At 57.1% G+C, this 52,094-nt stretch carries 72 protein-coding genes, 3 tRNA genes and 1 pseudogene (2 of these 76 cut by a window edge); 48 read left to right on the top strand and 28 right to left on the bottom strand.

Going from position 1 to position 52,094, the window contains the following annotated elements:
* The 6 genes from ACQZ5F_RS04530 to pcsA all read right to left on the bottom strand — a co-directional run.
* Positions 1-257 carry the start of a FadR/GntR family transcriptional regulator gene (locus ACQZ5F_RS04530; RefSeq protein WP_137086005.1) on the bottom strand. It extends 478 nt beyond the left edge of the window, so 257 of the gene's 735 nt are visible here — the first part of the coding sequence; its start codon is at positions 255-257; its stop codon lies off the left edge, out of view.
* 312 nt (positions 258-569) lie between these two features.
* Positions 570-1,643: a BMP family ABC transporter substrate-binding protein gene (locus tag ACQZ5F_RS04525; RefSeq protein ID WP_046798267.1), complete on the bottom strand. Its 1,074-nt coding sequence runs from the start codon at positions 1,641-1,643 to the stop codon at positions 570-572.
* Positions 1,644-1,732: 89 nt separating this feature from the next.
* Entirely contained in the window at positions 1,733-2,653 is a 921-nt protein-coding gene (locus ACQZ5F_RS04520; RefSeq protein WP_052819852.1) for an ABC transporter permease, read from the bottom strand.
* Positions 2,653-3,744 carry an ABC transporter permease gene (locus ACQZ5F_RS04515; RefSeq protein ID WP_046798265.1) on the bottom strand — a complete coding sequence of 364 codons (1,092 nt, stop codon included), beginning with the start codon at positions 3,742-3,744 and terminating at the stop codon, positions 2,653-2,655. The genes ACQZ5F_RS04520 and ACQZ5F_RS04515 overlap by 1 nt, the downstream gene beginning before the upstream one ends.
* Positions 3,734-5,293 carry an ABC transporter ATP-binding protein gene (locus ACQZ5F_RS04510; protein ID WP_046798453.1) on the bottom strand — a complete coding sequence of 520 codons (1,560 nt, stop codon included), beginning with the start codon at positions 5,291-5,293 and terminating at the stop codon, positions 3,734-3,736. The genes ACQZ5F_RS04515 and ACQZ5F_RS04510 overlap by 11 nt, the downstream gene beginning before the upstream one ends.
* 211 nt (positions 5,294-5,504) lie before the next feature.
* Positions 5,505-6,230, bottom strand: coding sequence for a phosphatidylcholine synthase (gene pcsA / locus ACQZ5F_RS04505; RefSeq protein ID WP_137084527.1), 726 nt, complete (start codon positions 6,228-6,230; stop codon positions 5,505-5,507).
* Between the two features lie 209 nt (positions 6,231-6,439).
* Between pcsA and ACQZ5F_RS04500 the strand changes: the two genes are divergently transcribed.
* Positions 6,440-7,648 carry a UbiH/UbiF family hydroxylase gene (locus ACQZ5F_RS04500; protein WP_137084529.1) on the top strand — a complete coding sequence of 403 codons (1,209 nt, stop codon included), beginning with the start codon at positions 6,440-6,442 and terminating at the stop codon, positions 7,646-7,648.
* On the opposite strand, the gene ACQZ5F_RS04495 is transcribed toward ACQZ5F_RS04500, so the two are convergent.
* Positions 7,632-8,570, bottom strand: a complete 939-nt coding sequence (locus ACQZ5F_RS04495) for an AEC family transporter (protein WP_225339736.1) — start codon at positions 8,568-8,570, stop codon at positions 7,632-7,634. The genes ACQZ5F_RS04500 and ACQZ5F_RS04495 overlap by 17 nt on opposite strands.
* 34 nt (positions 8,571-8,604) lie before the next feature.
* Positions 8,605-9,351 carry a cytochrome c biogenesis CcdA family protein gene (locus ACQZ5F_RS04490; RefSeq protein ID WP_052819846.1) on the bottom strand — a complete coding sequence of 249 codons (747 nt, stop codon included), beginning with the start codon at positions 9,349-9,351 and terminating at the stop codon, positions 8,605-8,607.
* A gap of 281 nt (positions 9,352-9,632) precedes the next feature.
* Here ACQZ5F_RS04490 and ACQZ5F_RS04485 point away from each other — a divergent pair.
* Positions 9,633-9,708 (top strand) — tRNA-Lys (locus ACQZ5F_RS04485).
* Positions 9,709-9,903: 195 nt separating this feature from the next.
* Here the strand turns inward: ACQZ5F_RS04485 and ACQZ5F_RS04480 are convergent.
* The 3 genes from ACQZ5F_RS04480 to ACQZ5F_RS04470 form a co-directional block, all read right to left on the bottom strand.
* Positions 9,904-10,647: a glycosyltransferase family 25 protein gene (locus ACQZ5F_RS04480; RefSeq protein WP_225339735.1), complete on the bottom strand. Its 744-nt coding sequence runs from the start codon at positions 10,645-10,647 to the stop codon at positions 9,904-9,906.
* 160 nt (positions 10,648-10,807) lie between these two features.
* Positions 10,808-12,046, bottom strand: a complete 1,239-nt coding sequence (locus ACQZ5F_RS04475; RefSeq protein ID WP_052819728.1) for a YcbK family protein — start codon at positions 12,044-12,046, stop codon at positions 10,808-10,810.
* Between the two features lie 158 nt (positions 12,047-12,204).
* Positions 12,205-12,645: a VOC family protein gene (locus ACQZ5F_RS04470; protein WP_046798260.1), complete on the bottom strand. Its 441-nt coding sequence runs from the start codon at positions 12,643-12,645 to the stop codon at positions 12,205-12,207.
* Positions 12,646-12,837: 192 nt separating this feature from the next.
* On the opposite strand from ACQZ5F_RS04470, the gene ACQZ5F_RS04465 reads away from it, so the two are divergent.
* Positions 12,838-13,416 (top strand): cold-shock protein, encoded by a 579-nt coding sequence (locus ACQZ5F_RS04465; RefSeq protein ID WP_046798259.1) that lies wholly within the window; start codon positions 12,838-12,840, stop codon positions 13,414-13,416.
* On the top strand, positions 13,416-13,898 hold the full coding sequence (locus ACQZ5F_RS04460) for a DUF192 domain-containing protein (protein WP_175414482.1): 483 nt from the start codon (positions 13,416-13,418) through the stop codon (positions 13,896-13,898). Before ACQZ5F_RS04465 ends, ACQZ5F_RS04460 begins: the two co-directional genes overlap by 1 nt.
* A gap of 61 nt (positions 13,899-13,959) precedes the next feature.
* On the opposite strand, the gene ACQZ5F_RS04455 is transcribed toward ACQZ5F_RS04460, so the two are convergent.
* Positions 13,960-14,208 (bottom strand): BON domain-containing protein, encoded by a 249-nt coding sequence (locus tag ACQZ5F_RS04455; RefSeq protein ID WP_052819726.1) that lies wholly within the window; start codon positions 14,206-14,208, stop codon positions 13,960-13,962.
* A gap of 211 nt (positions 14,209-14,419) precedes the next feature.
* Between ACQZ5F_RS04455 and ACQZ5F_RS04450 the strand changes: the two genes are divergently transcribed.
* The gene (locus ACQZ5F_RS04450) at positions 14,420-14,689 is read left to right on the top strand and encodes a DUF982 domain-containing protein (protein WP_035224285.1); all 270 of its coding nucleotides are present in this window, start codon (positions 14,420-14,422) and stop codon (positions 14,687-14,689) included.
* Between the two features lie 217 nt (positions 14,690-14,906).
* Positions 14,907-16,049 carry a ceramide glucosyltransferase gene (locus ACQZ5F_RS04445; RefSeq protein WP_448731245.1) on the top strand — a complete coding sequence of 381 codons (1,143 nt, stop codon included), beginning with the start codon at positions 14,907-14,909 and terminating at the stop codon, positions 16,047-16,049.
* Positions 16,050-16,102: 53 nt separating this feature from the next.
* Here the strand turns inward: ACQZ5F_RS04445 and ACQZ5F_RS04440 are convergent.
* A tRNA-Pro gene (locus ACQZ5F_RS04440) sits at positions 16,103-16,179 on the bottom strand.
* Positions 16,180-16,446: 267 nt separating this feature from the next.
* On the opposite strand from ACQZ5F_RS04440, the gene ACQZ5F_RS04435 reads away from it, so the two are divergent.
* Together ACQZ5F_RS04435 and ACQZ5F_RS04430 are read left to right on the top strand one after the other, a co-directional pair.
* Positions 16,447-16,752: an ETC complex I subunit gene (locus ACQZ5F_RS04435; protein ID WP_010971882.1), complete on the top strand. Its 306-nt coding sequence runs from the start codon at positions 16,447-16,449 to the stop codon at positions 16,750-16,752.
* A 48-nt stretch (positions 16,753-16,800) separates the two neighbouring features.
* A tRNA-Arg gene (locus tag ACQZ5F_RS04430) sits at positions 16,801-16,877 on the top strand.
* Between the two features lie 156 nt (positions 16,878-17,033).
* On the opposite strand, the gene ACQZ5F_RS04425 is transcribed toward ACQZ5F_RS04430, so the two are convergent.
* The 5 genes and pseudogenes from ACQZ5F_RS04425 to ACQZ5F_RS04405 all read right to left on the bottom strand — a co-directional run.
* A complete protein-coding gene (locus ACQZ5F_RS04425) occupies positions 17,034-17,714 on the bottom strand; it encodes a hypothetical protein (protein ID WP_448731244.1) in 681 nt (226 codons plus the stop codon).
* Between the two features lie 80 nt (positions 17,715-17,794).
* Positions 17,795-19,201 carry an SNF2-related protein gene (locus ACQZ5F_RS04420; protein ID WP_448731243.1) on the bottom strand — a complete coding sequence of 469 codons (1,407 nt, stop codon included), beginning with the start codon at positions 19,199-19,201 and terminating at the stop codon, positions 17,795-17,797.
* On the bottom strand, positions 19,201-19,827 hold the full coding sequence (locus ACQZ5F_RS04415) for a 3'-5' exonuclease (RefSeq protein ID WP_448731242.1): 627 nt from the start codon (positions 19,825-19,827) through the stop codon (positions 19,201-19,203). Before ACQZ5F_RS04415 ends, ACQZ5F_RS04420 begins: the two co-directional genes overlap by 1 nt.
* 213 nt (positions 19,828-20,040) lie before the next feature.
* On the bottom strand, positions 20,041-20,754 hold the full coding sequence (locus tag ACQZ5F_RS04410; RefSeq protein ID WP_448731248.1) for a hypothetical protein: 714 nt from the start codon (positions 20,752-20,754) through the stop codon (positions 20,041-20,043).
* 412 nt (positions 20,755-21,166) lie between these two features.
* A pseudogene (locus ACQZ5F_RS04405) lies at positions 21,167-21,322 on the bottom strand (DNA cytosine methyltransferase); the annotation flags it as partial.
* Here ACQZ5F_RS04405 and ACQZ5F_RS04400 point away from each other — a divergent pair.
* Entirely contained in the window at positions 21,305-21,652 is a 348-nt protein-coding gene (locus ACQZ5F_RS04400; RefSeq protein ID WP_233282789.1) for a hypothetical protein, read from the top strand. The pseudogene ACQZ5F_RS04405 and the gene ACQZ5F_RS04400 overlap by 18 nt on opposite strands.
* Before the next feature lie 19 nt (positions 21,653-21,671).
* On the opposite strand, the gene ACQZ5F_RS04395 is transcribed toward ACQZ5F_RS04400, so the two are convergent.
* The 4 genes from ACQZ5F_RS04395 to ACQZ5F_RS04380 all read right to left on the bottom strand — a co-directional run bounded on the left by ACQZ5F_RS04395 (position 21,672) and on the right by ACQZ5F_RS04380 (position 24,590).
* Complete coding sequence (locus ACQZ5F_RS04395; RefSeq protein ID WP_448731241.1) at positions 21,672-22,397, bottom strand: ssDNA-binding protein; 726 nt, start codon at positions 22,395-22,397, stop codon at positions 21,672-21,674.
* Positions 22,398-22,442: 45 nt separating this feature from the next.
* The gene (locus ACQZ5F_RS04390; protein ID WP_448731240.1) at positions 22,443-23,741 is read right to left on the bottom strand and encodes a DUF2800 domain-containing protein; all 1,299 of its coding nucleotides are present in this window, start codon (positions 23,739-23,741) and stop codon (positions 22,443-22,445) included.
* 3 nt (positions 23,742-23,744) lie between these two features.
* On the bottom strand, positions 23,745-23,936 hold the full coding sequence (locus ACQZ5F_RS04385; RefSeq protein ID WP_127756983.1) for a hypothetical protein: 192 nt from the start codon (positions 23,934-23,936) through the stop codon (positions 23,745-23,747).
* Positions 23,937-24,089: 153 nt separating this feature from the next.
* Entirely contained in the window at positions 24,090-24,590 is a 501-nt protein-coding gene (locus tag ACQZ5F_RS04380; protein WP_448731239.1) for a hypothetical protein, read from the bottom strand.
* A gap of 142 nt (positions 24,591-24,732) precedes the next feature.
* Between ACQZ5F_RS04380 and ACQZ5F_RS04375 the strand changes: the two genes are divergently transcribed.
* The 12 genes from ACQZ5F_RS04375 to ACQZ5F_RS04320 all read left to right on the top strand — a co-directional run bounded on the left by ACQZ5F_RS04375 (position 24,733) and on the right by ACQZ5F_RS04320 (position 33,733).
* Positions 24,733-25,017 carry a hypothetical protein gene (locus ACQZ5F_RS04375; protein ID WP_448731238.1) on the top strand — a complete coding sequence of 95 codons (285 nt, stop codon included), beginning with the start codon at positions 24,733-24,735 and terminating at the stop codon, positions 25,015-25,017.
* A 19-nt stretch (positions 25,018-25,036) separates the two neighbouring features.
* A complete protein-coding gene (locus ACQZ5F_RS04370; RefSeq protein ID WP_448731237.1) occupies positions 25,037-27,451 on the top strand; it encodes a VapE domain-containing protein in 2,415 nt (804 codons plus the stop codon).
* 1,104 nt (positions 27,452-28,555) lie between these two features.
* Positions 28,556-28,744 carry a hypothetical protein gene (locus ACQZ5F_RS04365; RefSeq protein WP_448739313.1) on the top strand — a complete coding sequence of 63 codons (189 nt, stop codon included), beginning with the start codon at positions 28,556-28,558 and terminating at the stop codon, positions 28,742-28,744.
* Between the two features lie 13 nt (positions 28,745-28,757).
* The gene (locus tag ACQZ5F_RS04360) at positions 28,758-29,357 is read left to right on the top strand and encodes a hypothetical protein (RefSeq protein WP_448731236.1); all 600 of its coding nucleotides are present in this window, start codon (positions 28,758-28,760) and stop codon (positions 29,355-29,357) included.
* A 232-nt stretch (positions 29,358-29,589) separates the two neighbouring features.
* The gene (locus tag ACQZ5F_RS04355; RefSeq protein WP_448731235.1) at positions 29,590-30,417 is read left to right on the top strand and encodes a hypothetical protein; all 828 of its coding nucleotides are present in this window, start codon (positions 29,590-29,592) and stop codon (positions 30,415-30,417) included.
* 28 nt (positions 30,418-30,445) lie between these two features.
* Complete coding sequence (locus ACQZ5F_RS04350) at positions 30,446-30,844, top strand: hypothetical protein (RefSeq protein WP_448731234.1); 399 nt, start codon at positions 30,446-30,448, stop codon at positions 30,842-30,844.
* Between the two features lie 10 nt (positions 30,845-30,854).
* Complete coding sequence (locus tag ACQZ5F_RS04345) at positions 30,855-31,319, top strand: hypothetical protein (RefSeq protein WP_448731233.1); 465 nt, start codon at positions 30,855-30,857, stop codon at positions 31,317-31,319.
* A gap of 29 nt (positions 31,320-31,348) precedes the next feature.
* Positions 31,349-31,579, top strand: a complete 231-nt coding sequence (locus tag ACQZ5F_RS04340; RefSeq protein ID WP_448731232.1) for a hypothetical protein — start codon at positions 31,349-31,351, stop codon at positions 31,577-31,579.
* A gap of 3 nt (positions 31,580-31,582) precedes the next feature.
* Complete coding sequence (locus ACQZ5F_RS04335; protein WP_448731231.1) at positions 31,583-31,804, top strand: hypothetical protein; 222 nt, start codon at positions 31,583-31,585, stop codon at positions 31,802-31,804.
* A 322-nt stretch (positions 31,805-32,126) separates the two neighbouring features.
* Positions 32,127-32,354 carry a hypothetical protein gene (locus ACQZ5F_RS04330; RefSeq protein WP_448731230.1) on the top strand — a complete coding sequence of 76 codons (228 nt, stop codon included), beginning with the start codon at positions 32,127-32,129 and terminating at the stop codon, positions 32,352-32,354.
* Entirely contained in the window at positions 32,351-33,526 is a 1,176-nt protein-coding gene (locus ACQZ5F_RS04325) for a helicase HerA-like domain-containing protein (protein WP_448731229.1), read from the top strand. Before ACQZ5F_RS04330 ends, ACQZ5F_RS04325 begins: the two co-directional genes overlap by 4 nt.
* Before the next feature lie 9 nt (positions 33,527-33,535).
* Positions 33,536-33,733, top strand: coding sequence for a hypothetical protein (locus tag ACQZ5F_RS04320; protein WP_448731228.1), 198 nt, complete (start codon positions 33,536-33,538; stop codon positions 33,731-33,733).
* A 200-nt stretch (positions 33,734-33,933) separates the two neighbouring features.
* Here the strand turns inward: ACQZ5F_RS04320 and ACQZ5F_RS04315 are convergent, their stop codons facing one another.
* Positions 33,934-34,410, bottom strand: coding sequence for a hypothetical protein (locus tag ACQZ5F_RS04315; protein WP_448731227.1), 477 nt, complete (start codon positions 34,408-34,410; stop codon positions 33,934-33,936).
* 13 nt (positions 34,411-34,423) lie between these two features.
* Positions 34,424-34,882 carry a hypothetical protein gene (locus ACQZ5F_RS04310; protein WP_448731226.1) on the bottom strand — a complete coding sequence of 153 codons (459 nt, stop codon included), beginning with the start codon at positions 34,880-34,882 and terminating at the stop codon, positions 34,424-34,426.
* Positions 34,883-35,322: 440 nt separating this feature from the next.
* Here ACQZ5F_RS04310 and ACQZ5F_RS04305 point away from each other — a divergent pair, with 440 nt between their 5' ends.
* From ACQZ5F_RS04305 to ACQZ5F_RS04180, 26 genes are all read left to right on the top strand, one after another.
* Complete coding sequence (locus ACQZ5F_RS04305) at positions 35,323-35,493, top strand: hypothetical protein (RefSeq protein ID WP_448731225.1); 171 nt, start codon at positions 35,323-35,325, stop codon at positions 35,491-35,493.
* A gap of 6 nt (positions 35,494-35,499) precedes the next feature.
* Complete coding sequence (locus ACQZ5F_RS04300) at positions 35,500-36,024, top strand: hypothetical protein (RefSeq protein ID WP_448731224.1); 525 nt, start codon at positions 35,500-35,502, stop codon at positions 36,022-36,024.
* Between the two features lie 120 nt (positions 36,025-36,144).
* On the top strand, positions 36,145-36,369 hold the full coding sequence (locus tag ACQZ5F_RS04295; RefSeq protein WP_448731223.1) for a hypothetical protein: 225 nt from the start codon (positions 36,145-36,147) through the stop codon (positions 36,367-36,369).
* A gap of 115 nt (positions 36,370-36,484) precedes the next feature.
* On the top strand, positions 36,485-36,658 hold the full coding sequence (locus tag ACQZ5F_RS04290) for a hypothetical protein (RefSeq protein WP_448731222.1): 174 nt from the start codon (positions 36,485-36,487) through the stop codon (positions 36,656-36,658).
* Positions 36,655-37,068 (top strand): helix-turn-helix domain-containing protein, encoded by a 414-nt coding sequence (locus ACQZ5F_RS04285; protein ID WP_448731221.1) that lies wholly within the window; start codon positions 36,655-36,657, stop codon positions 37,066-37,068. Before ACQZ5F_RS04290 ends, ACQZ5F_RS04285 begins: the two co-directional genes overlap by 4 nt.
* Positions 37,069-37,103: 35 nt before the next feature.
* Positions 37,104-37,970 carry a TAXI family TRAP transporter solute-binding subunit gene (locus ACQZ5F_RS04280; RefSeq protein ID WP_279872693.1) on the top strand — a complete coding sequence of 289 codons (867 nt, stop codon included), beginning with the start codon at positions 37,104-37,106 and terminating at the stop codon, positions 37,968-37,970.
* Between the two features lie 171 nt (positions 37,971-38,141).
* Positions 38,142-38,408, top strand: a complete 267-nt coding sequence (locus tag ACQZ5F_RS04275; RefSeq protein ID WP_448731220.1) for a hypothetical protein — start codon at positions 38,142-38,144, stop codon at positions 38,406-38,408.
* Positions 38,401-38,577, top strand: a complete 177-nt coding sequence (locus tag ACQZ5F_RS04270; RefSeq protein ID WP_448731219.1) for a hypothetical protein — start codon at positions 38,401-38,403, stop codon at positions 38,575-38,577. The genes ACQZ5F_RS04275 and ACQZ5F_RS04270 overlap by 8 nt, the downstream gene beginning before the upstream one ends.
* A 59-nt stretch (positions 38,578-38,636) precedes the next feature.
* The gene (locus ACQZ5F_RS04265) at positions 38,637-38,813 is read left to right on the top strand and encodes a hypothetical protein (protein ID WP_448731218.1); all 177 of its coding nucleotides are present in this window, start codon (positions 38,637-38,639) and stop codon (positions 38,811-38,813) included.
* A 616-nt stretch (positions 38,814-39,429) separates the two neighbouring features.
* On the top strand, positions 39,430-39,813 hold the full coding sequence (locus ACQZ5F_RS04260) for a hypothetical protein (RefSeq protein WP_448731217.1): 384 nt from the start codon (positions 39,430-39,432) through the stop codon (positions 39,811-39,813).
* Positions 39,813-39,980, top strand: coding sequence for a hypothetical protein (locus ACQZ5F_RS04255; RefSeq protein ID WP_448731216.1), 168 nt, complete (start codon positions 39,813-39,815; stop codon positions 39,978-39,980). The genes ACQZ5F_RS04260 and ACQZ5F_RS04255 overlap by 1 nt, the downstream gene beginning before the upstream one ends.
* 330 nt (positions 39,981-40,310) lie before the next feature.
* Entirely contained in the window at positions 40,311-40,586 is a 276-nt protein-coding gene (locus ACQZ5F_RS04250) for a hypothetical protein (RefSeq protein WP_448731215.1), read from the top strand.
* A 10-nt stretch (positions 40,587-40,596) separates the two neighbouring features.
* Positions 40,597-40,821, top strand: coding sequence for a nucleoside hydrolase (locus tag ACQZ5F_RS04245; protein WP_448731214.1), 225 nt, complete (start codon positions 40,597-40,599; stop codon positions 40,819-40,821).
* Entirely contained in the window at positions 40,818-41,636 is an 819-nt protein-coding gene (locus ACQZ5F_RS04240; protein WP_448731213.1) for a ParB/RepB/Spo0J family partition protein, read from the top strand. The genes ACQZ5F_RS04245 and ACQZ5F_RS04240 overlap by 4 nt, the downstream gene beginning before the upstream one ends.
* Before the next feature lie 12 nt (positions 41,637-41,648).
* Positions 41,649-42,299, top strand: coding sequence for an HNH endonuclease (locus ACQZ5F_RS04235; protein WP_448731212.1), 651 nt, complete (start codon positions 41,649-41,651; stop codon positions 42,297-42,299).
* Positions 42,280-43,230, top strand: a complete 951-nt coding sequence (locus tag ACQZ5F_RS04230) for a hypothetical protein (protein WP_448731211.1) — start codon at positions 42,280-42,282, stop codon at positions 43,228-43,230. Before ACQZ5F_RS04235 ends, ACQZ5F_RS04230 begins: the two co-directional genes overlap by 20 nt.
* Complete coding sequence (locus tag ACQZ5F_RS04225) at positions 43,227-43,826, top strand: hypothetical protein (RefSeq protein ID WP_448731210.1); 600 nt, start codon at positions 43,227-43,229, stop codon at positions 43,824-43,826. The genes ACQZ5F_RS04230 and ACQZ5F_RS04225 overlap by 4 nt, the downstream gene beginning before the upstream one ends.
* Before the next feature lie 204 nt (positions 43,827-44,030).
* Positions 44,031-44,570 (top strand): hypothetical protein, encoded by a 540-nt coding sequence (locus ACQZ5F_RS04220; RefSeq protein WP_448731209.1) that lies wholly within the window; start codon positions 44,031-44,033, stop codon positions 44,568-44,570.
* A gap of 5 nt (positions 44,571-44,575) precedes the next feature.
* Positions 44,576-44,776: a hypothetical protein gene (locus ACQZ5F_RS04215; protein ID WP_448731208.1), complete on the top strand. Its 201-nt coding sequence runs from the start codon at positions 44,576-44,578 to the stop codon at positions 44,774-44,776.
* Positions 44,773-45,258, top strand: coding sequence for a dATP/dGTP diphosphohydrolase domain-containing protein (locus tag ACQZ5F_RS04210; protein ID WP_448731207.1), 486 nt, complete (start codon positions 44,773-44,775; stop codon positions 45,256-45,258). The genes ACQZ5F_RS04215 and ACQZ5F_RS04210 overlap by 4 nt, the downstream gene beginning before the upstream one ends.
* Positions 45,259-45,317: 59 nt before the next feature.
* Positions 45,318-45,587: a DUF2312 domain-containing protein gene (locus ACQZ5F_RS04205; protein WP_448731206.1), complete on the top strand. Its 270-nt coding sequence runs from the start codon at positions 45,318-45,320 to the stop codon at positions 45,585-45,587.
* A 21-nt stretch (positions 45,588-45,608) separates the two neighbouring features.
* Positions 45,609-45,929 (top strand): hypothetical protein, encoded by a 321-nt coding sequence (locus ACQZ5F_RS04200; RefSeq protein ID WP_448731205.1) that lies wholly within the window; start codon positions 45,609-45,611, stop codon positions 45,927-45,929.
* 3 nt (positions 45,930-45,932) lie between these two features.
* Entirely contained in the window at positions 45,933-46,178 is a 246-nt protein-coding gene (locus ACQZ5F_RS04195; protein ID WP_448731204.1) for a hypothetical protein, read from the top strand.
* The gene (locus tag ACQZ5F_RS04190; protein ID WP_448731203.1) at positions 46,175-46,426 is read left to right on the top strand and encodes a hypothetical protein; all 252 of its coding nucleotides are present in this window, start codon (positions 46,175-46,177) and stop codon (positions 46,424-46,426) included. Before ACQZ5F_RS04195 ends, ACQZ5F_RS04190 begins: the two co-directional genes overlap by 4 nt.
* 10 nt (positions 46,427-46,436) lie before the next feature.
* Positions 46,437-47,897: a DNA methyltransferase gene (locus ACQZ5F_RS04185; RefSeq protein ID WP_448731202.1), complete on the top strand. Its 1,461-nt coding sequence runs from the start codon at positions 46,437-46,439 to the stop codon at positions 47,895-47,897.
* Between the two features lie 10 nt (positions 47,898-47,907).
* Positions 47,908-48,168, top strand: coding sequence for a hypothetical protein (locus tag ACQZ5F_RS04180; RefSeq protein ID WP_448731201.1), 261 nt, complete (start codon positions 47,908-47,910; stop codon positions 48,166-48,168).
* A gap of 3 nt (positions 48,169-48,171) precedes the next feature.
* On the opposite strand, the gene ACQZ5F_RS04175 is transcribed toward ACQZ5F_RS04180, so the two are convergent.
* The 3 genes from ACQZ5F_RS04175 to tmk all read right to left on the bottom strand — a co-directional run bounded on the left by ACQZ5F_RS04175 (position 48,172) and on the right by tmk (position 51,515).
* On the bottom strand, positions 48,172-49,107 hold the full coding sequence (locus ACQZ5F_RS04175) for a hypothetical protein (RefSeq protein WP_448731200.1): 936 nt from the start codon (positions 49,105-49,107) through the stop codon (positions 48,172-48,174).
* 715 nt (positions 49,108-49,822) lie between these two features.
* Positions 49,823-50,848 (bottom strand): DNA polymerase III subunit delta', encoded by a 1,026-nt coding sequence (locus ACQZ5F_RS04170; RefSeq protein ID WP_448731199.1) that lies wholly within the window; start codon positions 50,846-50,848, stop codon positions 49,823-49,825.
* Positions 50,841-51,515 (bottom strand): dTMP kinase, encoded by a 675-nt coding sequence (tmk, locus tag ACQZ5F_RS04165; RefSeq protein ID WP_448731198.1) that lies wholly within the window; start codon positions 51,513-51,515, stop codon positions 50,841-50,843. Before tmk ends, ACQZ5F_RS04170 begins: the two co-directional genes overlap by 8 nt.
* A gap of 162 nt (positions 51,516-51,677) precedes the next feature.
* Between tmk and ACQZ5F_RS04160 the strand changes: the two genes are divergently transcribed.
* Positions 51,678-51,995 (top strand): hypothetical protein, encoded by a 318-nt coding sequence (locus ACQZ5F_RS04160; protein WP_448731197.1) that lies wholly within the window; start codon positions 51,678-51,680, stop codon positions 51,993-51,995.
* A gap of 1 nt (position 51,996) precedes the next feature.
* On the opposite strand, the gene ACQZ5F_RS04155 is transcribed toward ACQZ5F_RS04160, so the two are convergent.
* On the bottom strand, positions 51,997-52,094 hold the final stretch of the coding sequence (locus ACQZ5F_RS04155) for a hypothetical protein (RefSeq protein WP_448731196.1). 232 nt of this gene lie beyond the right edge of the window; only the last 98 of its 330 coding nucleotides appear in the window; the start codon falls outside the window, past its right edge — the gene reads right to left on this strand; its stop codon occupies positions 51,997-51,999.

Below are 52,094 nucleotides of genomic sequence, written 5' to 3'. Positions count from 1 at the left end.
AACATGTTCCAGCTTTCGCGCTCCGTCACCCGGGTGCCGATGCGTGCCTTGGGGGAAATCATGCCCTTGGCGGTCAGCGTCTTCATCGCTTCGCGCAGCACCGTGCGCGATACTTTCAGCCGCTCCATAAGCTCGGCATCGCCCGGCAGGATGTCACCCGTCTTGAAGGTGCCGGAGACGATATCGAGCCCGAGCTTGTGAACGACCTGTGCATGATTTGTCCGCAGCTTTCGAAAACCGATCGCCGCATCGAGCATTCCGCGCTGCAAGTGCCATGTCCTTCCGTTCGGTTGGCGACCTTAAAAAATCGCGCCAGACGTGTGTATCTCAAGTCAGATTATAGTGAAAAACATCAAGTTGCATGAAAAGCAAAGGCAAACTGCATCCCCGGCGTAAAACATATGAAAGTAACAAAGGCCGCGCATGAATTTCATGCGCGGCCAGAACCTTGATAAGGGTTAGCCTCTCCCGCGTCATCCTCGCCCTTGAGGCGAGAATCCATGGACCGTCAAAGGCGTGGATCCTCGGGTCAAGCCCGAGGATGACGTTGAGTTTGGCGAAATCACCGATTATTGCGGCAGCTTGTCGTCCACGCCGGCAACATAGAAGTTGAGGCCGAGCAGAACCTTGTCCTCAGCCTTTTCACCAGCCTTCAGCCATTCCGAGCCGTCCTGCTTCTTCACCGGGCCGGTAAAGGGATGCAGCTCGCCCGACTTGATCTTGGCTTCGGTTTCCTCAGCCATCTTCTTCACGTCGTCAGGCATGTTGGTGTAGGGCGCCATGGTCAGGATGCCATCCTTCAGGCCGTCCCAAACGGATTCGGACTTCCACGTTCCATCGAGAAGAGCCTGCGTGCGCTTGATGTAATAAGCACCCCAGGTGTCCTTGATGGCGGTGAGCTGCGTCTCGGGACCGGCCTTGATCATGTCGGAAGCCTGGCCGAAGGCCTTGATGCCACGCTCAGCTGCAACCTGCATCGGTGCTGTCGTGTCGGTGTGCTGCGTCAGGATGTCGACGCCCTGGTCGATCAGCGCCTTGGCGGCATCGGCTTCCTTGCCGGGGTCGAACCAGGTATTGGCCCATACGACCTTGAGCTTGAAGTCCGGGTTGACCGACTGTGCGCCGAGCACGAAGGCATCAATGCCCATCACCACTTCCGGGATCGGGAAGGAAGCGATGTAACCGGCAAGACCCTTCTTCGACATCTTCGCGGCGATCTGGCCCTGAATGTAACGGCCTTCATAGAAGCGCGAATTGTAGGTCGCGACGTTTTCAGCGGTCTTGAAGCCGGTGGCGTGCTCGAACTTCACCTTGGGGAACTTCTGGGCAACCTTCACGGTCGCATCCATGAAGCCGAAGGAGGTGGTGAACACCAGTTCGCAGCCGGAACGGGCCATACGCTCGATGGCGCGTTCGGCATCCGGGCCTTCCGGAACGCTTTCGAGGAACGGCGTTTCGATCTTGTCGCCGAAGTGCTTCTGCAGCTCTTCGCGACCGATTTCATGCGCCTGTGTCCAGCCGCCATCGGTGCGGCTGCCGACATAGATGAAGCAGACCTTCTTGGCGTCGGCGGCTTCAGCCGAGGAAACGACGCCGCCGAGCGCCGCGACGGAAGCGGCAAGTGCGATGACCAGTTTTTTCATTTTTACCCCTGTTGGTTTGGAGACTTGAGGATTGACTGACTCAGCATCGGATTTTCCGAAAACCGCATTACACTTTTCGGTCCGATGCTCTACCTGTCCGGCACGAAGGATTTGCCCAGCGATGCCGGTGTGTTGATCAAGGTCGTGCGGCGATTATGCGAGATGATGACCAGCACGACAATAGTTGCGAGATAAGGCATCGCCGAAAGCAGCTGCGACGGCACGCCGATACCGAATGCCTGCGCATGCAACTGGCCGATGGTGACCGCGCCGAACAGATAACCGCCCGCCAGCAGGCGCCATGGACGCCAGGAGGCGAAGACAACAAGCGCCAGGGCAATCCAGCCGCGCCCGGCCGACATGTTTTCCACCCATTGCGGTGTATAGACCAGCGACAGCTGTGCGCCCGCAAGACCGGCGCAGGCGCCGCCGAACATGACCGCCAGATACCGCGTACGGATGACGTTGATGCCAAGCGCATGGGCCGAAGCGTGATTGTCACCGATGGCGCGGATTTTCAGGCCCGTGCGGCTTTTGAACAGGAACCAGCTGATGCCGAAGACCAGCGCGATGGACATGTAGAAGATCAGATCCTGCCGGAACAGCAGCGGACCGAAAAAGGGAATCTCCGACAAAACCGGAAAGACGATGGGCTGTAGCTTGATGCCCGGCAGGCCGACGAAACTCTCACCCAGCATGCCGGAGACGCCGAGGCCGAGAATGGTGAGGGCAAGACCCGTCGCCACCTGGTTGGTGACAAGCGTCAGCGTCAGGAAGCCGAACAGCAGCGAAAACACCGCGCCGGAGGCGATACCGGCCAGAATGCCGAGATAGGGAGAGCCGGTCATATGCGTGGCGGCGAAGGCGCAGACCGCGCCCATGATCATCATGCCCTCAACGCCGAGATTGAGCACACCCGAACGCTCCGCCACAAGTTCGCCCGAAGCGGCGATGACGAGCGGGGTGGCGGCGGTGATGACGGTGAGAAGAATGGCCTGAAGCATATCCATCATGCCGCTCCTTCTTTACGATGTGTCTTGCCGGCAAAAACGACCCGGATGCGATAGAAGATCAGCGTATCGCAGGACAATACGAAGAACAGCATCAGCCCCTGAAACACCCGCGTCACCTTGTCGGAGACGCCGATCGAAAGCTGCGCCGCCTCGCCGCCGAGATAGGTCAGCGCCAGTACAAGCCCGGAAAGGATGATGCCAAGCGGATTGAGGCGGCCGAGAAAGGCGACGATGATGGCGGTAAAACCGTAACCCGGCGAAATGCTTGGCTGGAGATGGCCGATGGAACCGGAAGCTTCCGAAATTCCCGCAAGCCCCGCCAGCGCACCGGAGAGCAACAAAGAAAACCACACCATGCGGCTGGAGGAGAAACCGGCGAAGCGCCCTGCCCGCGCCGATTGGCCGAGTACCGTCACCTCGAAGCCCTTCAGCATGTAGCGCATCATGAACCACAGCGCGACGGCCGCGACGATGGCGAAAACGAAGCCCCAATGCGCCCGGCCCGAGGCCAGCATTTCCGGCAGAACGGCGCTGTCGTTGAATGGCTTTGTCTGCGGAAAGTTGTAACCACCGGGATCCCGCCAGATACCGCGCGTCAGCCAGTCGAGGAAAAGCTGCGCGACATAGACCAGCATCAGGCTGACGAGGATTTCATTAGTGTTGAACTTCGTTTTCAACAGCGCCGGAATACCCGCATAAAGCGCGCCGCCGATTGCGCCCATCACCATCATCAGCGGCAGGATGAGCGGCGAATGCCAGTCCGGATAAAGCACCGGCAGGATGGAACCGGTGATCGCGCCGATGGTGAATTGCCCCTCCGCGCCGATATTCCAGTTATTCGAGCGATAACAGATCGACAAGCCGACGCCGATCAGGATCAGCGGTGCGGCCTTGATCGCCAGCTCGTGCAGCGACCAGACCTCCAGCAGCGGCTCGACGAAAAAGGCGTAAAGCGCGTGAGCCGGATTTTTGCCGAGCATGGCGAACATGACAGCGCCAACGAGGAGAGTCAGCACCAGCGCCAGAAGCGGCGACAGCAGGGTGAAAAGCCGGGAGACCCCTGCGCGTTTTTCAAGCTCAATGCGCATGCTGGGCGGCTCCCGAATGTGACGTATGGATGCCACCCATCAACAGACCGATCTTTTCAAGCGTCATCTCTTCCACCGGATGGGCCTCGGAGAGCTTGCCGTCGGAAATGACCGCGATATTGGTGGCGACCTCGAAGATTTCATCGAGATCCTGGCTGATGACGATGACGGCCGAGCCGGCCTTGGCAAGATCGACCAGCGCCTGGCGGATGCGGCTTGCGGCACCGGCATCCACGCCCCAGGTCGGCTGGTTGACCACCAGCACGGCGGGTTGACGGTCAAGCTCGCGCCCGACGATGAATTTTTGCAGGTTGCCGCCGGAAAGCGATCCGGCCAGCGGATCGGCCCCGCTCTTGCGCACATCCATGGTTTCCGAAATGCGCCGCGCCGCCGCCCTGATGGCCGAACCCCTGACGATGCGCAGGAAACCGCCGGTCAGAAACGCCTTGCGATCGGAACGCGCCCGCGCCAGCAGAAGATTGTCGGAAAGGCTCATGCCGGGAACGGCGGCATGGCCGTGGCGCTCTTCCGGCACGAAACCCGCGCCCATCAGCCGGCGGCCATTAATACCGGTGCGGCCAACCGGCTTGCCGCGCAGATGGATGGCGTCATTATTATAGACGGGATATTCGCCCGAAAGCGCATCGAACAGTTCGCCCTGCCCATTGCCGGCCACACCGGCAATCGCCAGCACCTCGCCTGCACGCACATTCATGGAAATCGATTTCAAGGCCACGGCAAAAGGCGTGCGCGGCGCGACCGAAAGCGCCATGACCTCTATCTGCGGCACGCCGAGCGCTTCGCCCGTTGACCGCGAAACGCTTGCGACATCGCTGCCGACCATCATGCGCGCCAGAGATGCCGGCGTTTCCTTGCGCGGATCGCACGCACCCGTCACCTTGCCGTGACGCAGGACGGTGGCGCGATCACAGATGCGCTGCACCTCTTCCAGACGGTGGCTGATATAAAGCACCGAACGGCCTTCGGCCTTCAGCTTTTCCAGCGTCTCGAACAGCTTGTCGGCCTCCTGCGGCGTCAGCACCGAGGTCGGTTCGTCGAGAATGATGAGGCGCGGGTTCTGCAACAGCGCGCGCACGATCTCGATCCGCTGACGCTCGCCAACCGAAAGATCGGCCACATGCGCATTGGGATCGAGCGGCAGGCCATAGGCGCGCGACAGCGTTTCGGCTTCCTTGGCGATTTCCTTCAGAGAGATTTTCGGGTCAAGCGACAGGGCGATGTTTTCAGCAACCGTCAGCGCCTCGAACAGCGAGAAATGCTGGAACACCATGCCGATACCGAGCCTGCGGGCTTCGCTTGGCGAACCTACGGAAACTGGCTGGCCCTGCCAGATGATGTCGCCTTCCGTCGGCGCAAGGACGCCGAACAGCATCTTGACGAGCGTGGACTTGCCGGCGCCGTTTTCACCCAGAAGCGCATGGATTTCGCCCGGCGCAATATCGAGATCGATGCCGTTGCAGGCGGCGAAATTGCCGAACAGCTTTGTCAGCTTGCGAACGGACAGAAGAGGCATGGCCTCTGGCGCCAGATTTCCAGTCACGGATCCCCTCTTTCACCGGCTGTCCATGCTTTCTTTGAAGCATTTCAACAACCGTGGTCATTGTTCCCAATCCGGTGGCAATGCGTATGCAATGCTACGGGACCATGATTTATTGATAACCGTTTTGCTGCTGCGCACAACCGAAAAAGAAACTGCTTAAATGCAATTTGCACAAGCAATAAACGGCTTTAGATTTTTCTTACTTCGCGCCGAGCGAGGGGAAGAACTGCAAGATTCCACCGATGCAATAAAGATAGATGCCGCTCGCCACGAATGCGATCACTGCCCATGTCGGCGTTTCAAAATGCATTAGCAGCGCATAACCGCCAAGCGCGCACCAGACGAACACGACGGCCAGATTGAGCGGCCGCAACCTCTTAACCCGCACCGGATGCAGGAAGTTGATCGGCAGGAATGTCAAGAACACCGAGACGGTGACGACTATCATGGCCGTGGTTGCGCTCGCATCCATGACGAACAGCGTGAAAACAACCATGTTCCACACCACCGGGAATCCCGAGAAGAAATATTCGTCCGTCTTCATGCCCATATCGGCATAATAGATGGCACTCGAGACCACGATCATGCCAGCCGCCACGAAGGATAACGGCTCGCCGATCATGCCACTCTGGTAAAGCGCAAAGGCTGGCAGAAGCACATAGGTGACATAGTCGATGATATTGTCGAGCGTATCGCCGGACCAGTTGGGCAGAACTTCCTTCACCCGCACCTTGCGGGCGATGGGTCCATCGATACCATCGACCAGAAGCGCAAGCCCCAGCCACCAGAACATATCGACAAAACGATGCTCGGCAGCGGCGACGACGCCGAGAAACGCCAGAAACGAACCGGATGCCGTGAGCATATGCACGGAAAAGGCGCGGATTTCCGCGTAGGGAACACGCTTGTAGTTGAAAATTTTCATGGTCAGCGTCTGCGCCCCGCTTTTCATCCGCCCTGTTCATTCCGGTATGCGGCCATTCACCACGCTTTGCAACCGGCTCAATCCGCTTATCCTAAGACTAATATAGTGGCGCAACCAACGAATGTTTGCGCCCGGATGTTCCGGCGTCCAAGTGGATTTACCTGCGCAAAGCCTCTATGATGCTGTGGAAATAACAACGGATCAGGACCATGAGACACTTCGATATCGCCATAACAGGTGCGGGACTTGCGGGCCAGATTGCCGCTATTGCGCTCGCCCGGGCCGGCCGCCACGTGGCGCTCGTTGCTCCTTCAAGCGACAGGAAGGATCAGCGCACCACCGCGCTGATGGATCAGTCCATCCGGTTCATGGACCGCCTCGGCCTTTGGTCACGCATCGCGCCTGCCGCCGCGCGCCTTTCCACCATGCAGATCATCGACGGCACCGACCGCCTGCTGCGCGCGCCGACGGTACAGTTCCGCTCCTCCGAAATCGGGCTGGATGCTTTCGGCTGGAATATTCCCAATGAGGCGCTGCTAGGCGTTCTCGCAGAGGCAGTCGAGCAGGAACACAATATTACCCGTCTCGACACTTTCGCCGAAACGATCGACATCGGTAACGACCGCATAACGGTGACGCTGGCGAATGGCGAAACGCTATCGGCCGATTTTCTGATCGGCGCCGATGGCAGGAAATCGATGGTGCGGGATGCGGCCGGTATCGGTGTCAAATCCTGGTCCTACCCGCAGACAGCCGTCGTCCTGAACTTTGGCCATAGCCGGCCGCATGGCAACGTCTCGACGGAATTCCACACGCCAACCGGACCTTTCACCCAGGTTCCCCTGCCCGGCAACCGTTCCAGCCTCGTCTGGGTCGTCACGCCACAGCAGGCCGAGGAACTGACGGCGCTGCCGCTGGAAGCCCTGAGCCTGAAGGTCGAGGAACGCATGCAATCCATGCTCGGCGCGGTTACCGTAGAGAACAGCGTGCAGGCATGGCCGCTGTCTTCCATGACGGCGCACCGCTTCGGCAAGGGCCGCGTGGCGCTGATCGGCGAGGCGGCGCATGGTTTTCCACCCATCGGCGCGCAGGGACTGAACCTCAGCCTGCGCGACATCATCGTGCTGACGGAACTGCTGGGCGCCGTCTCCGACCGGCCGATTGCGGCGGACGCCGGCAGCAGCTTCGACCGCAAACGGCGGGCGGATGTTTATAGCCGCACCCTGAGCGTCGATCTCCTGAACCGCTCGCTGCTTTCGGATTTCCTGCCGGTGCAGATGGCGCGCGCGGCGGGCCTGCATGTGCTCTCCGGCATCGGCACGCTCAGAAGCATGGTCATGCGCGAAGGCATCGAGCCGGGGCGCGGGCTGAAGGCCCTGCCCTCGCTGCTGTTCGGCAGCTTCAAAAAGGCTGGATGAAATACACCACACCGGTCAGCGTGAAGACCGACAGCATTGTCGAAATCAGGATCGTCGCCGACGCCCGCTCCTGCCAGACATGATATTGCTGGCCGATGACGAAGACATTCGTTGCGGTCGGTAGCGCAGCGAGCAGAACGGCGGAATAGATCCACACCGGCTCGAACCGCCCGAGCGACGACAGGACCAGATAGGCGGCAAGAGGATGCAGGATCAGCTTTGCCGGCACGATATAGCTGATTTCCACCGGCACCCGTTTCATTGGCCTGAGCGCCAGCGTTACGCCCATGGCAAACAGCGCGCAGGGGGCGGCCGATTGCGCCAGATAATCCACCAGCCGCTGCACCGCCTCCGGCGGTTGCCATGACAGCGAAGCGGCAAGAAATCCGGCAATTACCGAGACGATGAACGGATGAGTGATGACCTTGCGCGCCACATCCAGCGCAAGCCTCGCAGTCGATCGCTTGTCGCCCCCAGCCACCGCCATCATCGCCGGTGCGACGATGAAATGGGCAGCGTTTTCAAGGCAGACGATCAGCGCCACCGGCACTGCCGCCTTTTCGCCAAGCGCCAGCAGCGCAAGCCCCGGCCCCATGTAACCGATATTGCCGTAGCTCGCCGCGAAACTCTGGATCGTGGTTTCGGCGAAGCTGTTCTTGCGTATGAACCGGCCAATCAGGAACACCAGCAGAAAAATGCCATAGGTGCAGGCAAGGCTGGCGGCGACAAAATCCATCCGCGCCAGTTCCTCCACCGGGGTTTTCGACACCAGCTTGAAAAACAGCGCCGGCAGCGCCGCATAGATAATGAAGGTGTTCAGCCAGCCCATCGCCTCGACCGGCTGCTTCGTGATGCGCGCCGCGCCGTAACCGATGAAGATCAGGCCGAAAAACGGCAACAGCAATCCCACGATATCGGCCACGATATTTCCCCCGCCTATAATCTCCGCGGGAGGCTTAACCGATTTTCATCAGGATCGGAAAGGTCTCCTGGAACCAGATCGCCACATTGGTGATAAAACCGGACATGAAAGCGATACCGGTCAGCACCAGAAGTACACCCATCACCTTTTCTACAAGACCGAGATGGCGGCGGAAACGCGCAAGGAAACGCATGAAGGAGCCGGAAAAAGCTGCCGCAATCCAGAACGGCACCGCAAGACCGAGTGAATAGACGGCGAGCAGCATTGCACCGTCACCCACCGTGTCACGCGCGGCGGCAACGCCGAGAATGGCGCCCAGAACCGGGCCGATGCAGGGCGTCCAGCCAAAGGCGAAGGCAAGGCCCATGACATAAGCCCCGGAAAGCGTGGCGGGTTTCCCCGCCCCCTGAAACCGCGCCTCACGCGAAAACAGGCCGATACGGAAAACGCCGAGAAAGTTCAGGCCCATGAGGATAATGATGAAACCGCCGATCTTGGCGAGAATATCGATATTCTGCCGCAGCAACGTGCCGATCGTCGAAGCGCCTGCCCCCAGCGCCACGAAAACAGTGGCGAAACCGAGGGTGAAGAAGAAAGCCGAAAACATCACGGCTCTGCGAATCTCCGGCCGCGGCGCGGTCTCCTCCGTCTTGAACTGCTCGACGGAAACACCCGCCATATAACAGAGATAGGGCGGCACCAGCGGCAGCACACAGGGCGACAGAAACGAAAGAGCGCCGGCCAGGAGCGCGCTGAACAGGGAAATATCGGCAATCGACAAGAAGAACTCCGCATCCCGCAAAGCCGCGACGATTTTGAGGATTCGCCGCCACTTCACGCTTCATTTTCGCGCATGTCATTGCTGCAAAACGATTTCACCCGTTTGCGCGACACGCCTGAAGCCGGTTTTATCCCCAGCCGCCCCCTCTCTCCAATCACCTTTTTGGGGGTGCGACAAAAAAAACCAGATTGATTGTAGAAAGCGCTTTTTTTGGGTTGACCGAACGGATCGCTCTACATATGTTCCGCGCACTTCCGAAGGGCAAATCAGCCCCGACATGGGAGAGCGTAGCTCAGCCGGTAGAGCAACTGACTTTTAATCAGTAGGTCCAGGGTTCGAATCCCTGCGCTCTCACCACCTCAGATTTATTTTCCCAATAATTTACAAGAGTTTGTCGATACCGATAGCCAAGCGCCGTCGTGACTTGGAAATCTCCGCCAGCAGTTTCACGGCGCAGAAGTAACCGCGCTCGCCCCACCGTTCTTTTCCAATTCAGCCTCTGCGGCAAAACCCGATCATGCAGCCTGCGCGCGAACAGCCATGACAGCCGCGCTAGCGATGCGCATACACATACCGCGCAACATTGTCATAGAAGCTGGAGAGATAGGCCGGAATCCGTTTAATACGGGCGAACTTGCTGCCGCGATATTCGGCCCGGGTGCCGACCAGCGTGTCCGGGTCGCCGAACGGCAGGAAATCCTTGTCGGTTACATAAACTTCCGTGCCGTAGCCCCAGCCGCATTCCAGGGCGCGGTCGAAAGGCAGCGTCATAACCCTTGCCGTTTTGAGAAAGCGCGCCGCACCGCCCCGCGAAATGATGTAGCAGGCGGATGATCCCTGCGGACCGTAGATGCAGCGCCCAAGCGTATCGCCAAGCGCGCTGGTTTTCCGGCCCTTGAAACCGCTGCGGCGGTGGTTGGTCAGTTTGACGATTGCATTTTCAGGCATTACCGCAACCGTTGCCTTGACCCGTTCGAAAAACTCGGGGGTGAAGGCGACGTCGTCCTCAACGATCACCGCCACCGGCGCATCGGTGGCAAGGAATATCTCCAGTGCCTTTATATGGCTGGCATAGCAGCCATATTCACCGGCGAGCGCATGGCGACCGTTGCGTTGCTCGAAACCGCGCCGGTCGAAATCCGTCCATTTGGCGGGTGGAACAGTCTTGCCGTCGACGCCTTCCACCGGGCGCAGATCCAGCCCGAGGCCGGCAGCGCCCTCCAGCATCTTCTCAAGCCGCGCACGCGCCCGGGCAATAGAAATGATGTAGATGGGGAAAGTGGAAATCGGCAGCATTCAGAACACACCATGCGCATGAAGACGGGAGACCGTCTCCTACAGCAAGGCGCGTGCGACGTCCATTCGGACACCCAGAAGGCGCGATCTCGTCAGGTGGAATACAGGGATTTGCGGCAGCAGGCGGTTTCAGACCCGAAACACATGGGGCCGCTGGTTTTTACTTGCGCGCGGCTGTGCGACGGCAGCGCCAGTTCCAGTCTCTCGGCTCGCCCGTGTCCAAATGAACCGATTCGGTGTGGCAATAGGTGCCGACGCCACCGCGTTCAGGCAGGGAACGCAGATAGGTGGCAAGCTCCCATTTGGAGACGCCCTTGATCTGAATATCGGCGGCATCGCAGGTATAGTGCTTGGAACCCTGCCTCACGCCCTTTGGCGGACGATAGCCCGAAGTGACGATCGCCGGGCTGTTATAATGCCGCTCGATGTCCTTGATCATGCGGACCAGTTCCGGCTTGAAGCAGCCAACCTCGACGCGATCCGTCTGCAGGAAAAGACCGTTCGGGGAAACACGGGTCAGGCCGGAAAGCGACGCCAGCTTCATGAGGCCGGTCGGTTCGTCATCCTCATCTTCGAGATGCGCATCGTCGAATTCCTCAGACATCATCGAGCGACCCGAAAGCGCAATGCCCATCGTTCGGTCCGTTGCGCCCGATAGCGCCGCAACCTCGGTATTTGCAGCGGTGCCGTTCTCGATCATTTTCGGCAGCCGTTTTTTGGCGGCTCCGGCGAAAAATGCCGCAAGCGTTACGCCTGTGCCTTCGCTTTCCTGTTTCTCACCTGCGGGCACCACGTTTGTCGCGGGTTGCGCAGCGGCGGCGGCTGCAAGCTGTTGCGGCGCGGGTGTAGGAACAGGCTGGCGGTTTTCGCTGTGCTGTTCCGGCACCGGAACTGGCGCGGAGACAGGCTGCGGCTGGAGTTGCGGCTGCGCCGGCGCTGAATAAACGCTGCTGACGGCGGGAATGATCTTCTGCGATGGGGCGGCGACGGAACCGTCTGCCGCTACGGAAGGGGTTGCCGCACGAGCGGTGGAATAGATGCTGGATGTGCCGGCGGAAATTGCTGTTGGCTGCGTCGTCAGCCCGCCAATATCGGCGGCGGCACCATAACCCTGCGCCGGGCCACCCGGCGCCTGCGGCTGAGCCGGCACGGCGCCACCGGACGCCGATGCAACGGCAGGGTCCACATAATGCCCCGGCCGAGCGCCAGCCGCGGTCGCGGCGACGGCCGTTGCGGCCGTCTGTGACGGTTGTTGCGCGGCAATTTCCGGCTTCTTGGTATTGGCGGCCATCTCATCATCCGTCACCGCCGAAACGCAGCCGGAAAGCCCGAGCAACGAAACCGCAATAACGAGACGCTGACAGGAAACGCGTCCTTTCGCGCCCTCGACAGTTTTCATGAGTGGCCTCCGTATCTTGCATTTCCAACAGCAGCACGGGAACGGAATCGTGTGCTTTCCCAAAACGGAACGGGCCGTTTTGATTCGCGGAATATGCCTCATCCCATCAGGATAAGGCAAGAGCGCCCGAAAACGCCGCTGTTGGCCGGGAAAATCCCTTACCAGGAACCGGTATTCTGCATAGATATCCACGGTTCGGCTGGTGCGAGGCTTTCGCCCTTCTGCAGAATCTCGAAAGAAATACCGTCAGGCGAACGGACGAAGGCCATGTGCCCATCACGCGGCGGCCGGTTGATCACGATGCCATTCTGCTGGAGCCTGGCGCAGAAGTCGTAGATATTGTCGACCTCGTAAGCCAGATGGCCGAAATTGCGGCCGCCGGTGTAATCCTCGGTATCCCAATTATACGTGAGTTCGAGGCTCGGCGCCTTTTTTTCCCTGGCCACAGCAATGTCATCACGCGCGGCAAGAAAAACCAGAGTGAATCGGCCTTTTTCGTTTTCGATTCGGCGTATTTCCTCGAGACCCATGAGGTCGCAATAGAATTTCATTGATTCGCCAAGGTCTTTGACACGAACCATTGTGTGCAGATACCGCATTTTCTTCCTCTCCAATACACGGGTCCGGAGCCGTTAAACGCATGATCGCAAGCCCCGGACAAGGACGGCGACATAAAAGCAGCTGCGCAAATCAAAAACTAGGGCTTGCGTGGAACCGTTACCAAGATGTTAATCTGGTACACAGGAATCAGTTGACCGGTGTATGGCGCGTAATCGAGGGGTTGGCAGGATATGGCTGATAGGATGTCATCGAAAACGATAGTCGATGTCGAGGACCTTTCGGGCGATGCCGTGGACCTGACCGAAATTACCGGCGTCGTGAAATGGTTCGACGTCGCCAAGGGTTTCGGCTTCATCGTGCCCGATAACGGCACGCAGGATGTGCTGCTGCACGTCTCCTGCCTGCGTCGGGACGGATACCAGACCATTCTCGAAGGCACCCGCATCGTCGCCCTCATCCAGCGTCGTGACCGCGGCTTTCAGGCTTTCCGCATCCTGTCGATGGATCAATCGACCGCCGTTCACCCCTCGCAGCTGCCGCCGGTGCGCACCCATGTGCAGGTCACACCCTCAAGCGGGCTGGAGCGCGCCATCGTCAAGTGGTTCAACCGCACCAAGGGTTTCGGCTTCCTGACGCGTGGCGAAGGAACGGAAGACATTTTTGTGCATATGGAAACGCTGCGTCGTTTCGGCCTGACGGAACTGCGCCCGGGCCAGGTGGTGCTGGTGCGTTTCGGCGATGGCGACAAGGGTTTGATGGCGGCTGAAATTCACCCCGACAACCCGGTCTCAGTCGGGATGTCGCACTGATGGCCGGCCTGTTGCCTAAAATAATGAAGAGCGCCGTTATGGCGCTTCTTTTTTTCTCGCTCGCAGGCATTGTTCAGGCTCAGCAACAGACCTTCACGTCCGAGCCACTGACGATCGAAACCGCTTCAGGAAAAAACCACGATTTCACGGCGGAGCTGGCCCTTAGCAATGCCCAGCGCGAACAGGGGCTGATGTTCCGCAAAGCCATGCCGCTTGAAAGCGGCATGTTGTTCGATTTCGGCCAGGAACGCGACGTGGCCATGTGGATGCGCAACACGCTCATCCCGCTCGACATGCTGTTCATCGCCCGCGACGGGCGTATTACCCATATTCACGAAAACGCAGTTCCGCATTCGGAAGCGATCATCAGCTCCCGTGGTCCGGTTAAATTTGTGCTTGAACTGAATGGCGGCACCGCAAAACGTTATGGCATCAAGCCGGGCGATATGGTCCGCAGTGGGCAAATCGGCAACCGGAAATAATGTTGCCGCGTTATTGCATCTGAATAGTGCCGGACGATGTTTCGCCCGGCTGGTGCAATGTTCAGTAAACCGGCTCGATATGGCTCAGAATCCGGCAATTGGAGATCGAAGCGGCAAGGTTGATGGCGATATCGATCGCCTCGACCGAATCAGCCGTGCCTTCCAGATAGATCACGTCGTTTTCAACGCTTGCCGAAATACGCGACTTTTCGAGACCTGTTTCGAAGGCCAGAGCTGAGGTGATCGCCTGGCAAACACCCGCCATGCGGTCTCCGAAGAAGCTTTCCTGAATGCCTGACAAATTGAACATGTGGGTTCTCCTTCTTATGGACATTACAACGCGCCAATAGCGGTTTTGTTCATCTCCGGTTCATCATTCCGTTCATCTTCCATTCATCTTGGAAAATTGGAACCCCCCAATCGATCACATTTTAGGTGATCGGGAACCATTTCGTGAGGCGGGCATTACGCGCATGGGAATGAAAACCGCCATGAAGGCGCGGAAAACAGGGAGGAATGACATGCTGATTAACAGAACGGAGCCGTGTCACCATGCCTCGTGGATGAAGCCCGTTGCCATCCACCTGCCGCTGTGCGTAGCCGTGGAAATCTACAGCCCGTTGGTGGCGCTGGACATGCTGATGTACCGCTGGCCGGAAGAACATGGGCCGGAATATGAAGAAGCGCGAAGAAACTGCCTCGATGCGATCGCCGGCAGGTGCGACATCGAAAAAGCCCGGGAATCGTTTCTCGTCGCAAGCAGTCACGCACATATTCTGAACATCCACTAAAGTTCATGCCATGGTGACGATTGGGCCCTTCTCCGCGAAGGGCTTTTCTTTGCGGCACGCCAGATGCTTGAGCGCCGTTTCCCGCACCACATAGCCTGCCCGCCCTGCCGATGATGACATGTAACTGTCACCTAAACGTTATAATCGGCAAAGACGAATTCCATGGAATCGGTTGGCGGGGTGAACCGCCGGAAGCTAGGGAGTGGAACTGGCCAGCATGGAAACTGTCTTTGCCCTTTGCGCAATTCTGCTGCTTGCCTTCAATCTTCTCGGCATTGTTCTCGCCGGCTGGCGCCTGAGGCGGCGCGACACGGAAAACGCGCTTGTGCGACAAAAGCCGCCTGTCTCGATCGTGGTGCCCCTGCGCGGCGTGGAAAACTTCACGTCGCTGACGTTGTTGCGGGCATTTGAAATCGACTGGCCGGATTATGAATTGCTGTTCTGCGTTGCCGATGAATTCGATCCGGTAATCGACGAGGTGCGCCGGACGAGCGCCGCCTTCCCGGCGATCCCGGCGCAGGTGCTCCTCGGCGACGACCGTATCAGCGCCAATCCGAAGCTGAACAATTGCGTCAAGGGCTGGCGCGCCGCCCGGCATGAATGGGTCATCCTTGCCGATTCGAACGTGCTGATGCCGAAATCCTACATAGCGACCATGATGTCGGCCTGGCGGCCGGATAGCGGGCTGGTCTGCTCGCCGCCCCTCGGCTCACGTCCGGCGGGCTTCTGGGCGCATGTGGAATGCGCCTTCCTCAACGGTTCGCAGGGCCGTTGGCAATATGCCGCGGAAGCGATCGGCATCGGTTTCGCACAGGGCAAGTCGATGTTGTGGAACAAGCCCTTCCTGGAAGACCACGGCGGCATCCGGGCACTCGCCGCCGAAATCGCCGAAGACGCCGCTTCGACCAAACTGGTCCGAAACGCCGGCCGCAAGGTGCATCTGGTCTCGCCGCCTTTCGAACAGCCGCTCGGCCAGCGCCACCCCAGTGAAATCTGGTCGCGCCAGACCCGCTGGGCGCGACTGAGGCGTGTGACCTTCCCGCAATATTTCGCACCGGAAATCCTGACCGGCGCGCTTCCCCCGCTCCTCCTTGCGCTCGCTGCCGCTGCGATGATGGACATGAACCTCGCCATCACCGCTTTTGCCGTGCTTGCCATCATGTATGTCCCGGAACTGGTGCTCGCAGCCCTCAACCGCTGGCCGCTATCCCTCCATACGCTGCCCGCCATGATCGCCCGGGATATGATCATGTCCGTCGTCTGGGCCCGCAGCTGGATCGGCAGCGCAGTGGCCTGGCGCGGCAATGTCATGACAATCGGCACGGCCGAAAGCACATTGGCCGGACCATCCACAGACTGAACAGACGCTTGTTTGAAGGGGTTACGCCGTAAAGCTGATGTTTTGCTTTAAAATGGTCGGAGTGGAGAGATTCGAACTCCCGACCCTCTGGTCCCAAACCAGATGCGCTACCAGACTGCGCTACACTCCGCCGAGGCGATGGCTGGGGAATACACGGTTCACCTGAAGTCCGCAACAGGGAAATTCATCTTTGTTCAGCCATTGTCTCGATCAACAGAGCGCGGTGCCGGCGTGGGAAGATCGCCAGGGGAAAGCGAGGGGATAATCATCTTGACTCTCACGGGAAGTCAGTCCATTCCAAATTCAACGTTCCTGACACGATTTGGTTATTCTATTCAGGTACGTGAAGAATAATCCGGGGTGCCATGCCCCGCCGCCCAACCGGAGCAGTTTCGACATGTCTGCGAAGATTTACCGCCCTGCAAAAACCGCCATGCAATCCGGCACGGCGAAGACCAATGTCTGGGTTCTGGAATTCGACGCCGAAGTTCCGCGCAAGATCGACCCGATCATGGGCTACACCTCCAGTTCCGACATGAAGCAGCAGGTCAAGCTGACATTCGAGACGCAGGAACAGGCCGAAGCCTATGCACAGCGCAAGGGCATCGAATACCGCGTCATTCTGCCGAAGGAAGCGACCCGCAAGGTGGTTTCCTACACCGACAATTTCCGTTTCAACCGCACCCAGCCCTGGACGCACTGAAACACGACGACCAAAGTTTTTGCCGGAGCATCGATTGCCCGGTGTGACGGCCCCTTAGCTCAACTGGATAGAGCAACTGCCTTCTAAGCAGTAGGTCGCAGGTTCGAGTCCTGCAGGGGTCGCCACTTCTTCTCCTCAAACGGCTCGAAGCGTCTCGTATCCCTAGAAGACCCGGCATTCTCAGCAAGTGTGCGTATCTATACGTCTCAGCAGATATCGGTAAGTCTCTTGGCAAACATGGTACGATCCGTGGTACTAGAAGATCGATACCACGCTCACCATTAAAGCCGCTCCGAGAATGATTTGACCTCGCGCCAATTCGACAGATTGCCGTCGAGGATCAGCGCGCCGTTCTCCAGTTTCCCCACTTCGAGGCCGCGTGCCCAATCAATCTCGAAAACCTTAACACCGAAGCCGGGAGCAGGCTCACGAGCCACCGCCAAAATAATGTTCTCAGAGGCAGAAACCGGGATCTTGAACTGTCCTTGGACAAGAGTCGTGATGGTAATATCGTATTTCGCCCCGCGGATGATCGCGTGCATGTCTATCGACTTATCACGCGCCTCCCGGTCGTTGGGGCCGGGAAACGCCGCTTGACCACCGTCCATCTGAACGAAGCCGGCAATAACGTTTGCGGCACCCTGCTCCGCCATCACGTTCGCGCGCTGCTGAGCACCGGTCAACTTTGCAGGTGTTCCGGCCGCCAGCCAGCCTGCGTCGACCTTTAGAATTTCAGCGAGAGGTATGAGCAATTTCGCTCGCGGCACCGTCATGCCGGCGAACCACTTCCGGATGGTCTCCATGGAAACCTTGTGTCCGCGATGCTCGAACTGTTCTGAGAACCAGCGGAGACGACCTTCGTTGGGTGCCGGAACCTGGTAATTGCTGTCAGCAGCCTGTACCATTCGACGGGCAAACTCAGGATGCACCTGTTTGTCAGGTGTCCGGAAGGGAACGCTCACAGTGAATCCTTTCTAAACGGAATATCAAGACGCCAAGCGCCCCGATTCACCGTCATGAAATGTCACATCTAATGTGAAAGTCAAGGTTTCATTGTAAATGTTTGAATGATGTGGTCTTGCGTCGATTCCTTGCGACTAAGAACTGAGAGCGCTCTTTCGTCATATGTCCCGCGTGCAATTATCGGATAAATCAAGACTTGGCGCGTCTGACCGGGTCGCGGAAGGCGCATGTTCGCCTGCTGCCAAAGCTCGAGGGAGAATGTCAGACCATACCAGGCGGCGATATGCCCACCGTATTGAAGGTTGGTACCATGTCCGATCGACGCTGGATGTGCCAGCAGCTTCCGGATTTTTCCCTTGTTCCAGTCGCCGACGAGGTCACCCTTATAGTCATTGGCGACCACCGCATCAGGATACCGGGTCTTGATTTTATCCTTGTCGAATTTGAAGCTGTAGAAAATCAGCAGGTTTTCGCCATGCGCGGTGTCGACGAGTTCTTCCAATGCCGCCAGTTTGGCGTCATGAATTTCCACAACGCTACGATCTTCGCGATAGAGACTGCCGTTCGCAAATTGCAAGAGCTTGTTCGCGAGGACACCGCTCGAAACCGCCTCCACATCGTAAGGCTCGGTGTAAAGCGTTCTCTCGAAGTCTTTGTATTCTTCGAACGCTTTCGCCGGCATATCGACCGGCATCGGAATGAACTGAGGTTCCTCCGTCACTTTCTCCTGCGGGATCGTGACGATGAGATGGTCGATCTTCGAAAGGATCTTCTCCTCGGCTCCGGGCTTGATCGTCACGGCATGCGTGAGCCGGTCTTTGTCAAAATACTCTTTCTCGAAATCGGACTTGCTGCGGCCGAGGGCTTTCCCTTGGTCGAGCAGATATGACTGCGCCCATAGGTCTATAACACCCTGCGGTGCAGGCGTGCCGGTCAAAAGGAAAATCCGTTCGATCTTTCTGCGCGCCGTCGTCATGATCCCAAACCGGGTCATGTTGCCACCCTTTGAGGCGCGAACAGTCCCATCAGCACGCTTGGTCTTGGTGGCCTTAGTTCGCGCTTCACCTGCCTTGAATCGGCTGGACTCGTCGATGATGACCGTGTCCCAAATCCAGTTCTCGACCGTGCGAATATGCTTCGCCAACCATGACAGGTTCTCCGGATTGATGGTCGTAATCTCGGCACCCTGCGCGATTGCGGCGGCACGCTCGGAAGCGTCGCCCACGGCGATAGCGCAGGAGATGGCCTGCGTGTGCGCCCACGCCTTAACCTCGTCGTGCCACGTGTTCAGGGCCACGTAGCGTGGGGCAATGACAAGAACGTGCTGCACGTCGAAGCGGTTCAACAGGTAGGTCAATCCATCAAGCGTACCGCCAGTCTTACCAGAGCCCATGCCGCTGATGATCAGTTTGGCCTTTTCGGTGCGAACGATGCGGCTGATGGCCTGCTGGCCGGCACGCAAGGCTGAGCGGGTGCGGAGAGACATCAAAGACCGTCGAGCAAGTCCGATGCTGCGTTAGCCGGAGTGCTCCAGCCTGCTGACGACGATGGCAAGGGCGCTTGCCCCTGCGCGCGGCGACGTAATCCTTGCCAGTAAACGGAAACCCACTTCGCCTGGTGCTTGGCGTCATCAAGCGCCGTATGCGCAGTTCCCTCAAGCTTTTCGTCGAAAGTAACTATGCCGTCGGCGAGACGCTTGATCGTTCGACAATCACAAACGTTCCAGAATTTCCACGGAGCGGGGCGCTCAATGATCCGTCCGAACGCATATTCGAGGATCGAGATGTCGAACGAAGCGCCGTTGCCCCACGGCTTCACGTTATCGCCGTGCTTCAAACAGAACTCATGGAACTTCGTGAAAACGAGGTGTGACGGATGCTTGCCGCGAACGACCTTCTGGCGCGCTGCATCGCCCTGCCCGAGCCACCAGCGAATGGTCGAGCCCGACGCCTTGCCGTAGCGCATTGCGTCTTCGACATCGATCGCTGCATCGAAGGTCTCGCCGAGTTCACCGGTCTCAGGATTGAAGAAAACGGCGCCGATCGCAACGACAGGTGCGTTCACGGCGGTTCCAAGGGTTTCAAGGTCGATCATGAGGTCGGTGAATTTCATAGGAGGTCTCCTAGCAGGTCGGCGATCGCGGATTTGGGAGAGATCCCCCATTCAGCACACGTTTTAAGATATTCGTGGAGGTCAACTTCCATGCAGAGGTCGTCTCCGGATGCCAAAACCACCTCTGGAGGGTCTTCCGAGGAGAAAGCGCACCCACTCTCGGGATGAACGTAGTAAAAGCGGCTCACAGCAGGTCTCCGATCAATTCTGCCGTCACGCGGCGAGCATCCAAATGAGCAAAGAAGTCGGCACAGGCTTGGATGAAGACGCGCGTCGCTTCCGCGTCGACGGCGTTCCCGTAACCTTTGAGCATTCCTTGGCGCGACTTGCCTTCAAAGGCGCTGCCTGATCCCACACGGAAGGCAGACCCATCAACCAGCGGGAATGTGCAGGGCTCAACTGGCCGCCACTTTCCATCTCGGCAAAAGAGCCAATCAGCATCTCTCCAAAAGCCGTTAGTCGGGCCGGCCCGTTCAATTCGACCAACAAAGACACCTTCGTCCAGTCGACCAGCTCCTGCGGACCCAACCCGTGGCTGCGATCCCCGCCCCTCTTCCGGAAATTGTCCAGTGTCGGCGTCTGCCAAGCCGCCAATAGCGCCTGTTCGCAGTGATAGAGCGGCACCGTCGTCTGCCCGTGCTTCTCGAGACGCTCTCGTGCGATCTTCTCGATTACCTCCGGACGTCTCTCCCGCTCGGCTACGGTCGGTGTCGACCATCCGGTCAAGCTCGTCGCATCCGCAAGGTTCAGACCAAACCCCTTCGCCTGACGGGCCTCCGGTGTTTCGCCTTTGCCGTTGTTGGTCGTCGTCGTCGTCGTAGGCCAGCCGCTCAAGATCATCGAGTCTGCATACGGCTGCCGGCCGCTCTCGTTGCCCGCCTTCAACGCCTGCGCGATATCCTGCTCCGTCATCATCGACGCAGTCATGGTAGGCCAACCCGCCAAATTCGCCTGTCTCGGAAGCTGATCCAGTCGCTCTTTCCCGTTGTCCGGTCTCGGAGCTATATCCGCTCCTGAGTCCTTCCAATCCCTCGCTGAGGCGGTGGTCCAGCCCGATAGTGCCGCTGTCGTCGGAAGCGATAAACCTCCCGAGTTCTGCCTGTTGACTACGGCAATGTCCGGACCCGAAGTCCCGTCCGATGCGCGGTTGGTCGGCCAGCCGCATAGAGCCACGTCCGCCGACAGCGCCCCATTCGCTTGATTTGGCCCACCATTCGATCCATCGGTAGCGCGAGGGGTATTGAACCCGACCTGCGGCAGATCGAGTATCGTAGGCGCTGAAACGGAGTCTTTGCCGGATGTGCGGTGCGCCACTGCCCGCAGAGCAGGTATCAACCGCCCCGATGGCGTAGCTCGCCGCTTCCAGGTCAGTTTGTACAAGGTCGAGCCAACCGAGGCCGTCAGTGCTTGCAACCTGCTCTCCAAGAAAGACGTCAGGGCGGCACTCTCGGAGGAGATGGAGGACCGCAGGCCATAAATGCCGCTCGTCATCCATCCCTGCTCCTTTGCCTGCCGCGGAGAAAGGTTGGCAGGGGCAGCTTCCAGTCCAAACTGCAGTATCATCCGAGATGCCAGCGCGACGGAGGGAGTAACTCCACACTCCGATGCCAGCAAAAAGATGAACCTGTCGAAATCCTCTAAGGTCATCCCCACGCAAATCTTCGACGCTTCGTCGATCGACAATGCCCGGCGCAATGACTCCAAGGGCAATAAGGTTTTCGAGCCAGTCTGCGGCGTGTTCGTCGTTTTCGTTGTAGAGGGCATACGGCTTCGCACCCATGGCTCAAAGAATTCCTCTCGAAAGTTGAAACTGGCGGCAATGTAATGCCGCCAGCTCCGCCGGATCAGAAGTCGAAGTCGTCGTCAGAGGAGGACTTGGTCTCTTTTTCCGAGGAGGTCGAGGGACCGTTATCGAAGCTGTCGTCTTCCTCGAGATCGTCGAAGTCGTCGGCGTCGACGTAGATGCCGCCGCCCATGCGCTCGCCTTCTTCGTGAGAGCGGATAGCTTCTGCCGAAGCGAAGATGCCGCGAGAACCCTTGTCCGTGCCGAAGAACGAAACGATCACGTCCGCGTAGACGCCACCGTAGAAGATATCGAGAATTTCGGCTTCCTCGAAAACCTTGTCGGCTTTGATCTGCTCAACGGTGGCCTGATCGCGCAGTCCCCGCTTACGGCGATCAAGGAGCTTCGGACGCTTCTGGCCTCCGGAAGGACCGGACGCGGAAAATGCGTGGTTACCCTCGTAACCGGCATAAACTTTGCCCTCTTTGTTCTTGAACTTTTCACCCTTACGAAAGCAAACTCGCTTCGGGTTGTCTTCGAGAATATCCTTATAAGCGTCGGGGTTCTTCCACTGTTTTTCACCGGCAGCGCGGATCGCCGACATGATCTTTTTCTGGTTCTCCTCGTAGTGAGGGGAATCCTTTTCATTGATGATATTCAAGCCATGTTTCGGCTTCGCGTCGGGCTCGGTGCTCGTCTTCTTTTTATCCTTCAGCGAGTCGGTGAAGGACAGACGAACGCGCTTCAACTGGACGGTGCGACCGTCAGACTTTTCTTCAATTGCCATTTCTCGGTTTCCTTTTTCACGGTAGTTCGGTTGCAGCGGCTATAGTTAGTCGAGGTCATCAAATTGATCCGCAATCGGCGTGACCTCTAACGCCGGCTTTGGATGGTCTACGGGAACCAGTTTCGGTTTCCCGTCTGGTCGGTCGACCAGTTCCTGCAGAGCGTCCCACGGTTCGGGCATGCCCTTTTTTCGCGTGCCCGGCTTCATGAGCCTGTCGATATCGGTGAAACCGATAAGCTGCTTGGGCTTGTAAGCTTTCTCCCCCAGTGCGCCGACCAGAATGGCCTCTGCCTCCGCAGGCGCGGTGAAATACCTATTACCGAGGCCGCCATCGATGGCCTTGGAACCGGGGTCGGGGTCGCCGTCCAGCGCCGCCTGAAGTGACTGCTGGTGCAATTCGGTGAGCCAGGCACGTGCGGCCTTGGAATGATTGACGATGTAGAAGCGCAGCGCGCGAGGCATCTGCGCGGGATCCTTGAACTTGGGCTCAGGCTCGCTCGGATCGAGCAGCGCGCTGCCAAACATCTGCATGAGCCACTGATTGCGCGCCGCGCAACCGCGCTTCGTCTTGCGCACGGGGCACCAGCGGCAGCCCTTTGTCGACGGAACGAATTCCACGTCGCCGCGCTCGATCCGCGAGAATACCCGCTTCACTTCCTCGCCGAACTCCAGAAGCTCGTCGAGCGTGATTTCCCAAAACTTCATCCCGCCCGCGCGAGGTTGGTCGATGTTAAGAACAACATCCTCGACCTGCGGGCGACCAAGGTGCTCCCAAGCGCCGAGGGCGTAGAGACGGAGCTGCCTCGTGCCGACAACCTCGACTGGCTCCCCTGCCCCATCCTTGTAGTCGCTGACGCCGAGCATCTTTCGGTACAGGAATGCAGTGTCGCAGGTGCCAAACTGACCGGGCAGCCAATGCGACAGGTCAACTCGTATCTCAACGAGCGGATTGTTTGTGTGCTGGCGGATCCAGTCGATACCAGCAACGAGACGATCAGCCATATGGTCGTCAATCTTGAACGAATGACCGTCGGCTGTCAGCGTGGCGCCGACGAAATGATGCGGGTCGCATCCAAGATCAAGGCAATGCTCCCTGATCTCATGCATAACGGTCCCTTCGGCCGAATAGGCGGTGGAGTCCCTGCTCAGGTCAAGCGTCTCGCCCTCATAGGCCGAATAATCCTGCTCATCCTCATCGTCGACGACGGGCGCATCGCAATCTTCATCAAGATCGCTTTCGCTCAACTCACCCTTGGCGACCAAATGGTCGATCAGCGCGACCGAAGCCGTGCAGGTCATCCACCGATCCGCCGATGAGGGTGATAATCGAGCGTGCGCCTTCATGGCTCAGTCCATCCTGGCGCGGACGAAGCAATCCTTCGCCTCAAGAAGATGACGCAGGCCAGCGGATTTCTCCGGGCCGTCAGGAAGTTCTTCTTCCATCGCGCGTGCGAGAGACGCGCATTGACGCGAGACCTCCTTGAGACCCGGGTCGCGAAGATGCTCGAACGTGAAATACTTCATAATGGGGGAAGGCATGTCTTTCTCCTAAAGGCGTTTGGGGAGGAAGCGCAGAGGTGGGAGGCGGTGGGAACCTGGACCACTCTGTCGGGAGGAGGAGAACATTGCAGTCCTACTCTGCGCTTCCCGCCGAAACGCCCCCGACCGAAGTCGGAGAGCGTTGGCGCCGGATCAGTCCAGGAGGTCGTCTTCAGCCTTTTTCGGCGTCGTGAGATCACCCAACCCGGTGAGCTTCGCGATCTGCGATTTAAACAAATCGTGGGCATCAGCGCGGATGGTGCCGAACTTTCCGTCGCCGTCATTCACCTTGGGATCGCGAATTTTCTCGTGGTTGAGAAGCGCCTTGACCTTCGCCTTACGGGCGGCGCGCTCTTCTTGGCGCTCACTGCCACCGATGTAATCGGCTGCAAGCTGCGTCAGTGCTTCGATCGGGTCGACGCGGTCTTCGGGTTTGTCGCTGATGGCGCCCTTCTCGGCGGCGGGCTTTTCAGCCTCTTTGGTCTTCGTCGTGGTCTTGGGCCCGGTCGCGGCGGCTGCCGTGGTCTTTTCGATGGCGTCGGCGCGGAGATCGTGCAGTGCTTGGGTAATGACGGTCAGCTTGCTGACGGCAGCAGTCAGTTCGGAAATGGTTGCTTCTAAGCTCATTGATGTCTCCATGGGTTGGGCGGTCAATTACACTTCTGTCGTGCAATTTGAATTTTTATGGCACGATGAGGAGCGACTTGCAACACTTTGTTGGAATTATTTCTCACCTATGTTGAAATTTTGAAATCGGGCGACTAAGGTGCCACCATGTTTCATTAGAGGTTTGAATATGGATCAGCCTGCCAATACCAAAGAGCTATACGAGGGTGCGCTTTACAGCCTCCTGCGCGACAAGCTGCCGTCGGAATACGTCCACGACGGCAAGGTCAACACGCGCCTTTTAAGCGAAGCCACTGAAAACGCTCGCTTCACGATCTATCGCTGGTTCCATGAGAACAAGTTATCTCCGAAGGCGATCAAGTCGCTTCTGAAAGTTTCCGCTAAAGCCGATCGACCGGACGAAAAGGACCGACTCACTAAGAATGACCTGATTCCGTTCCTCCCCATCCCTTGATCGAACGGGACAGTAATCCATGCTCACCGAAAACCTCGCTCTCATCGACGCGGGCGCTGCGCTGCATTGGCTGCAACCTCGCGACAAGATGCCGATCGAAGATCATTGGTCCTCCGCACCGCGTTACTCGGCCGAGCAGCTTAGAAACAGCTATCGTCGGGGCAACAATGTCGGTTTGAGAACCGGAGAGCCGTCGCGGATCGACGGTTTATATCTTCAGGTCATCGACCTCGACATTCGTAAACCTGAAAAAGCCAGTGAAGCGTGGGCCGCTTTGGTCGAGATGATGCCGGCAGCGAAATCCCTGCCACGGGTTATCTCAGGCTCGGGAGGCGAAAGCCGTCACATCTATTTTCTCTCGACTGAGGCCCTCGCCAGCAAAAAGCTGCGCAAGTCTGACGGTTTCGAGATGATATTCGATCCGAAAAAGGGACGCGACGTAAAAAAGAACGACTGGGAAATCGACCTAAAAGGCACCGGCACCCAAGTCGCCATTCCTCCATCAATTCACCCTGACACCGGCAAACCTTATCGATGGGAACGCCCGCTCGATTTGGATTTTGCTGAGCTTATGGTCGCGAAAATCAGTGGTGCACGCGCTGCGGCAGCCGAACCCGATGACGACGACCTCTTCGCGATCGTTCGAGCAGACCCGCTCGACATCGACGATGAAGAAATTCAGGCCATCCTCGACGACCTCCCCGAAGACTGGGTTGAAGATCGCGACTACTGGCTAACCGTCGGCATGGCCTTTCATCACCAGTTTCGCGGCGAAGATGAGGGGTTTGAGGCGTGGTGCGACTGGTCCGAACAATCGGCCAAATTTGATCGCAAATATTCCGAGGTCAGGTGGAATTCCTTCAAGGGTAAACCCCACCCGGTCACCTTCCGCACGCTGATCCAGGCGGCAAACAGCAATCGCATGTCGCAGGATCTCGACCTCGACATTGAAACTGACTTTGACAAGCCAACCGTTGATCTGTCTGACCTTTTAGGCGACGCGCCCTCCCCAGTTCCCGCGAAAGCGGAGATTGTCGACGAGATCGACCCCAACTGGATGCAGCGCTTCCATCGGAACGAAGAAGGCGAGTTAAAAACGACCCTTCCGAACATCAATCTGATCGTTGAAAACGACCTGCGCGTCCGCGGAATCGCGCATTTCAACGAATTTGCGCAGGAAGTGGTGCTCCGGGCATCACCGAAACGCGCGAAAAAGAAGCGCGATGCGGCCTACGAGCCGGTCAATCTGGAAAGCTCGATCTGGAAGGTGAAAGACGACCTGAACGGCGACAACTGGACCGACAGCCACGATATCGCCATCAGGTCGCTGATCGAGACCAAAACGCAGCTTCAAGGTTACGGAATCAAAGTATCCGACCGCGATTTGCGCGGCGCGATCGACATGGCCGCCCACAAGCGGACGTTTCACCCGGTCAAGGAAGTCATCACGTCTGTGGAATGGGACGGGATACCGCGAGCAGAGACAATGTTCGTCGACTATCTTGGCTGCGAAGACAACACCTATAACCGACAAGCCGCCCTTCTCACCCTCGTCGGAGCCGTGGCGCGCATATTTCAGCCCGGCCACAAGTTCGACTTCGTCCCGATCCTCGAAGGCGTTCAGGGCAAGGGTAAATCCACTTTTATCGAAGTTCTTGGGCTCCAATGGTACGGTGAACTGACAGGTGATGTCGGCGATCCGAAGCAGATGATCGAGATCATGCAGGGCAAATGGATCCTCGAACTGGGCGAACTTTCCGCCATGCAGCGTTCCGAGGTCAACGACCTGAAGGCATTCGTCAGTCGCACGCACGACAAAGCCCGCCTGGCGTGGGAGAAGCGTGCCAAAGAGTTCGGCCGCCAGTGCATCTTCATCGGCTCAACCAACGACCGCGAATACCTTCGAGACCAGACCGGTGGCCGGCGCTTCTGGCCGATCGTCTGCAACCTTCCCGGCGACAAGCAGATCGACAATTTGAAATTCAGAGCCAACGTCATGCAGATTTGGGCGGAGGCAGTATCGATCTATCAGCAGATGTCGAAGGACTACGCCCATCTGCCCGCGCTGCCGCTTTACATGAAGCACGAGGCGGCGCAGATCGCCCTCGAGATGCAGGAAAGCCGGCGCGTCGAGACACCCGAAGAAGAACTGGCTGGCGTCATCACTGCGTGGCTGGACACTGCGCTCGGGGCTGAATTCGAAGACCTGGACGACGATATCCCCAAGGTTTACCGGAACGAAACCTGCATGTCCCAGGTCTGGCGCGAGATGATGGGACGCGATGGTGATATCCCCCATACCAGTGCAATCAAGATCGGCAAGGCTCTACAGCTCGTAGGTTGGGACCGGTCGAAGGGGCCGGTAAGCGGGCACGAATTGAACAAGAAATACGGAAAATGCCGCATATACACCCGACCGGAGCAGTTGGGATAAAATCGATCATCGTTTCAGTTGCATTTCACCCCGCTTCGGCGGGGTTTTTGCTGCAATAAGATATATCCTATTTCCGAGAAGATGGGTTACGTTCGAACTAACGCGAGATCGAATTGAACGCGAGTTTGAAGGAGTTCGATTTAGATCAAACCGGGCCGACGCGCTCTCACCTTCTCTCATACGGGTCTCAGATGTGAGATGCCCCTATGTGAGAGACATTGTTATTGATTTTCAACAGCTTACGAAGTGCTCTCACATATCTCACTAGATTCACCCCCATTCCCTATTCTTTTTCTTATTTACCCCTTTTCAGCATTTCCACTGGCTGGTGCTTCGCACCGTTTCCTCCCTCTATATCTATCTTACTTTACTTTTAGACTGAGAATTAGAGAGAGTGAGACTCCATTGAAATCATTACGTTTTTTCCGCTCACTCTAGCTCTCACTCAAAAATCCGACTGAGAACCGGTTTCCCTGATCGATTTCAACCCATTTTCCCGTCCGAATGTTACTATATTACGCCTCAAAAGTCGTTTCGTTGCCGAAATTTTCAAATTGCGCGTGAATCGCGGTCGGTGTCTCCCGCCCCCTCGGCGCCACCCCCAGGAAGGACCCAAAGCCACTATGTTACTGTTTTCATTGATTTTTTAACGATAATCGGTCCTATCACATCATGCGATACAGCCCATTTGCACCTTATCGAGACGCATTGAGACATGTTGCCCCGTAGCAGTGACGCGAGACGCATAGAGACAGTGACGCCATCTCAACAGACGCACGGACGCATTGAGACGCAGCAACATGTATCGTCGATGATGTAAGCAGGAAGACGGGCAGCAATGGCCCTTATTGTATCCGGCAGCGGTAAAGCGGGCTGAACAAACTAACTTTCACTTTTAATGTGAAACCCTCTTGCGGTTCGTATATTTCACGTTTAGATTGGAATTATCGAAACGGAGACGCATTCAAATGGGCAAGTGGTATAACCAAGGTTACCGAGACGCAAAGGATCACCGTCCAAAGGATCCGCCATACGCGCCCGGTAACAAGCACTATGATGCATACTGCGAAGGTTACGCAGACGGCGCTTTAGAGGTGTCGGAAGATGCGTAAGACCATTGTCCAACAGGACGGCGCGGACTTCTATTACCGCTTGCCCGGTTTCAAGCGCGTCCAATCCAGCACAGCACCCATGACAGTCAGTGATTTTGACGTGGTGGCAGCGGAGACGGCATGCACATGGTTCGTAGAACGGGAATGCCCTGCAATCGGCATAATCCCCGAGTTTGAATAAGGAGACGCACCACATGGAACGCTTCAGCAATCTGGCACGGGAATTCCCCGATTTTGACCTTTCCACCCTGCCCGCCATCCCCGACGACTGGCAGGATATCTCTTGGCACAATGATACGTGCCCTTCCTTTGAAGTGCTGCCGCAATGGCATGTTTACATAGACTACGCTGATACAGCGCTTCGGGAATTCCCCGACTCGCCCACGCGTTTCTCTCTGCAAGCGCTTCGGGCAGACGGCGAGTTTTTCACCTTGATTGATACGAACGATTGGCAGGCTGTGCTTGATCGTGTCGACCTGCAGAAACGCATTCCCTCTTTGGATGCAACGGACGCCACGACTATGGATAAAATCCGCCTTGCCCGCGAATTCGGCAGCAAGGTGCAAGAGGAATTGAGCCGTAGGGACTTCCGCGCCGTTCTCGAGTTGAACCGGAACGACTCCGCCGCCTGCCACACACATGACTTTTGCGACGCCAACATGTTTATGCTTGACGCGTTCAAAGTCACTTTCGAGCGGGGGCCGGCGTTCCTCACCAATCCCGACGACGCGGCAGATTTGGCCCTCTGGAATGACGCATGGCAGATTGCCAAGGCGGCAGAATTCTTCGCTTAGGTGTCGGCATGATCCATCCGCTTTTACTACCGTTCGCCCTCCCTGCCGCCCTGTTTACCGGACTCCATTTCGGCCAGCTCATAGCGCCGCTTTTTCTGTAACCACACTTTCAACTTAGAAGAGGAATTCGACCATGAACGAGTTATTATTATCGGCGTATCGCTTTCATAAGGCATGGCTCATCCCGAACGGCAAAGTCCGCTTTCCGGGCAAACCTGTTGCGGTAATTGCCTTGGAAAAGGCCCGCCGTGACGCTGTGAATTCGGTACGCCGTTATGCTTCAAGTCCATGGGCAAAGCCCGTCACCAACGGCAGCACGGAAAGCGGTTGCAGGTGGATTGAAAACCCCGCTGCCATGGGTCTCCGTTTCGTCGGATATTGCGACGTTATCCGCGACTCCATTCGCCATACGGGATGGTTCACAGACCCGCATCAAGACGGCAAGGTTCGCGGCTGCGTCTATCAGTTGCCCGGACGCGGCGGCAAGGCGCGCTTTGTGGCCGCCCATGACAATGAGGATAACGGCGCGGCAGATTGCGGCGGTCCTGCATATGTCGATTTTTCGACGGTTTACCGATCCAATTTCAAACACGAAATGTTCACAGCGCTGGAAACTATCAGCAAGCGTTATCAGACGCCCGCCATGCTGAAACCCGGTTATTGGGCTGAATCCGCGCACGAGACGGCAAAGAAAGAAGCCGCACGCGCCGCGAATGATTTCGCAGAATCGGAAGCTGAAAAGGAACGCGAATATCAAACCGCATGGCAGGCCGGTTCTCGGTATGCCGATTGCCTCCAGCAGCTGGCCGCAATCCGTGAATCTGTTCGCCAGACCATTCGCGACATAAAAGGTGCATGCGCCACGTTGCGCGCCCTGCCCGATGGCCTGAAAGCCCGGTTGCGTTCGTCCATCAAAGCGGAATTGAGGGAACGGGAAACCATTTTCAAGCGCATGGATAGCCTCAAAGGAGGCGAAGCGGACGCGCTCTATTTCTGGCCGGGCGACGAACGCCTTCAGGGAGCATTCAACGAAGGCGCCGGTTGCGTCGTCTTGCGCTAACTTTCACGTTTTAAGAGGAATTCGAAAAATGACCAAACCTGCAATCTATGACCAATTCGACAAGGCGTTTAACCGCGTTTCCGCTTACGTCATTCTGGACAAGAGCGGCGAATGTGTCGCGAAAGTGGTTTTTAAGTTTCCGGTAGACGGTGCTGGCCGTCTCTACGCCTATGTGCATTGGATGGGTATTCCTATGGTGCGCGGCCATGCGGGTGGATACGGCTATGACAAGCGTTCGGCTGCCGTGGCCGGTGCAATCGCTAAATTCAAGGAAAACGCAGTGGCCGCTGAAGCGGGTAGCAGCGATGAATTGGCCTATCAGATGTGCGAAAATTTCGGATTTATCAAAGCGCTAGAAAAAGACGGCGGCGAATACTGGGATACCCGACTCCGCAATGCCGGTTTTACCGTAATTCAGGCGGTTTAGGGAGAACGCCATGACAACCACTCTTGAAGCAATGCGCGCCGATAGCCCGGTTTCCGGTCACAGCGCTGAATGGCACTTTTTCCGCTCCTATGTCGGCGCGGCATTCTGGAGCACGACAATAACGCCCGCTGGCGAAGATTGTGAAGGTGACGCGCTCGATACAAACCACGATATCAGCGATCTGGCACCCGCCACGCTCGAATCCATGCTTGCCGATTGCGCCCGTTTCTATGACGCCAACAAAGAGCATATCCATTGCGACGGCGCGCCAGTTGCGGGGGATTTTGAAGGCTCGATTGCAGCACTTGAAGCCGCCATGGCAGGCCACGATTTTTGGCTAACCCGTTGCGGCCATGGTGCGGGATTTTGGAATGGCGATTGGCCGGAACCGGCTGCAAGCCCGCTCGATAAGGCAAGCAAGGAATTCGGCGAAGTTGATTTGATAGTCGGCGATGACGGGCAGATTTACGCCTAAAGTTTCACGTTTTAAGAGGAATTTATTCAATGGTGACTGACAATTACACCCGCGCCGCGTGGGCAAGCGGTTGCGTTCAAACCCACGCATTCGCCACACGCTCGCAAGGCGAAGACTCGGCAACACAAGCCCGCGACCTTGTCGGCAACGTCTGGCATTTCTTGCGGCTCGAATGCGGCATGACGCCCGAAGGCGCGACCGCTCAAATCGAAATGGCGCTCGATATGGCCCGGCAGGAATACCGGGAAGATAAGGATTGAGCCATGAAACAGGTAACTTGGAAAATCGATGCTTTCGCTATCACCTCATACGGCAATGGCCTTGCTTATGCCGTCGTCAATGAAACCGACGGGCGGGAATTCTTTCTGCAGGGCGACGACGCCAGCACGTGGCGCGACCAATATAACCTGGCGGACGAGTCGGGCGATGAAACAACGCTGCCCGCCTTCCTTCATCAAAGTATCAGCGACTACGCCACAGCGTGACGTTCCTTGAACGGCTGGCGCAATCCGGCCGTTGCGGGGATTTCACGATACGGAGTTACCCCATGACACGGGATGAATTCAAAGCTGCCCGCTCGATAGCACGCAAGGCAAAATGCTCTTTCAAGGTCCAACACAACGGCCGAACCTATTCTGTATCGAACGCCGGATGTGACCGGCTCGATTCTTCAGGATGCTTGGACAGGGTATTTTCTGCAAACCTAGCCATGGCGCTTAACCATGCGGCGGACGTTCGCAAACGGCTGAAACTGCCAAGGGCTTGCCGTGGGCTAGTGTCCATGGCCCGCGATTGGAGACTCGGCAAATGACCCACGCCATGTTCAACACGAAAACCGGCCGTTGCCGGAATCGCGCCGTGATAGAAAAACCAAAGGGCAAGGGCTGGAAACAGTATGTTTGCGTAAACGCGACCGCCGCCCCTTATCTCAAAGCCGGTGAAACCTACTGGCGTAGGAAGGCTCGAAACGGCTGGCTTGAAGATAATGGGCTGTCGCGGTTTGCTGCGTTTCGCTTTGAAGAGGTGAGCGCATGACCTATTCCCTCCCTATCGGACCAGGAGCACAGATTCCCTATCGATATTTGTCGCGCCATGTCGGCATTTTCGGCGCGACGGGCACGGGTAAAACCACGACGCTTGGAGCGATCGCGGAACGCTGCCCGTGTCCGGTTTTGGTGCTGGACGCTAAAGGCGATTTGGAATCGCTAGGCTCATCCCTCATATGCCCGCAAATGCGCATCGATGATTTGGGGGCGGAGTTGATCGCACGCGCCTTGAATCTGTCCGAAGCGCAAGCGGGCGCATTGGCTATTGCTCTTGCGTGGGCGGAAGATACCGGCCGCGCCGTCGCCACGTTGCAGGACTTGCGCCAGCTCCTGAACGACGCCACGCGGGCGAACCTTTCCGATTCCTATGGCCTGATATCGCCTGTTTCCGTTGCTGCCGTTCAACGTGCCATGTTGCGGCTCGAGCGCGGCGCGGCGTGGGCTTTCGGCAGTGCGCGGCACGATCCGCGGGACACGGCCGGCATAACCGTTTATGCGGCGTCAAACCTAACTCACTTGCCCGGCCTCTATGGTGCGTTTGTCGCGCACGTGTTGGATTCGCTCTATCGCGGCCTTGGCGAAATTGGCGACGCTGGCGCGCCTGGTCTTATGGTCATGATTGATGAGGCGCATTTGGTTTTTGACGGCGCAAGCCCGGCCATTGCGCAGCGGATAGAGCAAATCACGCGACTCATTCGATCCAAGGGAGTCGGCTTGATCTATGTGACGCAAGCGCCGTCTGACCTGCCGCACGTCATTAGCGGGCAATTGGCGACGCGGATCCAGCACGCTTTGCGCGGCGCGACTCCAGTACACCAAAAGGCCTTGAAGGCTGCCGCCGATACCATGCCGGGCAATATCACGGCTGCCGACATTGCAGGACTTGGAACCGGGCAAGCGATTGTCTCCGTTCCGAACGCCAGCGGCGCGCCTATGCCCGCATGCAAAGTTGCCGTGTCGCGTGGCTCCAAGCCGCTGCATAGCGTTGGCGTGGCCCGGCCTGCCGTCCAGCCTGCAACCGTACCGACGGTATCGAGCGAAGCGACCTATGCGCCGGAGCCTAGCCTATGGGAACGATTGCGCGGCAAATGGTATTTCATGCCGGTGTCGATTGGCGTTGTGTTGTACGGGCTTGCGGCGCTATCGAATGCTATGAGTTAGGAGCAGGAAATGGGCAGCAAATATTCCGGCATGACAGACGAACAATTGCGCGCTGAAGAGATGGTTTTGAAATGGCAATTGAATAGCGTTTGGCCTAGCTCAATTGAGGCCGCGAAAGCCCAAACTGAACGAACGTATGATGAAATGCGATTGATTCGTGATGAGAAACGCCGTCGCGCCACTGAGGCTAACGCGCCGAATGTCTAAATTCACCCGTTCCGCTTGAAGCCCGCCCATTGTGGCGGGTTTTTTGTTGCCTGCTGCCCTGCTGCCCTGCTGCCGACACGCACAAACGTAATGTTATAACATGTCAATCCAAAATCGACCGGTCAATCCTGACTTTCTACAGCGGCTGTATCCGAGCGCGCCGCACCACCCCTCGGAGAAAATCAGACCTCGGAGAAATCTCAATTCGTCGCGGAATCCAGACGATCGACGAGCGCTCGAAGTGCAATCCGTCTACCATCTTCCAATTTCGAAGCGCGGATCTCGTCGTATTGCGAGGACGTGAGGAAATTGTATTCAGAGTCCAGCTTCCGGATATCGGCAACGGAGCCGCGGAACGCGCGAGAAATCTTTGCAGAAGAACGCGCCAGGCTTTGACCCGTCACGCTGCTCAGCATGGCTGATGCAGAAACCATATCGGGAAGCTGCTCTGCCGGCACGCGGTCAACGACCAGTTTGCTGATCGACGAGACAGTTTCCTGCTCGTCGAAACCGGCCTTGATTAGGATGTTTGCGACCTTAGCCAACGCGGCCGGATCATATTTCTCTGCATCGACCGAAAGCTTGGTCACCGATACGAATGTATCAGCCGTGACCTGCGCCGCCATTGCAGAAGTGGAAAGAACCGTCGCCAGCAAGGCCCCTCGGAGAAATCTCATCACACCTACTCCCCTATCGATAAAAATCAGCGACACACTGTCCGATCGCCTTAGATGATCCGTTCAGCGAAAACTTGGCAGCATCGCCGTTTTTGAACTTCACGTGCACTGAGCTATGGGTTTTCAGCTTCTTGATGACGGCATCATAAGTCGCCGCACAAGCCCGGCAGTCTGACTTTATTTGGCCGTCCCACAGCGAGTAATCCTCAGGAGGCTCGCCATCAAACGTTAGCTGGACAGAGCAGTCTTTTGAGCTGTTGCCGGCAAGCGTAAAGGATATAGCGGTAGCATTCCTGTCAGCCCCCTCATCGCACGTCACGTATATCTGATTGCCGGCGCCACGGGTAATGACGGCCTCGGCGACGCCCATGCCCCATCCGGATTCCCATCGATCGTCGTTTCCGAACGCCGACGCGGCACCGGGAGCTGCGAGAAGTGCGACACCAAGTGCACCTCGGAGAAATCTCATCATACCTGTCCCCCTGCCCTCATAGAAATAGGGATAACGGCACCTCGAAGAAATATCAATTCGTGCATATGTTGGGATAAGAAACGTATCGAGCGGATCAAATTCCACGTGCGGAAACGCAAATGCAATTGTACGCGCTGTTACTAAATCGCCGTAACGGCTTCAGGTTGCATCACGTCATGTTGTCCATTCGCCACAACAATCGCATTTATCAGAGCTTCAACCTAGAGACGGATAACAATTGATAGAAATGCCCTGAAAAGCCTAGCTTTCTGCGCGATACATAATTGCGGGAGTATGCATTTTGAAATTGCACAACAATCAACAACAAGTTGACGGTGTCGTCATTTTGCATTACACAATTGACATGCAAATGAGCAAAAGCGTTTGCGGAACCATAATTGTCGGTTCCCGTTTGCTCATGAAATGCAAGGAGACGCATTATGGTAGCACTGCTGAAGGAAGATGGCGAGTTCACTCCCATGCCCGTCGTGCGCGACACCACCATGCTTAAGCAGTTGTTGGACTCTATGGAATCTAAAACGACCGCTCCATCAGGTCTCGTATCTGCTATTCGCACAGCTAGAACAAAGTACGCTGTCGTTTCTAAGTAAGCATTTATGTCGCAAATCGTTATCAATTTCGAGCCTCTCGATGGTCACCCGCGAGAGGCTTTCGCTTGCAAGTTTCGTCCAATCCAACATTTCTTTCGAAAACACGCTGAGGAAAATCATACTTCCTATACGCAGCGCGTTTTTGTAGCGTGCCAGGATGGCCAGAAGGAACCTCTCGGTTTTTATAGCCTTACCCTCATGACATTTCAGGCCGGCATGACCGAAGAAACTGAAAAACGTTACAAGGAACGTCACGTTCCGACCATCTACCTTGGTGCCATTGCACGTGACAAGAATCTCTCGGATCCAGGTTTTGGCGCCCTCTTAATAGAAGATGTGTTGAAGCGTTGCCTTCTCGTGCGCGAAAACGTGGGCGTCTATGCGTTAACACTGCACGCCGCTAACAAGGAAGTGGCAGCGATCTACGAAGCTTATGGCTTCATTCGATTTGCCAACGGTGAAAGCAAAGACGACATGCCTGCAATGTTCTTTCCGCTCGACAACGCTGCTGCGGCTCTAAGCGAAGCATGACCCGTTACCTCGCGTGGTAACCACCCCGGAGAAATCTCAATAAATTTCACTTTTGAGTTGACTTCCGTTTATTTCGTGCAATATTGCTCACTAAACGTGAAATTCAAAGGAGACGTGACCATGAACATTTTCGACAAGATCGTTGGCGAGCAGACGGCACGCGAAACCTCCCTCGGCGCTCCGCTTCGGGACCCGCTCGCAATCCAGCGTAGGCTATCTCACTTCGCGGCGCTTACGGGCAACAAGGGATTCCAGACCCCGAAGAAAACTCCGAAGGTCGACGCGCAGGGAATGACGCGCGGTGACCGGAAGCGTGCACGCCACGCCAAAGCTTTCGCGTCCTGACTTTCACTTTTTAAGAGGAATTCGAAATGAGCATGCTTCTCTACGCATTCGCAGCCAGCGTTCTCACCGCTTTCCTCTTTGGCGTGCTCACCGGCCGTTTCGAGAGGGATCAGTGATGAGCCTGAAACGCGATGTCCGCGACGCGCAGTTATTTCTCGAACGCGCAGCAGTCTGTTTCGACCGTCATCGGTACGCAGCGGATCGCATCAACGCTGCGATCGAAAGCACGGTGACTTTACTCCTCACCCTGTCCATCGCCTCGGCAGCCTCCATCATGGGGCTGCTATGAACCCGGAACCCAAAACCGCCGAGGAACTGCTGGCGCGCTACGCCGATGTGCGTCGGCGCATCTATGGCGCACCCAAGGTCGTCAACATAGCCGCCAAGCCGAAGTTGCCAACACCCATCGTCGAGCCCCCTCGCCTGATGACGACGAAGGAACGCATCCTCGCACTGTTCTGCAGGCGTACCGGGCTTTCTGCCGACCTCATAACGAGCGACCGCATGCAAAGGCACGTCGTCCTCGTGCGGCAGGCCTGCTGCTACTGGATGGTCCGCAGAACCACGTCGAGCCTTGTCGAGATCGGCGCCTACCTCGGCAGTCGCGACCACACCACCGTTCGTCATGCAATCCGCAGCTATCCCGCCAAGCGCGGGGCGACCGGCCGCAACCTCAGACCGGTGCGGAGCATACGATGACTTCCAACCGACAATTCAACCCAACAGGAGACAACATGAAGAAGCTTTTCATCGGAGCGGCGCTCGCGCTCGCTTGCATGTTCACCAGTCCGGCCGCCGCACTTACGCTTTGCACCGGCGCCGCCGACCAGCCCTATGCCGCAGCAGGTGAAATGATCCGCGCAGAAGCGAAAGGAGCAGGCCTGACCGTTGACGTTGTCAAAGACACGGGCGGCACCTGGGGCAATATCCAGCTCAGCCTTCAGGGCAAATGCGATGCCTTCGTTGGGCAGCCTGACGGATTGGCCTACCTCAAGCGCACCGAGCCGGCCAACGCTGCCAAGTTCGTTCCCATCGCCGATCTGCACCGTGAATACCTGCACGCGCTCTGCGGCAAGAAGTCAGGCGTCGACGACATCGGCGATCTCGAGAGCGACCCGAACAAGTATTCGATCGCACTCGGCGAACGTGGGTCTGGCGCTTGGCTCATCTGGCAGAACTTCATTTCGGAAGACGCTGATTACGCTCCGGTCCGTCAGACTGACGAGTCCGGTGACATTGCACTATCCTCGGTAAGCAACGAGCAGACGACCTGCATGCTGGTGCCCGCAGCACTCGGCAACACATTGGTTCGATCGGCTGACGAGTTCTACGGCGAAAGCTTGTCACTAGTCGGTGTCAACGACCGCGACTTCGATGATGCTGTCGATCCGCAGGGCAAGCCGCTCTACGCCTACGCCGAAATCCCGAGCAAGACCTACAAGAAGAACCTGCAGGGGTGGTTCTCCGACAAGTCGACGCTGACATGGCTGGCGAAGGTCTACGTCAACAAGGACGCTGTCGCGGACCAGGCCGAACTGAAGACATTCATCCGCTCGGTCATGAAGGCGCGCGGCGGGATCGTCTCCAATTTCGGGAGCTGACCGTGGTCATCGCCATCCTCAACAATCTTCCCGATCTCATCCTCGGATTCTGCTGGAGCAGCGTCCTCTTCTACGTCGGCCGGCGCTTCGAGCGCTGGATGGCGAAATGAGCCTCTTTGGTTTCCGGCAGGTCAGAGATGCCGGTTTCCCAACAGGTTCGCGGAGGTTGAAATGATCCCCGACAAGCAAGTCAAAGCGAAAGAACTCGACGAGGTGCCGCCAGGCTATCGCGGCCTCGGGCCGTGCCTCAATGAGACGCACCGAGCATACCTTTTCCAGTATTACGGCCACGAGGTCTGGATCCCGAAGAAGGTGCTCGTGAAGGCCGAAGGCGGCTTTTGGGCGCCAGCATGGTCGATCGAGAGCAGCAAGAAATTCAAATCAGGATCAATGGTGGACTATGACAAACAGAGACGAAATCTCGAAAGACGTGGATGAACTGCTGGCAGGCTGGTTCGACGGCGAGCGCTATGATGTCGACAAGGATGACATCGTCAAGCTGTTGTTGAAGCATAGTGCGCATGCTGCTGCGACCGCGCAGTCGCTACCCGCAACACATCGGCACAAGAAGCGCGGCACAAGAAGCGCGGCACGGAATACGTACTGATCGGCGTCGGCAGGATGCAGGCGGAAGACTGATTTGACTGGCCGGACAAAACGGTTGCCATGGAAGCCGTCGACATGCGCGAGGTCGCAATTTACCGCAGCGTTGCCGACGGTTCGCTGTGGGTGCGCCCTGTCGAAGAGTTCAACGACGGTCGGTTTGAACATCTCCCCGCAGCACCCGCAAAGCTGGACGATCGGATCCTCCACAAACACACAAACATCAGGAGCGGCGACTAATCCCTCGCCATCTTTCCGATGATCCAGTTGTTGTTTCCCTTGTTACCGCACTTCATGCAGCGCAGCTTCGGACGCAGGTGGGTCAGATACATACCGGACCCGAAACGCCTCACTAGTTCCTGGCGATCGAGCCACCCTTCCCGCTCGCATCGTGCGCACCGTCCGCCGAAGACGTACCACTCCGGATAGGCGGCGAGCGTTGGATAAAGGTCGCGGCTGACCGTCCCTTCGTAGATCACGCGAAAGGAGTCCGGAACAAGATTTACGCCGCGACGGTGTCTCATGTTCTTATTTTGTTCACGTTAAATGTGACAGTCAAGAGGACTCTCGGATGAGCCCACAGAAACAGTTCTGGTTTGCCGTCGGCCGTAGCCGCAAGACTTTCGAGGTGTTGGCACCGAGCGCTTACGCGGCCAAGAACATCATGTCCAAGTTCATCACCGATCCAAAGAATGGACTCGGTCGGAATACCCAGTTTGAGCGGTTGGACACCTGCCCTGTAAAACGGCCCCGGAAGCTCAATCCGAATGCATAGACTTTCACTTTTAGTGAGAATTTCTGTTGACGAGCTTTAATTTCACTTTTATCGTGCAATTCAGTTTGGGAGACATCGAAAATGACTGATCTGATCTCTGTGACAGTCGCGGACGGTAAATACACGGTTCGCCAAATTGAGCTCGGGAAGTGGGAATGTTTGCGCCACGGCGAACCATGGCCGGCCTACCCCAACGGCCCCGGCAATCTCGAAGTTGCTTTGGCGACAGAGCTGTACGATTTGCGCCAGCGCTTGCCGGAAGAACTCCTTAATTACCAGGCCCCGAATTGCACCGAGGCCGATGGGCACTTGCTTGGTGCCGTGTTGCAGGCCGGAGCACACATGCTCAACGACGACGGCACCGTCTACGCGTTCACAGAAGAACAGTTGCTCCGCTTCACAAAGTGCGCGCTCGAGCGCGATTTCACGCCGCTGTGGGACAAACCCGCAGAAGGTGGTGTGTAATGGCCGACGACACAAAGCAGATCATCATCGTCACCTTGGCTGTGACACTGGTGGTTTTGACCTTTGTCAACAGGTGCACCGCCGTCGTGACTCACGGCAGCGACAACCGGGTCAAACTCGCGTGCATCGAGCGCGGGAAAAACTGGTCGGAGGGCAACTGCTCATGATGACCGAAGCTGACATCGCTCGTAGTGCACGGGACATCTCCAGTCATTCTAAGCGAAGCCCCGCTTACCGCCAGTGGATATATGAGACCGCCGTTCCAATGCGGGATGAAGTCGCTCCTGGCACACCTCTGTCAGAGTTCCGCGGCGAGCTTCTCGAACGCTTCGTCGACGGCAGCATTCGCTGTTTAGTCGAGCAGACCAGTTTACGGGCAAACCAGCAATCGAGGTACGCGCGATGAGATTGGTTCTCACCTGCTCCGTCCTCGGCATTGCCGCCTGGTTCTTGCTGCTCTCGACACTTCGGATCCTTTTACTCATGGGGGTGCTGTGATGGCAGAAAGCCGCCCCAACACGCTCTGGCCCGTCGGCACGAAAGTCACTTACCTGAACGCCTACGGACTGGAGCCGGTCGACGGCGTCATTACCCGGCACTACGGCGAGACGAATGTCCTCGTCGAAGATGCTCGAGGTGTCCGGTACTTCGGCGCAACGTGGCGAATTTCCAGTCAGCCTCCCCGCGCGAAAACGCTCGTCGATCTGGATGACCTGATCGAATCTCCACCTGTCAAATCGAAGCCGGTCGATCTCGACGACCTGCTCGTGTGAGGAAAATCGCATGACTGACTACCCTGAAAGATGGTCGCAAGTCGAAGTCACGTTCGTCGACGGCTCTATCGAAACCTATGAAATCAAGGCCGGCTCGTCGTTCGGCAGGCATCTCGCAAAACAGGCTGGCGAGGACAATGTTCTGACGCTGCTCTGTGGCCCCAAGGTCCACTCATTTCCACTTGCCAGCGTCCGCTCGTGGACCCTCAGCGAACTCGAAGGGAAACCGGAATGACCGCTGCATCAAACCAGGGCGTGATCAAATCACTCGCCGTCGGTCGGTCCGACATCTACCGCATGGACCCGCGTGACCTGCATGTGAAGGTCGACTGGAACTGCCGCACCGTCAATTTCAATCCGGAAGACGCTGATGATTTGGCCTTGGCGGAATCCATTTCGCAGGTCGGCGTGAAGCAGCCGCTCACCGTCTACACGGAAGACGGCAAAGCGTTTATTTCCGACGGTCATCGCCGCCACGGCGCCACCGTGTACGCGATCCAGCATCTCGGAGCCGAAATCAAGAGCGTTCCGGTTCAGACGGAAGATCGCTATTCGAGCGAGGCTGATCGCGTTTTCAGCCAGATCGTCCGCAATTCCGGCAAACCTCTGACACCGATCGAACAGGCGCGCGTCTTCAAGCGTCTCATCGACCTCGGCTGGACGGAAAAAGACATCCAGCAGAAGACCGGGCTTGCTCGCCAGTGGATCGTCGAACTTCTCGAACTGCAGGCCGCACCGGCTGCCGTCACCAACCTGGTGGCCACAGGTCAAGTCGCCGCGACACTCGCCATGGCCACGTTGAAGAAGCACGGCGGCGACGGTGTTAAAGCCGCTGGCGATCTGACGCGTGCCGTCGACAAGGCGCAGGCCGAGGGGAAGAAGCGCGCCACCGCGAAACACTTGGATGCCGGCGATAAGCCGAAGAGCCTCAAGGACCGGCTGACGAAGTTGTTCGAGGGCGCTGAAATTTTCCACGTCGAGGAAGGTCCGTACACAATCAGCCTCACACCCGACCAGTACGCCGAGCTGCGCAGCGCGCTCGATCTTTAGGAGGCTTGCATCGTGGCAACCTGCACGAGGTGTCTCGAAGCTAAAGATGACGCTCTGTTTCCGAGATCTAAACGAACAAACGGTCGGGTGTATCGAGGTTCGTGGTGCAGAAGTTGTGTTGCGGCACACGAGAAGGCTCGCAGGCGTGCCCGCGGTGCGCTTGAACGCCAAACGTTTCAATGTTCCGAAACCACCAAAGAGTGCCGAATTTGTCGGATCGAGAAGCTTCACGAGCAATTCTATAGCTCAAAACGCGGGCTTGCCGGTGTCTCCGCTTATTGTCGAGACTGCACGAAACACCTTCGCAAGGGTCGGTACGCGACGTCCACCGCAAGGGTTCGCAAAAAATATCGAAAGTCACCAAAATGGAAATCGCAGCACCGAATTCACCAGTTCAATCGAAATCGCGTTCTGAAAGCCCATTCAGACGGGACTGTGACGCCAGCATTTCTCGAGCGATTGTACGGCGAAGAAACCTGCACCTACTGCCGGCGAAATACTCCTGAAAATTCGCGCACTGCTGATCACCGCATCCCACTTTCTAAAGGTGGAACCCACTCATCACAGAACCTCACGATGGCATGTCACGCCTGCAATTCCGCGAAGCGCGATATGACTGATATTGATTTTTTGGAGAAGCTCCGTGACCACAATCTCTGCTAAAACTATCTTGCGTTCGCGCAACGCTTCGGCACCCCATAAGGTGCTCTCGACGCTCTTGCTGCGTTATCCGCGCTTCATCCATGCTGAAATGTTGACCCATCGAGCGTTGAGCCGGAATGCCGCCAGCAGCCGCGCTATTCCGGTCAAGAAGATGATCGATGATATTCTCGCCGACACCGCCATGCCGATACACTGGGGTGCCGCGCAGAAGGGTATGCAGGCCGATCAGGAATGCGATGCTCCGATAGAGCTTTATGAGCATCAACAAGGTCCGGGAGAGCGCGAAGACGGTCTGTACGATTTTACGCGGATGCAAGCATGGTTCCGTGCTCGTGACAATGCGATCGAAATCGCCCGTGCTTTTGATGATGCCGGCTACCACAAGCAGGTGGTCAATCGCCTGCTCGAACCGTTCCTCCACATCACCGTCCTCGTATCCTCGACCGAGTGGAATAACTTCCTTGAATTGCGGGACCACCGCGATGCTGAACCGCACATCCAGATGCTCGCTCGCGAAGTACGGAAGTGCATAAACGACGAGTCGACAGTTCAGGATTTGCATCCGGGACAGTGGCATTTGCCGTTCATCAGCGAATGGGAGAAGTCTGAAATCGTCAAGGAAGCTACGGGCACAACGTGGCAAGAGCTGTGGGGTGAATCCGAAATCTCTGCGCTAATCAAACTCTCCGTCGCCCGTTGCGCCAGCACGTCTTACAAGACAACGGACGGATTCGACATGACGCTCGAACGCGCCACGGCGATCTACGACAAGCTGCACAGCAAGCCCTTCCACGCCAGCCCGTTCGAACATGTCGCACAGGCGGACGACCGTGGCGGTAATATTCAGATCAGCGAGTGGGATCACCCTTGGGAACACGGCAACTTCGTCGGCTTCCGCCAGCTTCGCCGTCAACTGGAGTTGCAGGCATGATCGACTTCCATCGCCAGAACCGAAACCTTCACATCATCCTCGATTGCGACGACGTGCTCTTAGACTGGCTCGGCGCGTTCAAACGGTTTGTTTCAGCCGTCGAGAACCGACCCATCGACGGATTGCCGGATTCGTGGGACATGAGCGGCTGGCTCGGCCTGACGCCGGCAGCCTCGCGCGAAATGGTCGCCGGTTTCAACAACAGCTCGCAGTTTGCCAATCTCGATGCCTGCCCTCACGCTATCGAAAACGTGACCGCCCTCAAGGAGATGGGTCACAGGTTGACAGTCCTTACCAGTTGCTCAGACAATCCCCTCGTCGTCGCCAGGCGGAGGATCAACCTCGATCTGATATTCGGCGACATCTTCGAGCAGGTGATCTGCCTTCCTCTCGGTGAGAGCAAAAAGAAGTGGCTTGGTATCCTTGAGCGCGGCGTCTGGATCGAAGATAACTACAACCATGCTGTCTCTGGACACGACTGCGGCCACAAGACCTTCATGGTTCGACGATCTCACAATCGATCCCATGAGACACCGGGCGACCCTCTCGTCACATGGATCGATGATCTGCGGCCAATCGTTTCACTTTTATCTTGACTTTCACTTTTAGGGTGCAATTATGAGGGAAAGCAAGGACACGACTTGGGAGTCTGCGTGTCAGGGGAAAGAGAAGTTCACCGGGAACGTCGTTGCCTCGGTTCGCAAGCGATATCCGAAAGCGTCACCCTACAAATGCAAATTCTGCGGCTTCTTCCATCTCGGGCGACGCAGCAACAAACGTAAGATGAGGAACCAGTGGAAATGACAGACTTAAACATCCTCGCCGCCGAAATCCACGCTTCCAATGCCCACTGGTGGCGTCACCCGGCAACAGGCGAGCGCCTCGATCGCAACAAGGGTGAAATGCTGATGCTCGTCGTCAGCGAACTTTCCGAAGCCATGGAAGGCGAGCGGAAAGACCTGCTGGATGACCACCTGCCCCACCGCAAAATGGCGGAAGTGGAACTGGCCGACGCCAAGATCAGACTCTTCGATTTCGCTGGCGGTTGCGGATACAAGCTCGTCCATCCGGAAGGACTCGCCATCGATATCAGCGACAACCGCGCCGAGGCGCTGTTCGCGATCACCCGCCTTGTCACAGGCGTCGGGAACCTGATCGATTCCAACTGGCACGTTCGCGTTGGCATCGAGATCACACGCGTCCTCGCAACGATCGACGCTTACGCTGCCAAATTCGGTTACGATGTCGACGGCGCAGTGACCGAAAAGCGCGCATACAATGCTGTTCGTGCCGATCACAAGAATGAGGCCAGGCTTGCTGCAAACGGCAAGAAGTGGTGATTTCCATGGCACTCATCGAGATCACCAAAGCCGCGAGCATCAACCCCCGATACGTTCAGAGCATCCTGTGCAAGTACGACGCTGGCTACGTCACCGTCCGCATGCATGATGGCGTCGAGCACGATGTTCAGCCCGTCCATAACGAATCCGCGTGGGAGGCGTATGACCGCGTCCGGACTTCCCTGGCGGAGGAGGCCCGACCATGAGCACGAAAGAAACAAACCCTAAAGACGGCATCGGCATCAAGAAGTGGCGCCAGTTCACCACCGTCCCGATGACCGTCATGTGTGAAGTCGGCGTCGCCATGCTGGAAGGCGCGGCCAAATACGGCCGGCATAACTACCGGGTTTCAGGCGTCAAAGCTTCGGTCTATGTCGACGCTGCGATGGGCCACATCATGCAGTGGTGGGAAGGCGAAGACATCGACGATGACAGCAAGCTGTCCCACATCACCAAGGCGATCAGCAGCCTCGTGGTTCTGCGCGACGCGATGATCCAGCAGCAGTTGAACGACGACCGGCCGCCAAAAGCGAACCTGGAAGCACTTCGTTTCGAGCTTCAGCGTGTTGTTGACGAGATGTTCGAGAAGTATCCTCAGGGCGTTGCCCCGTACACTGCTGCGTCGATGGACGAAACGAGCGACGAATTCAAGTGTCTCGGTTCGATGGAATACGTGGTTGCCACGTAACCCAACTTGACGCGTCATTATTTCACGTTTAGCGTGACTTTCAATAATTAGGAGTCGAAATGTCTATCGGACACAACAGCGGCGAGACTGTCGCTTCCGCAGAATTGCGTCAGATCATCGAGAGGATTGAGCGGCTCGAAGAGGAAAAGAAAGCGATCCAGGGTGACATCAAAGATGTCTACGGCGAGGCCAAGGGTCGCGGTTACGACACCAAAGCGATCCGCAAAATCATCGCCCGTCGAAAACGCGATGCTGACGAACTCGCCGAAGAGGAAATGATCCTCGACACCTACCTCGCCGCGCTCGGCATGATCACACTCGACCCCTGATCCCAACAACGGAGACGACAAATGAAACTTGGCGAACTGCGCGGTGCTATCCGCAAGACGAAGGGTAGCCCCTTCACCATCGTAACCATCGGCGGCGAGGCAATTACGCTCGTGCTGCAAAAGACCCCTCTTCTCGAAGAACTGGACCGTGTGTTTCCGGGTGGCAAGGCTGCTGAAACCGGTCTGATCTTCGACGCGGCCACCGGCAAGCTCGAAGGCTTCGACAGCGCAGGTGCGGCTGCCGAAGTCGTCGATGTAGCCGATCTCAGTATCTTGGATGCAGATATTGGCGTTCTCGAGGTCTCGAGTTCTAACGTCGACCCCGACGACCTGCTGGTGTGAACTATGGCCGCCAGCGACAACTACATCCAAGTTGCTTTCCTGCGCGGCCAACTCGACGCCGCCTATGAAGCGATCGCCGCCTTGTGGGCAATTTCTCAAGACGCATCGCAAACCGATACCCAACATATCGCCGATCTCGATCAGGCAATCTACGAGGCGGTCAAGCTGCTTCCGCCGAGCCACCGAACGCGCGACATGCCGGCTTTCGTTGCACCTCCCAAACCGTCTGAGGAAGAGTTGCTGGTATGATCGAGGAAATGTCTCTCGAGGAACTGATCGACCTCGCCATGTCGAACGGCGACTGGCACTCCATCCGCATCTTCAACAGCAAGATGGGTGGAAACGGCAACCTTGTCAGCATGGGTCGCGATCACAACAGCTTCGTTGTCGACGATCTCGTACCGGAGGCATCTCCGTCTGAGAAACTGCGCCGCATCCTGCTTCAGGTTCTGCGCCCCAAAACGACCGACGACACATCCGACGATCTTCTGGTCTGAAAGTATTCCTATGACAAGCATCGCGCTGCATCCCGGCGACAACCGCGCCTCGTTACGACGCCTGATTGCACAGGGCGTGCGCGTCCATTCTGTTGTGACAGACCCACCGTATGGACTGGTTTCGATCCAGAAGCGTTTCGGCAAGGAAGGTTCGGCCCCTGCCCGTCGTGAGAAGAACGATGGGAGCTTCGCGCGCCTGTCTGGCGGCTTCATGGGCCGCGCGTGGGATGGAACAGGTATCGAGCGTGATCCCGAGTTCTGGAAGCTGATTTACGACATCCTGTTACCGGGCGGCTATGTCTTCGCTTTCAGCGGGAGCCGCACCGGTCACTGGCAGGCCTGCGCCATGGAGATGGCCGGCTTCATCATGCACCCGATGCACGGATGGTGCTTTGGCAGCGGTTTCCCGAAGGCGCATGCAGCCGACAAGGCCATCGATAAACACTTAGGCGTCGAAGGACATTTCAACGCTGCTGGCAATCCGGTTAAGCGTATGATTCCCGGCGCAGACCAGAACCGGGACGGAAGCTGGATCAAGGACAACGGGCGGGAATATCAGCCCGGCACCTATGTCCCTGGTTCAGATGAAGCGGCGGTATGGGAAGGATGGGCTTACGGAACTCAAGCGCAGAAGCCAGCGCTCGAACCCATTTACCTTGGCCAGAAACCGTTCAGTGAAAAGAACGGCGCCGCAAACCTCCTGAAACACGGCGTTGGCGCCGTCAACATCGATGGTTGCCGCGTCGATTTCGCTGGCAGCGACGACGAAGAGGAATCGAAGAAAAAGAACCAGCACGCTGATTTCGGAAGCGGAGCTATGACGAACCTTGTCTACGGCAAGTTCGACAAGGATCGCGAGAATTACGACCCCGTCGGCAGACATCCCTCCAACCTGATACTCGACGGGTCTCCGGAAGTGGTCGAAATGTTTCCGGGCACCGGCGCTACATCCGCGGCACGCTTCTTCCACCAGTTCTCGCTCTGTGATGAGGACTACGAGTTCGCAAAGCTTGCTGGCCTGATCGGTGACGACCGTGGGGAGGCTCTCATCTACAACGGCAAAGCCGGTAAAGCTGATCGAGCCCACCACCTGCTGCCGGTCGATGAAAACGGTAAACCCGTTGGCGCTCACCCCACTGTAAAACCCATCGCCCTGATGCAAAACCTGATCCGGCACATCACCCCACCGGGCGGCATCGTGCTTGATCCATTTGCCGGCTCCGGAACCACAGCGGAGGCTGCCAGGCGCGAAGGTTTTGACTGTATCCTCATGGAAGCCGAAACTGAGTATGTCGAATTTTTGGGGCGCAGGTTTCCGGAGGTTAACGATTACAACCAAAAAATGTTGCTTTCAGATGAACTACTTGCTGAAAATTCGTTCACGGTATGTTCACATTCTAAAAGAAAAGGATTAAATTCCTACTTGTCAGATTTGATCGGTGAAAACGTCGACCTGAGCGACTTAATGTGAGAGTGGAACAATGAATGTAATGAGTTTTGAGCAGCTTCCTTTCGTCGCCTCTAACGAAGGCCGCCTGCACCCATGGACGCCGGTTCGCACCAATGATTATCAGGCCGACTGCGAAACGGGTCGCTTATATTTCACGCATCTCCATTCTGTGATGACTGCCACAGAAAATCCACTCCACCTTTCTCGCGTGTTACAGGCGCAGGTCGAGGCCGGTAAATGGGAAGGTGTTGAGATCGGTTTTGCTCAGGCTATGGCTGAGGCGTTGTCGTGAACGTCACGGGTTTTCCAGTTTTTTCAAATGCGCGTCTATCACTTTAGACGCAGGACGCAGCCAGGCAGCCTCGGGCGGCTTAGCTAACTCTGCCAAGTGTACATTAGCTTGGTTAAGAACGATTGCGACTACTGCCGCGCCTGCCGCGGTACCGAGCCCAACGGCAATTGTCGTTCCCATCGTTTTGACAGCTAATTTTGTAGGCTTGGCTAAGACTTCAGAGAAGCATACGGCAATGATGTTCAGGACTGTTCTTCCGACGCTTAGTCGCGATTTCGGTGTCGAAGCTCGATCGTTCCAGTCTGCAACCTGTCGCAGCGCCTCCGGCACACGGTCATCAACCTCCGGACGCCGCTCAAGTTCATTTGCCAGCTCCCTCGCTACTTGTGCGTAAGTTTTGCCGTCGTCAGGCGTAAAATTGGCTTCTGCCGCGTTGTCGGAAAAGCTTTGCCACTCCTCAAACTGCGACGCGTAGTTTGTAACGCCTTTGCTGAAGCTGGTGAGCAGCGCGAGTAGGGAGTCGGACAACTCATCGGATGCAGCGTTGACCTGCGCGTCGAACGAAGCACAGAGCATCCCAATTTCCACAACGCTGGAATTTTCCGTCAGTGCGTCTCGCAGTCTCTTAAATGAGCGAAACAATCTCGGATGGTTTGACTGAGATAGGTCTTCGTCCACATCTTCCGCCAAGACATTCAGCGCTTTCAACGCAGCCTCTATCATCGCGGCGGCGCCACTTTTAGGAGTGGTGTCTTGTGGCTGTAAGGTTAACCGATTGCCAGAGATTGTGAATTGGTACGGTGCAAGCGACTGCTCCGGTGGAATGTCTAGTATGTCAGTTTCGAGTGATTGGATTCGACTCGTCATCAAGCGTTTAGACGCGTCGCGAGCATCTCTGACTAACGAGGTCACTTGCGACGATAGAACCGGTTCGAACATCACTAGGATGTCTTCTAGAGCCTCGATAAGCCTCACATTTACATCGATAGCGGTTTCGTTGCCCGCAATTATCAATTGGTCAGAGATTTCAATCGCGCGTTCTAATTGGTACCCCAGGTCGCTGAATGCTTGCCTGTTGGCGGCGTCGAACGGCGTTAAGGAAAAGGAATTTATAGCATCAGAGAGCGCAGCGCTGATGGAGTGGACGAATGTCTGTCCTTGAAAGGGGAGATTGTCGTCCGCCAGGTCTGTCGAAGAAAATGTGATCTGATCATGTAAGTATTACTCTAGCACTAGAAGGCCGTTGAGGAAGTCACCCATCCGCGCTGCCACGGGAATTTCTGCTATTCGAAGGTCCCGTAAAACTGAGAAGCTCGGCAGCGCAATCAGCAGTTCAGTCTCCGCAATAGTTCGTCGAATGGCGCTCAGGAAATTGTTATTCGAGCTCGAGCCGAGTCTGCTCACAAGATCCTTAATTCTCGTAACGGCTTTCCGGAGCGACTTATCCTGAAGGCCATTTATCGCAACGCTGACGTCTTCGAGCGCGGATTGACAATCATTCAACACTTTGACGGCGGGATTTTTAAATTGCGCCAAGTTTCCGCTCCCCTTTTTGGTTGAGCGTAGAGATAACTCATAACTTGTAGTTTACAAGCCCGTCCTAGGTTCCGAAAGAAAATACCTCTTCGTTACATCTTGGGTGCCGTGCTGGGCCTCAAACGCCCCGGATATCTTCCAAAATGCAAAGCACCATCTGCTTCTTGTCGAGGTTATAGGCCTGCGCCACGGTGATGCGTTCAGAGAGCGTCGAGGAAAGCCGGGCATGTTTCTCCGCCGCCGCGATATCGCCCGCCATTGCCGCAGCCCGCGCTCGTGCCATCAGGTCTTCGGTCACATGCTCCATGAAGAACCCGAGGACGATGTCGCCGTCTTTCTGTGCCAGAACCTCCGCAAGCTTGTGCATCTGCTTGCGCGCGCCCGGCCCTTCGGCGCCCATGACCTCGGCAAAGGCCTCGACGATGTCCGAGCCGCCGTAATTCAGCAGCTTGAGCGCCTGCGCCACACTGCCCTTGGAGGCGGCAAGCAGGGCGTCGCGTTTTTCGCCGGATGGGCTGATGCCGAGATGATCGAGCGATTGCACCATGGCCGCGTCGAAAAGCGGCAGGAGCCTGAGCGGCATGCAGCGCGAGCGGATGGTTGGCAGCAATTTCCCCGGCGCGTGCGACAGGACGAGGAACATCGCCCGCTTTGGCGGCTCTTCCAGTATCTTCAAAATGGCATTCGCGGCGTTGCGGTTGAGATCGTCGGCGGGATCGATGATGACGATGCGCCAGTTGCCCGTGCCGGATGTCTGCGAAAAGAAGTGCCCTGCCCGCCGCACCTCGTCCACCGTAATGGCGGATTTCACACGGCCCGTCTTTTCGTCCACCGGGCGGGTCAGATGCAGCAGGTTATGCGAGGCGCCAGCGGTGATCTGCCGGCTGACCAGTGATTGCGGATCGGGATCGGCAAGGAAATCCGGCGCGGATGCAGGATCGGGATAGGTCAGCACATGATTGGCGAAACGAAAGGCGAGCGTCGCCTTGCCGATTCCCTCCGGGCCCTCGATCAGAATGGCGTGATGGCCTTTGCCGGAGCGATAAGATTGCGCAAGAAAGGCCTCCGCCTCCTCGTGCCCGAAAAGCCTCGTGTTCTGCTGCGGCGCAATCGCGCCGTCGAGAACGCCCTGAACCTCACTCATGCGCGGCGTCCGCAGCTTTTCCCGCACGCTCGAGCAAAGGCTCGACAAAGGACATGACATCCTCTGTCACCTTGTCCTGCGGCTGGTCGGCGTTCACGATCCGGCAACGACGCGGCTCGGCGAGCGCAATATCCAGATAGGCCTCACGACGCTTCTCGTGGGTCTCGATTTCCTCTTTTTCGAAGCGGTCCGGCGTGGCACCCTCATCCGCGCGCTTTCTGGCGCGGGCGAGACCCTTTTCGGCGGCGATGTCGAAGATCAGCGTCAGTTCCGGCACGACGCCGTCAATGGCGATGCGTTGCAGTGTCTCGATGAAATCCGGTTCCAGATTGCCGGTCGTGCCCTGATAGACACGCGAGGAATCAAGAAAGCGGTCGCAGAGCACGATCTCGCCGCGCGCAAGCGCTGGGCGAATGACCTCTTCGACATGGTCGTTGCGCGCCGCCGCAAACAGGATTGCTTCCATGCGCACCCCGAAGGACTCTGCCGCACCAGAGAGGAGAACATGCCGAACGGCCTCCGCACCCGGCGAGCCGCCCGGCTCACGCGTGACGACAACCTCGAAACCACGGCCGCGAAGCGCCTCGGCAAGCGTGCGAATCTGCGTCGACTTGCCCGCGCCTTCGCCGCCTTCGAAGCTGATAAACAATCCGGTCTTTTCGGCCAATGTGACTTCCCTGCGCGGTATCTCTCGAAATGCCTGTTTACAGCATCGAACCGAAAAGTGGGAAGCGCATTTACGAAAAACACGTGGTTCATCGCCCAGGTTCGCCGATCGATGGTTTGGCAGGAATATTGACTCTCCAAAACGAAAGAACATAATAGGAACATGCGAAAGGAAAACATTGATAGAAATTTCGAGCGATGGTGGAAATCGCGGTCGGAAACGATCGGCGGTGACAAAGAGATGTGCCGGGAAGCGTTCGCAGCCGGCTGCGATTTCGTTGAGCAAAAGAAGTTCAGACCGTACAGATTTCAAGCTGGACGCTGGCGCGTGACGGTGGAGGCCACTTCGTTTCGCGACGCAAAGACCATTGCCATTGCCATTGCCATTGCCAAGCTCAATCAGCGCGCCGAACGTCTTTCGACCTCTGTGCCCGCGGGAGGATGGAGGTTAGAGCGACTGACAGACGAGCCGCCAGTCTGAATCAGGTGCGGCGTGCCAGTTCGCGGTGAATTCGCAGTTCTTCGCGAATGCGATCCATCTCAGTCGCCATGTGTGAAAAGTGACGACCGGTCTCTTTCA

The sequence above is a fragment of the Agrobacterium sp. 22-210-1 genome, from assembly GCF_053522525.1.
Note: the sequence above shows the minus strand (reverse complement) of the source record. Positions and strands in the feature narration are given on the sequence as shown.

Bases quoted from the DNA above. Each gene is read 5' to 3' on its own strand.
- ACQZ5F_RS04335 (WP_448731231.1), top strand. From the start codon at position 31,583: ATGAAACAGGTAACTTGGAAAATCGATGCTTTCGCTATCACCTCATAC.
- ACQZ5F_RS04225 (WP_448731210.1), top strand. From the start codon at position 43,227: ATGATCGACTTCCATCGCCAGAACCGAAACCTTCACATCATCCTCGAT.
- ACQZ5F_RS04340 (WP_448731232.1), top strand. From the start codon at position 31,349: ATGGTGACTGACAATTACACCCGCGCCGCGTGGGCAAGCGGTTGCGTT.
- ACQZ5F_RS04215 (WP_448731208.1), top strand. From the start codon at position 44,576: ATGGCACTCATCGAGATCACCAAAGCCGCGAGCATCAACCCCCGATAC.
- ACQZ5F_RS04170 (WP_448731199.1), bottom strand. From the start codon at position 50,848: ATGAGTGAGGTTCAGGGCGTTCTCGACGGCGCGATTGCGCCGCAGCAG.
- ACQZ5F_RS04475 (WP_052819728.1), bottom strand. From the start codon at position 12,046: ATGAAAACTGTCGAGGGCGCGAAAGGACGCGTTTCCTGTCAGCGTCTC.
- ACQZ5F_RS04465 (WP_046798259.1), top strand. From the start codon at position 12,838: ATGGCTGATAGGATGTCATCGAAAACGATAGTCGATGTCGAGGACCTT.
- ACQZ5F_RS04415 (WP_448731242.1), bottom strand. From the start codon at position 19,827: ATGAAATTCACCGACCTCATGATCGACCTTGAAACCCTTGGAACCGCC.
- ACQZ5F_RS04500 (WP_137084529.1), top strand. From the start codon at position 6,440: ATGAGACACTTCGATATCGCCATAACAGGTGCGGGACTTGCGGGCCAG.
- ACQZ5F_RS04455 (WP_052819726.1), bottom strand. From the start codon at position 14,208: ATGTTCAATTTGTCAGGCATTCAGGAAAGCTTCTTCGGAGACCGCATG.
- ACQZ5F_RS04245 (WP_448731214.1), top strand. From the start codon at position 40,597: ATGACTGACTACCCTGAAAGATGGTCGCAAGTCGAAGTCACGTTCGTC.
- ACQZ5F_RS04180 (WP_448731201.1), top strand. From the start codon at position 47,908: ATGAATGTAATGAGTTTTGAGCAGCTTCCTTTCGTCGCCTCTAACGAA.
- ACQZ5F_RS04280 (WP_279872693.1), top strand. From the start codon at position 37,104: ATGAAGAAGCTTTTCATCGGAGCGGCGCTCGCGCTCGCTTGCATGTTC.
- ACQZ5F_RS04525 (WP_046798267.1), bottom strand. From the start codon at position 1,643: ATGAAAAAACTGGTCATCGCACTTGCCGCTTCCGTCGCGGCGCTCGGC.
- ACQZ5F_RS04410 (WP_448731248.1), bottom strand. From the start codon at position 20,754: ATGACTGCGTCGATGATGACGGAGCAGGATATCGCGCAGGCGTTGAAG.
- ACQZ5F_RS04330 (WP_448731230.1), top strand. From the start codon at position 32,127: ATGACCCACGCCATGTTCAACACGAAAACCGGCCGTTGCCGGAATCGC.
- ACQZ5F_RS04295 (WP_448731223.1), top strand. From the start codon at position 36,145: ATGAACATTTTCGACAAGATCGTTGGCGAGCAGACGGCACGCGAAACC.
- ACQZ5F_RS04325 (WP_448731229.1), top strand. From the start codon at position 32,351: ATGACCTATTCCCTCCCTATCGGACCAGGAGCACAGATTCCCTATCGA.
- ACQZ5F_RS04435 (WP_010971882.1), top strand. From the start codon at position 16,447: ATGTCTGCGAAGATTTACCGCCCTGCAAAAACCGCCATGCAATCCGGC.
- ACQZ5F_RS04175 (WP_448731200.1), bottom strand. From the start codon at position 49,107: ATGTTCGAACCGGTTCTATCGTCGCAAGTGACCTCGTTAGTCAGAGAT.
- ACQZ5F_RS04305 (WP_448731225.1), top strand. From the start codon at position 35,323: ATGGTAGCACTGCTGAAGGAAGATGGCGAGTTCACTCCCATGCCCGTC.
- ACQZ5F_RS04395 (WP_448731241.1), bottom strand. From the start codon at position 22,397: ATGGCAATTGAAGAAAAGTCTGACGGTCGCACCGTCCAGTTGAAGCGC.
- ACQZ5F_RS04265 (WP_448731218.1), top strand. From the start codon at position 38,637: ATGGAAGCCGTCGACATGCGCGAGGTCGCAATTTACCGCAGCGTTGCC.
- ACQZ5F_RS04285 (WP_448731221.1), top strand. From the start codon at position 36,655: ATGAACCCGGAACCCAAAACCGCCGAGGAACTGCTGGCGCGCTACGCC.
- ACQZ5F_RS04320 (WP_448731228.1), top strand. From the start codon at position 33,536: ATGGGCAGCAAATATTCCGGCATGACAGACGAACAATTGCGCGCTGAA.
- ACQZ5F_RS04300 (WP_448731224.1), top strand. From the start codon at position 35,500: ATGTCGCAAATCGTTATCAATTTCGAGCCTCTCGATGGTCACCCGCGA.
- ACQZ5F_RS04315 (WP_448731227.1), bottom strand. From the start codon at position 34,410: ATGAGATTTCTCCGAGGGGCCTTGCTGGCGACGGTTCTTTCCACTTCT.
- ACQZ5F_RS04200 (WP_448731205.1), top strand. From the start codon at position 45,609: ATGAAACTTGGCGAACTGCGCGGTGCTATCCGCAAGACGAAGGGTAGC.
- pcsA (WP_137084527.1), bottom strand. From the start codon at position 6,230: ATGAAAATTTTCAACTACAAGCGTGTTCCCTACGCGGAAATCCGCGCC.
- ACQZ5F_RS04480 (WP_225339735.1), bottom strand. From the start codon at position 10,647: ATGCTGCCGATTTCCACTTTCCCCATCTACATCATTTCTATTGCCCGG.
- ACQZ5F_RS04520 (WP_052819852.1), bottom strand. From the start codon at position 2,653: ATGGATATGCTTCAGGCCATTCTTCTCACCGTCATCACCGCCGCCACC.
- ACQZ5F_RS04445 (WP_448731245.1), top strand. From the start codon at position 14,907: ATGGAAACTGTCTTTGCCCTTTGCGCAATTCTGCTGCTTGCCTTCAAT.
- ACQZ5F_RS04195 (WP_448731204.1), top strand. From the start codon at position 45,933: ATGGCCGCCAGCGACAACTACATCCAAGTTGCTTTCCTGCGCGGCCAA.
- ACQZ5F_RS04370 (WP_448731237.1), top strand. From the start codon at position 25,037: ATGCTCACCGAAAACCTCGCTCTCATCGACGCGGGCGCTGCGCTGCAT.
- ACQZ5F_RS04390 (WP_448731240.1), bottom strand. From the start codon at position 23,741: ATGAAGGCGCACGCTCGATTATCACCCTCATCGGCGGATCGGTGGATG.
- ACQZ5F_RS04385 (WP_127756983.1), bottom strand. From the start codon at position 23,936: ATGCCTTCCCCCATTATGAAGTATTTCACGTTCGAGCATCTTCGCGAC.
- ACQZ5F_RS04275 (WP_448731220.1), top strand. From the start codon at position 38,142: ATGATCCCCGACAAGCAAGTCAAAGCGAAAGAACTCGACGAGGTGCCG.
- ACQZ5F_RS04515 (WP_046798265.1), bottom strand. From the start codon at position 3,744: ATGCGCATTGAGCTTGAAAAACGCGCAGGGGTCTCCCGGCTTTTCACC.
- ACQZ5F_RS04185 (WP_448731202.1), top strand. From the start codon at position 46,437: ATGACAAGCATCGCGCTGCATCCCGGCGACAACCGCGCCTCGTTACGA.
- ACQZ5F_RS04310 (WP_448731226.1), bottom strand. From the start codon at position 34,882: ATGATGAGATTTCTCCGAGGTGCACTTGGTGTCGCACTTCTCGCAGCT.
- ACQZ5F_RS04240 (WP_448731213.1), top strand. From the start codon at position 40,818: ATGACCGCTGCATCAAACCAGGGCGTGATCAAATCACTCGCCGTCGGT.
- ACQZ5F_RS04375 (WP_448731238.1), top strand. From the start codon at position 24,733: ATGGATCAGCCTGCCAATACCAAAGAGCTATACGAGGGTGCGCTTTAC.
- ACQZ5F_RS04400 (WP_233282789.1), top strand. From the start codon at position 21,305: ATGCCGCTCGTCATCCATCCCTGCTCCTTTGCCTGCCGCGGAGAAAGG.
- ACQZ5F_RS04250 (WP_448731215.1), top strand. From the start codon at position 40,311: ATGGCAGAAAGCCGCCCCAACACGCTCTGGCCCGTCGGCACGAAAGTC.
- ACQZ5F_RS04190 (WP_448731203.1), top strand. From the start codon at position 46,175: ATGATCGAGGAAATGTCTCTCGAGGAACTGATCGACCTCGCCATGTCG.
- ACQZ5F_RS04460 (WP_175414482.1), top strand. From the start codon at position 13,416: ATGGCCGGCCTGTTGCCTAAAATAATGAAGAGCGCCGTTATGGCGCTT.
- ACQZ5F_RS04450 (WP_035224285.1), top strand. From the start codon at position 14,420: ATGCTGATTAACAGAACGGAGCCGTGTCACCATGCCTCGTGGATGAAG.
- ACQZ5F_RS04255 (WP_448731216.1), top strand. From the start codon at position 39,813: ATGGCCGACGACACAAAGCAGATCATCATCGTCACCTTGGCTGTGACA.
- ACQZ5F_RS04420 (WP_448731243.1), bottom strand. From the start codon at position 19,201: ATGTCTCTCCGCACCCGCTCAGCCTTGCGTGCCGGCCAGCAGGCCATC.
- ACQZ5F_RS04470 (WP_046798260.1), bottom strand. From the start codon at position 12,645: ATGCGGTATCTGCACACAATGGTTCGTGTCAAAGACCTTGGCGAATCA.
- ACQZ5F_RS04365 (WP_448739313.1), top strand. From the start codon at position 28,556: ATGCGTAAGACCATTGTCCAACAGGACGGCGCGGACTTCTATTACCGC.
- ACQZ5F_RS04210 (WP_448731207.1), top strand. From the start codon at position 44,773: ATGAGCACGAAAGAAACAAACCCTAAAGACGGCATCGGCATCAAGAAG.
- ACQZ5F_RS04205 (WP_448731206.1), top strand. From the start codon at position 45,318: ATGTCTATCGGACACAACAGCGGCGAGACTGTCGCTTCCGCAGAATTG.
- ACQZ5F_RS04350 (WP_448731234.1), top strand. From the start codon at position 30,446: ATGACCAAACCTGCAATCTATGACCAATTCGACAAGGCGTTTAACCGC.
- ACQZ5F_RS04290 (WP_448731222.1), top strand. From the start codon at position 36,485: ATGAGCCTGAAACGCGATGTCCGCGACGCGCAGTTATTTCTCGAACGC.
- ACQZ5F_RS04345 (WP_448731233.1), top strand. From the start codon at position 30,855: ATGACAACCACTCTTGAAGCAATGCGCGCCGATAGCCCGGTTTCCGGT.
- ACQZ5F_RS04160 (WP_448731197.1), top strand. From the start codon at position 51,678: ATGCGAAAGGAAAACATTGATAGAAATTTCGAGCGATGGTGGAAATCG.
- ACQZ5F_RS04220 (WP_448731209.1), top strand. From the start codon at position 44,031: ATGACAGACTTAAACATCCTCGCCGCCGAAATCCACGCTTCCAATGCC.
- ACQZ5F_RS04260 (WP_448731217.1), top strand. From the start codon at position 39,430: ATGACTGATCTGATCTCTGTGACAGTCGCGGACGGTAAATACACGGTT.
- ACQZ5F_RS04360 (WP_448731236.1), top strand. From the start codon at position 28,758: ATGGAACGCTTCAGCAATCTGGCACGGGAATTCCCCGATTTTGACCTT.